This window comes from Erwinia phyllosphaerae, assembly GCF_019132875.1.
GTDB lineage: Bacteria > Pseudomonadota > Gammaproteobacteria > Enterobacterales > Enterobacteriaceae > Erwinia > Erwinia phyllosphaerae.
This window is the reverse complement of the sequence record NZ_JAHSPF010000002.1, coordinates 1-55,872: the sequence shown is the minus strand read 5'-3', so window position 1 is coordinate 55,872 and position 55,872 is coordinate 1. Positions and strand designations below refer to the sequence as shown.

Genomic DNA, 55,872 nt, shown 5'->3' with positions numbered 1-55,872 from the left:
TGCGCCTGAGCAGGCCAACCGTTCGTTTCACTGCCGGTTCGGTCAGCGGCAGGCTGGTCAGGATGGAGTGGCCGGAAGACGGCAGCGACATAGCGGGCACGGCAGCAATGCCCAGTCCCGCTTCAACCATTCCCAGCATGGTGGTGACGTGCCGGGTTTCGCAAATGCTGGGGCGTTCTGGAACGATTTGTGCCAGCGCCTGATCGAGCAGATTTCTGTTACCGGACGTTTTATCCAGCCCAATCCACGCCTGCTGGTAAAACTCACGCCATGTCAGGCTTTTTCGCCCCGCCAGCGGATGCTCATGCCGACAGGCCGCCACATAGCTGTCCTCCAGCAGCGGCAGAAACTCGATATCCGCCTGCGTCCTGCCGGAAAAACTGATGCCGAAATCTGCCTGGCCGCTCACAACCGCGTCGTAAACATTGCTGGCGCTGCTGTCGATAAGCTTAACGCGCACGCGCGGATAGCGAATTTGAAAACGGCGAATAACGTCAGGCATAAAATAGTAGGCCGCAGAAGGGACGCTGGCGACGGTGACCAGACCAGTACGGTTCTGGCTGACCTCGCTAAGATCCCCGACCACGTCCTCAAAGTCAGCCAGCAGCCGTTCCGAACGCTCGGCAAAACTCTGCCCGGCAAGCGTCAGGCTTACCCGCCGCGTGGTGCGTTCAAACAGCTTCAGACCCAGCGCGCCTTCCAGCTTGTCTATTCTGCGGCTTAGCGCCGACTGGGAAAGACAGATCGATTCTGCCGCAAGGCGGAAGCTGCCATATTCCACCAGCGCCCGAAAGGCATACAGATCGTTTAAATCAACATTTACCGGCATGGCTGCTCCTTGCGCTTGCAGCGCTAACCGATAAACACCTGCCACAACAGATTGCGGAATATCGGCATCATAGGATGGAACTGGATAGCCACCAGGCTCCCCACGCCTGCCACCATCATCAACGGTGACAGCCAGCGCAGACGGCTGGCTGGCAGATAAGGCGTTACCCAGTCGTTTTGCTTTTTAGCCCGTAGCCAGCGCCAGCAGAGCCAGCCGCCCAGCCATACCAGCAGCGCCACGCCTAACAGCAGCCATTTAAACATGCTGCTGCTGGCGTCTTTCGGTACGTCTATCGCCACGCCAGCCAGAATGCCCGGCAGCAGATATAAAGGCGGCCACAGCACGCAGCCAATCAGGTTAGGCGGAATAAATTTCTTTACCGGCAGCTCAAGCATCCCGGCGACCAGCGGGATCAGCGGCCGCGTCGGGCCAACAAACCGGCCAATGATAATCGTAAACATGCTGTGCTGATGCAGCGCATGTTCGGTTTTATCCATTAAAGCCTGATATTTTTTAATAAACGACCAGCGGTGCAGCGGCCCTTTAAACTGCCAGCCGATAAAATAGGAAAGCCAGTCGCCCAACAGACAGCCCACAATCCCCACGCCCCAGGCGGGATAAAGGCTAATTTGCCCACTACCGATCAGCGCGCCCAGCGAAGCCATTAACACGGTACCAGGCAGCAGCAGGCCGACCAGCGCCAGAGATTCAAAAAAAGCGACCAGCCCCACGGCCATCAGCGACCACGCAACGGATTGAGTTATAAGATGTTGTAGCCAGGCTTCCATACTTTTCACATTCTGCTTATCAGGAGGTCGGATTGTCCCGACCATCCCGGGATCCGTCAAGCGCTGTTTTGTATGGGGATGCGGAGATTTTCAACTGCTGCGGCAGTAAAAAAAGGGCCGTTAACCGAAGAAAAAATCGACAGCCCGGAGCCAGGAACTGTATAAATAAACATGTTATTATACGGACCAGCAGATTTTACGTCCGAAAGTATTCTGTTGAGGCCGCTGACAACATTAAAGTATCCCGGGTGTCCGCGCCCCGCATAGCGTTGTTCTGGATCCTGCCGCGCCCTTGTGAAAAGCGCGCGCCGGGATTTTCTCAGCACCCACATTTTATCTATTCCTTCAGGAGGCTCAGGTGAACGACGCGCGCGCAGGCTTTCTGCTTACCCGCCACTGGCGAGATACGCCCGACGGCACGGAAATCGTGTTATGGCTGGCCACGGATGCCGGACCGCAGCGTGTGGTTCTGCCGCCGCAGGAATCGGTCGCCTTTATTCCGCAGTCGCAGCTGGCTCAGGCAGAAACGCTGCTAAAGACGGAGCGCGATTATCGTCTGGCTGCGCTAAAGCTAAAGGATTTTCGCCAGCGTCCGGTCGCCGGACTGTATTGCAAACAGTATCGCCAGCTGCAAAAGCTGGAAAAGCTGCTGCGGGAAAACGGCGTAATGGTTTATGAAGCCGACGTGCGCCCACCTGAGCGTTTTTTGATGGAGCGCTTTATCACCGCACCGGTCTGGTTCAGCCGCGAGACGGTCGGCAACAGCGTGACAAAAGCCCGCCTGAAGCCCAATCCCGACTATCGTCCGCCGTTAAAATGGGTATCGCTGGACATCGAAACCACGCGTCACGGCGAGCTCTACTGCATCGGCCTTGAGGGCTGCGGCCAGCGCGTGGTTTACATGCTGGGGCCGGAAAACGGCGATGCCAGCGGCCTGGATTTCGAACTGGAATACGTCGCCAGCCGTCCCGCGCTGCTGGAAAAGCTCAACGCCTGGTTTGCCAAGCACGATCCGGATGTGCTGATTGGCTGGAACGTGGTGCAGTTCGATCTCCGCATGCTGCAAAAACATGCCGATCGCTATGGTATCCCGCTGCGCCTCGGCCGTAATAATGAAATGCTGGAGTGGCGCGAGCACGGCTTTAAGCCGGGCATCTGGTTTGCCCAGGCGACCGGGCGGCTGATTATCGACGGCATTGACGCGCTAAAATCCGCCTTCTGGGACTTTCCGTCGTTTAGCCTGGAATCGGTCTCGCGCGAGCTGCTGGGTGAAGGCAAAGCGATCAATAACCCGTGGGACAGAATGCAGGAGATTGACCAGCGCTTTGCGGAAAATAAACCTGCGCTGGCGCACTATAACCTGAAGGACTGCGAGCTGGTGACGCGCATTTTCCAGCGCACCGAGATAATGCCTTTCCTGCTGGAGCGCGCCACCGTCAACGGGCTACCGGTCGATCGTCACGGCGGTTCAGTGGCCTCTTTCAGCCATCTTTATCTGCCGCGCATGCATCGCGCAGGTTTTGTCGCGCCTAACCTCGGCGAGGTCGCGCCACAGGCCAGCCCCGGCGGTTACGTCATGGATTCCCGTCCGGGGCTTTACGATTCGGTGCTGGTGCTGGACTACAAAAGCCTTTATCCGTCCATTATTCGTACCTTTTTAATCGATCCGGTTGGCCTGGCGGAAGGCATGGCGCACCCCGACGAGAAAGAGTCGGTAAGCGGCTTTCTTGGCGCACGTTTTTCCCGTACTACCCACTGCCTGCCGGACATTGTTAGCCAGATCTGGCTGGGTCGCGAAGCCGCCAAAAAAGAGGGCAACAAGCCGCTATCGCAGGCGCTAAAAATTATCATGAACGCGCTGTACGGCGTGCTTGGTACCAGCTCGTGCCGCTTTTTCGATCCCCGGCTGGCCTCTTCCATTACGCTGCGCGGCCACGAGATCATGCGCCAGACCAGAGAGCTGGTCGAAGCCGAAGGCTACGACGTGATCTATGGCGATACGGACTCTACCTTTGTCTGGCTAAAAACGCCGCATGACGAAGCGTCAGCAGCGGCCATCGGTCATCAGCTGGTAGAGAAAATCAACGGCTGGTGGCGAAACCATTTGCGGGAAGAAGCCGGACTGGAAAGCGCGCTGGAGCTGGAATTTGAAACGCACTTCAGCCGTTTCCTGATGCCGACTATTCGCGGTGCCGAACAGGGCAGCAAAAAGCGCTACGCCGGATTAGTACGCGAAGGCGCGACAGAAAGAATGGTCTTCAAGGGACTGGAAACGGTGCGTACCGACTGGACGCCATTAGCGAAAAATTTTCAGCAGGCGCTCTACCTGCGCATTTTTAAACAGCAGCCGTGGCAGGACTACGTGCGGGAAACTATCCGCCAGCTGCTGGACGGCGAGCTGGACGATCAGCTGGTCTATAGCAAAAAGCTGCGTCGACCGCTGGCGGAATACCAGCGCAATGTTCCGCCGCACGTCCGCGCCGCACGCATCGCCGATGAGCAAAATCAAAAGCTGGGGCGGCCTTTGCAGTATCAAAAAGGCGGAAAAATTCGCTACGTGATGGCGACCTCAGGCCCGGAACCGCTGGAAGTACGCCTGACGCCACTGGACTACGAACACTATCTTTCGCGACAGCTCCAGCCCGTGGCAGAGGGCATTCTTCCTTTCGTTCAGGGTGACTTTGCTACACTGGTAACTGGTCAGTTAGGGTTATTTTGACAGGTGACGAACGCGCCACCTTCCAGTACCATAGCGCCCTTCCTGCAAAACGAAACGAATCTGCCGGGCATGCATGCCGGGTGGTAGTGCTATTGCCTGAAATAACCTCTACGAGAATCGAGCCGAATATCTATGCCTTTTACACTTGGTCAACGCTGGATCAGCGATACGGAAAGCGAACTGGGATTAGGAACTATTGTTGCGGTAGATGCGCGCATGGTCACACTGCTTTTCCCCGCCACCGGCGAAAACCGTCTTTACGCTAAAAATGATTCGCCTATTACTCGTGTGATTTTTAATCCGGGCGACACCATCACCAGCCATGAAGGCTGGCAGCTGGAGGTCACGGAAGTCCAGACGGAAAATGGTCTGGTGACCTATATCGGTACGCGACTGGATACCGAAGAGTCTGACGTGGTGATGCGTGAAGTGATGCTCGACAGCAAGCTGGTATTCAGCAAGCCGCAGGATCGCCTGTTCGCTGGCCAGCTGGACCGTATGGATCGCTTTGCGCTGCGTTTCCGCGCCCGTAAATACCAGAGCGAGCAGTATCGTCTGGCAGTTAGCGGCCTGCGCGGCATGCGTACCAGCTTGATCCCGCACCAGCTGCATATCGCTCATGATGTGGGCCGCCGCCATGCGCCACGCGTGCTGTTGGCTGACGAAGTGGGGCTGGGTAAAACCATTGAAGCCGGGATGATTATCCACCAGCAGCTGCTGGCTGGCCGCGCCGAACGCGTGCTGATCGTGGTGCCGGAAACCTTGCAGCACCAGTGGCTGGTTGAAATGCTGAGGCGCTTTAACCTGCGTTTTGCCCTGTTCGATGACGACCGCTATGCGCAGGCCCGTCTCGACAGCGATAACGCTTTTGATACCGAACAGCTGGTTATTTGTTCGCTCGATTTCGTACGTCGTAATAAACAGCGTCTGGAGATGCTGGCAGAAGCAGAATGGGATCTGCTGATCGTTGACGAAGCGCACCACCTGGCCTGGCAAGAAGGCGAGCCAAGCCGTGAGTACCAGGTTATCGAGCAGCTGGCCGAGCAGATCCCGGGCGTGCTGCTGCTGACCGCAACGCCAGAACAGCTGGGAATGGAGAGCCATTTCGCCCGTCTGCGCCTGCTGGATCCAGATCGCTTCCACGACTTCGCTGCCTTTGTTGAAGAACAGCAGCATTTCCAGCCGATTGCCGACGCCGTTTCCGGCCTGCTGGCCGACAAAGCTATCGATAATGAGCAGATGAACAGGCTCAACGATCTAATGGGCGAGCAGGATATCGAGCCGCTGCTGCAGGTCGCCAACAGCGATCGCGAAGGCAAGCTGGAAGCGCGTCAGGAACTGATCAGCATGTTGATGGATCGCCACGGCACCAGCCGCGTGCTGTTCCGCAACACCCGTAACGGCGTCAAGGGCTTCCCAAAACGCGAACTGCACCAGATTCGCCTGCCGCTGCCGACGCAGTACCAGACGGCAATCAAGGTTTCCGGCATTATGGGCGCGCGTAAAGCGGCCGATGAACGCGCGCGCGACATGCTCTATCCGGAGCAGATTTATCAGGAATTTGAGGGAGATAGCGGCACGTGGTGGAACTTCGATCCGCGCGTCGAGTGGCTGATGGGCTTTTTAACCAGCAACCGCGACAGCAAAGTGCTGGTAATCTGCGCCAAGGCCGCTACCGCACTGCAGCTTGAACAGGTTCTGCGCGAGCGTGAAGGTATTCGCGCCGCCGTGTTCCACGAAGGTTTGTCCATCATCGAGCGCGACCGCGCTGCAGCCTGGTTTGCCTCGGAAGAGGACGGTGCCCAGGTGCTGCTCTGTTCGGAAATCGGTTCAGAAGGCCGTAACTTCCAGTTTGCCAGCCAGATGGTCATGTTCGATCTGCCTTCCAACCCGGATCTGCTGGAGCAGCGTATCGGCCGTCTCGATCGTATTGGCCAGGCGCACGATATTCAGATCCATGTACCTTATCTGGAAAAAACCGCGCAGTCGATACTGGTGCGCTGGTATCACGAAGGGCTGGACGCCTTTGAGCATACCTGCCCGACTGGCCGTACGGTTTACGATAGCGTCAGCGGCCAGCTTATCGACTATCTGGCTTCGCCGGAAAACACCGAAGGCCTGGATGACTTTATCAGCGAGTGTCGCGAACTGCACAACACGTTGAAAAGCAAACTGGAACAGGGCCGCGATCGTCTGCTGGAGCTGAACTCCAACGGCGGCGAAAAGGCGCAGGCGCTGGCGGAGAAAATTGGCGAGCAGGATAACGACATTGAACTGGTCAACTTTGCGCTGAACCTGTTCGATATTGTGGGGATTAACCAGGAAGATCGCAGCGATAACCTGATCGTGCTGACACCGGGCGACCACATGCTGGTACCGGACTTCCCTGGCCTGCCGGAAGATGGCTGTACCATTACGTTCGATCGCGGCCAGGCGCTTTCGCGCGAAGATGCGCAGTATGTCACGTGGGAACACCCGATCATTCGTAACGGTCTGGATCTGATCCTTTCTGGCGATACCGGAAGCTGCGCGCTATCGCTGCTGAAGAACAAAGCGCTGCCGGTCGGCACGCTGCTGGTAGAACTGATTTATGTCGTGGAAGCGCAGGCGCCAAAACAGCTACAGCTCACCCGCTTCCTGCCGCCAACGCCGGTACGCATGCTGGTTGACAGCAAAGGCAACAACCTGGCGGGAAAAGTCGAGTTCGAAAGCTTTAACCGCCAGCTGAACGCGGTAAATCGTCATAACGGCAGCAAGCTGGTCAACGCGGTGCAGCAGGATGTGCATGCGATTCTGAAACTGGCAGAAAGCCAGGCGGCAGAAGAAGCGCGCAAGCTGATCGACATCGCCCGCGAAGAAGCCAACGAGAATCTGAGTGCAGAACTGTCACGTCTGGAAGCGCTAAGCGCCGTCAACCCTAACATTCGTCAGGACGAAATTGACGCGCAGGAAAGCAACCGCGAACAGGTTCTTGCTGCCCTGAACGATGCGGGCTGGCGCCTTGACGCGCTGCGGCTCATCGTTGTGACGCATCAGTAATGACGGGGCGGCCTCGCCGCCCCAAACAGGCAAAAAGATGGAACCCTATAATCCTTCGCAAGATCCGTTGCCCGTGCTCTATCAGGATGAGCACATTATCGTGGTAAATAAGCCGAGCGGGCTGCTGTCGGTACCTGGCCGCCTGCCGGAGCATAATGACAGCGTGATGACGCGTATCCAGCGTGATTTTCCTGCGGCGGAATCCGTACATCGTCTGGATATGGCGACCAGCGGGATTATTCTCGTGGCGCTGAACAAGGCGGCCGAGCGCGAGCTCAAGCGGCAGTTTCGTGAGCGCGAGCCGAAAAAAACCTATCTGGCGCGCGTCTGGGGGCATCCTGAGCACGAGGAAGGGCTGATCGATCTGCCTTTAATCTGTGACTGGCCGCAGCGGCCAAAGCAGAAAGTCTGTTTTGAAACGGGCAAACCGGCGCAGACGGAATACCGGGTTTTAGAATATGGCAGCGATAACAGCGCGCGCGTGGAGCTAAAGCCCATTACCGGACGCTCGCACCAGCTTCGCGTTCATCTGCTGGCGCTGGGCCATCCCATTCTGGGCGATAACTTTTATGCGCATGAAGAAGCCAGAGCAATGGCGTCGCGTCTGCTGCTGCATGCGGAAATGTTAACGATTACCCATCCCAAATATCAGACGCCGATGACCTTCCGTCAGCCCGCTGATTTTTAATCTTTCCCTCCGGCTGTCCGGAGGGAAATTTTTCTGGTCAACAAATCAGCCAATACATTCCGTCAACACACAGGCATCCTTAACCCGCACGCCTTCGGTTTATCTACAAAAGGCTGTTTATTTAAACCCTTTCTCGCGCTTGATTAAATCGTAAGCCGCCTGAATTTCCTGCGCTTTCTGCTTGGCCATCTCCATCATTTGCGGCGGCAAACCTTTTGCCACCAGCTTGTCAGGATGATGTTCACTCATCAGTTTACGATAGGCACGCTTGATGGTTGCCGCATCGTCGCCGCTTTTTACTCCCAGCACGCTACAGGCATCTTCCAGCGTTGGTCCGCGCTGCGCCTGAGCATAGCCTTGCGAACTGCCTCCCTGCTGATAGTGTCCGCCGCCGCCAAACTGCTGGCCGCCCTGCATCATGCGTAAAAATTGATCGAACTGGCTGTGGGAAATTCCCAGCTCTTCAGCAATGACATAGAGCACCTGGCGTTCATTGGGATGCAGTGAACCGTCCGCAAATGCCGCCTGGATCTGTATTTCCAGAAACATCCTAATCAGATCGAAACGGCCAAAGCAGGCGCTACGCAGTTCCCTGAGTTTGCTGCGCAAAGGATAATCGCCCTCTTTCCCCTGACGAAAAGCCTGCTGCGCCGCCGTCCTGGCCTCACCATGTAGCTGCATCCGGTCCATCAATAAAGAGGCCATCTGAATATCCGCATCGGTCACGCGCCCTTTTGACTTGGTCAGATGGCCCATAACCTGAAAGGTGGTGCTAAAAAAAAGCGCCTGACGCGTTTGCTGATTGGCGAAATAACCCTGTCCCTGAACCGCTCGCGCCTTATCAATCAGATGTCCAAAGAGCAGGCCGATAGCCAGTCCCCAAAAACCGGTGCCGCTTAACAATCCCAGCACAAGCCCAATTACTTTTCCCCAATAGCGCATATACTCCTCAATTCGCCATGCTGAAGGCTAAAAATTGCATTATCATACCCGTCATTTATCTCAGAGCCTAACGGCAACGCGGTCAAACAGTCCGGATAACACTAGCGCAACGCAGTTGAGTGCGTTAGTCTCTGACCGTTTGTCGGCATGATGCCAGCTATCACGGAATTTTCGATACCGCGTATGAAAAAACGACTACCTACTTTGCTGGCCACGCTTATCGGCTCAGCGCTCTACAGCCAGCAAGGTCTGGCAGACGATCTCACCTCACAGTGTATGCTGGGAGTGCCGAGCTATAACCGTCCTCTGGTTCAGGGTAAGAACACCAATGAACTGCCGGTTACTATCAACGCGGATCAAGCGAAAGGCAACTATCCTGATGACGCGGTCTTTAGCGGCAACGTCGATATTAAGCAGGGCAATAGCCAGCTGCTTTCCGACGAGGTGCAGCTGCACCAACGGCAGCAGGCGGGTCAGCCGGCGCCGGTGCGCACCGTGGACGCGTTGGGTAATGTGCATTACGACGATAATCAGATCATCCTGAAAGGTCCGAAAGCCTGGTCTAATCTGAACACCAAAGACACCAACGTCTGGAACGGCACCTATCAGATGGTAGGCCGTCAGGGACGCGGTAGTGGCGATCAGATGAAGCTGCGCGGACAGAACCGCTATACCATTCTGGAAAACGGCACCTTTACTTCCTGCCTGCCCGGCGATAACAGCTGGAGCGTAGCGGGAACGGAAGTGATCGAAGATCGCGAGGAGCAGGTTGCGGAAATCTGGAACGCCCGCTTTAAGATCGGTGCGGTGCCGGTGCTGTACAGCCCCTATTTACAGTTGCCGATTGGTGACCGCCGCCGCTCGGGCTTTTTGATCCCTAACGCCAAATACGGTAGCTCTAACGGCTTCGAGTTTTTGCTGCCCTATTACTGGAACATCGCACCGCAGGCCGACGCCACCCTCACGCCGCACTACATGAGCAAGCGCGGCATGCAGTGGCAAAATGAGTTCCGCTACCTGACGACAGCGGGCGCGGGCCTGGTTGAGTTCGATTATCTGCCTTCCGACAAGCAGTACACCAACGATGCGGCTACGCGCGGCATTAATGATGATAAAGACTCCAGGCGCTGGCTGTTCTTTTGGAAGCATTCGGGCGTTTATGAGCAGAACTGGCGCTTTAACGTCGACTATACCAAGGTCAGCGATCCTTATTACTTTACCGATCTGGACTCTACCTATGGTGATTCGACCGACGGCTACGTCACGCAAAAATTCAGCGTAGGCTACGCAGAGAAAAACTGGGACGCGACGCTGTCGACCAAACAGTTCCAGATCTTCTCTACCCAGTCGAGTAACGACGTATACCGCGCCGAGCCGCAGTTCGATTTTAACTATTACCAGAACAGCGTTGGCCCGTTCGATACGCATCTTTATGCGCAGGCGGTCAAATTTACCAACGTTAACGAAGAATATCCGGACGCAACGCGTTTGCATCTGGAACCAACCATCAACCTGCCGCTGGCTAACGGCTGGGGCAGCATTAATACCGAAGCCAAACTGCTGGCGACGCACTATCAGCAGGATGATATTGAGTATTACAACAACAACGTCGATACCAGCAAAGTTAACCAGCTGAAAAGCAACGTTAACCGCGTTATGCCGCAGTTTAAGGTTGACGGCAAAATGGTCTTTGACCGCGATATGGACTGGTCAGAAGGCTATACGCAGACGCTGGAACCGCGTATGCAGTACCTTTATATCCCTTACCGCGATCAGAGCATGATCCGCGCGTACGACTCTACCTTGCTGCAAAGCGACTATACCGGCCTGTTCCGCGACCGTACTTACAGCGGCCTGGATCGTATCGCTTCCGCCAACCAGCTGACCAGCGGCGTCACCACGCGAATATTTGATAACGATTTGGTTGAACGTTTTAACGCTTCTGTAGGTCAAATCTATTCGTTTACCCCATCCCGTACCGGGCTGGAGAACGTAGACAGCGACGATCGCGGCAGCCTGGTTTGGGCTGGCGATACCTACTGGAAGATTAGCGATCGCTGGGGTGCGCGTGGCGGTGTGCAGTATGACACGCGTATCGACAACGTTTCCCAGGGCAACGCCGTACTGGAATATCGCCGTGATGCAGACCGCATGGTGCAGCTGAACTATCGCTACACCAGCCCGGAATATATCCAGCAGACGCTGAGCCAGATCACTAACCCTGGCTACCAACAGGGAATTTCGCAGGTAGGCGCGACGGCAAGCTGGCCAATCGCCGATGCCTGGTCGGTCGTTGGCGCCTGGTATTACGATACCAAGGCCAAACAGCCTGCCGATCAGCTGCTCGGCGTGCAGTATAGCTCTTGCTGCTACGCTATTCGTCTGGGTTACGAACGTAAGATCACCAGTTGGGAAAACGACAGCAGTACCTATGACAATAAAATCTCGTTCAACATTGAGCTACGTGGTCTGAGCCCGAGCTATAGCCTGGGCACCGGCCAGATGCTGCGTCAGGGCATTTTGCCTTATCAGCGCTCTTTCTGATGTTGTGATAATTAGTATGCCAACCCGCCGTGCGGATAGAAGAATGGAAAAAGTATGAAGAACTGGAGAATGCTGATCCTTGGTGCAGCGCTGACGGCAAGCACCGCGTTTGCAGCACCGCAAGTTGTTGATAAAGTAGCCGCCGTAGTCAATAACGGCGTCGTTCTGGAAAGCGACGTCGATGGCATGATGCGCTCGGTAAAAAGCCAGTCGCAGCAGGCCGGTCAGCAGCTTCCGGATGACAAAACGCTGCGTCACCAGATCATCGAACGTCTGGTAATGGATAATATTCTGCTGCAGATGGCAAAACAGGCCGGTATCCAGATTCAGGACGATCAGCTCGATCAGGCGATTGCTAATATTGCCGCGCAGAACAAAATGAGCGTCGATCAGCTGCGTAGCCGCCTGGCTTATGACGGCATGAACTATGCGACTTACCGCGAGCAAATCCGTAAAGAGATGACGATTGCCGAAGTGCGCAATAACGAAGTCCGTCGTCGCGTTACGATCCTGCCGCAGGAAGTGGATTCGCTGGCTACCCAGGTTGCCTCGCAGAACAACGCTTCTACCGAACTAAACCTCAGCCACATTCTGCTGCCGCTGCCGGAAAACCCAACGCAGCAGCAGGTTGACGATCAGGAAAAGCTGGCAAAACAGCTGGTTAGCGAAGCGAAAGGCGGTGCTGACTTCGGCAAACTGGCTATCACCTACTCTGCCGATCCACAGGCGCTGAAGGGCGGCAATATGGGTTGGGGACGCATTCAGGAGCTGCCTTCGCTGTTTGCTCAGTCGCTGGTTGTGGCGAAAAAAGGCGATATTATTGGCCCGATTCGTTCCGGCGTTGGCTTCCATATTCTGAAAGTGAACGATATTCGTGGCGATAAGCAGAATATCTCCGTCACGGAAGTCCATGCGCGCCATATTCTTCTGAAACCATCGCCGGTCATGACCGACGACCAGGCTCGCCAGAAGCTTATTCAGGTGGCTGCCGATATCAATAGCGGCAAAACCACCTTCGCTCAGGCAGCTAAGCAGCTTTCTCAGGATCCGGGCTCTGCTAATCAGGGTGGCGATCTGGGCTGGAGCTCGCCAGAAGTATACGATCCCGCTTTCCGCGACGCGCTGCTGAAGCTGAAAAAAGGCCAGATGAGTGCGCCTGTACACTCTTCCTTCGGCTGGCATTTAATTCAGCTGATAGATACGCGTCAGGTTGATAAAACCGATGCGGCGCAGAAAGAGCGCGCCTACCGCCTGCTGTTTAACCGTAAATTCGCAGAAGAGGCGCAAACCTGGATGCAGGAGCAGCGTGCTTCCGCCTATGTGAAAATTCTGGATGCCAATGCTCAGTAATATGCGCGTGGCGATCACTCCCGGCGAACCCGCCGGGATTGGTCCTGATGTCACTCTGCAACTGGCCCAGCACAACTGGCCGGTTGAACTGGTAGTTTGTGCCGATCCCGCTTTGTTACGCGAGCGTGCAGCAAAGCTGGGTTTACCTTTGACCCTGCGCGAATACCAGCCGGGCGTTGCGGCGCAGCCGCAGATTGCCGGTACGCTGACGGTATTGCCTGTTGCTACAGCGCAGCCGGTAAAAGCCGGCGAACTGTGCGTTGCCAACAGTCAGTACGTGCTGGAAACGCTGGCGCGCGCCTGCGATGGCTGCCTGAACGGCGAATTTGCCGCGCTGGTTACCGGACCGGTACATAAAGGCGTCATAAACGATGCCGGTATCCCGTTTAGCGGCCATACGGAATTTTTCGCCGAGCGCGCTGGCTGTTCACGTGTGGTTATGATGCTGGCGACGGAAGAGCTGCGGGTTGCCCTGGCAACCACGCATCTGCCGTTAAAGGACGTTTCGGCCGCGATCACCCGTGACAGCCTGCACGAAGTCATCAACATTCTTCATGCCGATCTACAGAGCAAATTTGGCCTGCCCTCACCCCATATTTTCGTCTGCGGGCTTAATCCGCACGCCGGTGAAGGTGGTCATATGGGCCGGGAAGAGATTGATGTTATCATTCCCGCGCTGGACGAATTAAGGCACAGGGGAATACGGCTGACCGGCCCGCTTCCGGCCGATACGCTGTTCCAGCCAAAATATTTACAGCATGCTGACGCGGTTCTGGCGATGTATCACGACCAGGGTCTGCCGGTGCTGAAGTACCAGGGTTTTGGACGAGCCGTGAATATCACGCTCGGCCTGCCTTTTATCCGCACTTCCGTAGACCACGGCACCGCTTTAGAGCTGGCAGGCCTGGGTCAGGCTGATGCGGGCAGCTTTATTACGGCGCTTAATCTCGCCATCACCAATCTCAAGAGCAGTAATGAATAATCGCGTCCATCAGGGCCATTTTGCCCGCAAACGTTTCGGACAGAACTTCCTTAACGATCAGTATATTATCGACAGCATCGTCTCTGCGATCCACCCACAGTCCGGCGAAACCGTTGTCGAAATCGGCCCTGGCCTGGGCGCGTTAACCGAACCGGTTGGCGAGCGGCTGGAAGCAATGACGGTGATTGAACTTGACCGCGATCTGGCGGCTCGTTTACAGACTCACCCTTTTTTAGGGCCTAAGCTGACGATTTTCCAGCAGGATGCCATGACCTTTGACTTTGCGGCCTATGCCCGGGAAAAAGGCCAGTCTCTGCGCGTCTTTGGTAACCTGCCCTACAACATCTCTACGCCATTGATGTTTCACCTGTTCAGCTATACTAATGCGATCCGCGACATGCACTTTATGTTGCAGAAAGAAGTAGTGAACCGTCTGGTGGCGGGACCAGGCAGCAAGGCCTATGGTCGTTTAACGGTCATGGCGCAATATTATTGCCAGGTAATCCCGGTGCTGGAAGTACCGCCGGAATCCTTTACGCCTGCGCCTAAAGTCGATTCCGCCGTGGTTCGCCTGGTGCCTCACGCCTCTATTTTGCATCCTGTACAGGACATTAAAATCCTGAGCAGGATCACTACCGAAGCTTTTGGTAAACGCCGTAAAACTCTGCGCAATAGCCTTGGCCATCTGTTCTCGCTGGAGGCGCTACAGGAGATGAACATCGATCCGACACTGCGTGCGGAAAACATCTCTGTGGCCCAGTATTGCCAGCTGGCAAACTGGCTGTCTGCGCATCCCGAGCAGCCGCAGGAGAGTTAACCCGATGAACGATACGCCCCGAGTTTGTGTGCATGTACAGAGCGCTTATATTTCGTCGCAGTCTGCGCCGGAAGAGAACCGCTACGTTTTTGCCTACACCATTATTATCCGTAACCTGGGGCGTACCGCCGTGCAACTGCTGGGCCGCCACTGGCTGATTACCAACGGTAACGGTCGCGAAACGGAAGTTCAGGGCGAAGGCGTGGTCGGCGAGCAGCCCCATATTCAGCCCGGCAGTGAATTTCAATATACCAGCGGGGCCGTCCTTGAAACCCCGATGGGCACCATGCAGGGACACTATGAGATGATCGACAGCGAAGGCGAAACCTTTCGCGTGGCGATCCCGGTGTTCCGACTGGCCATTCCCAGCCACATACACTAATTCTGATTGCGATTCGGGCTTTCCCGACGCAGAGGTTCGGATTGTTTATGAGCACTTACCTGATTGGCGATATTCACGGCTGTTACGATGAACTGCAGTCGCTACTGGAGCAGGTGGCTTTCGATCCTGCTCAGGACACGCTATGGCTAACGGGCGATTTAGTGGCTCGCGGTCCTGCTTCACTGGAAGTTCTGCGCTACGTTCGCTCGCTTGGCGACGCGGTTAAGCTGGTGTTGGGCAATCACGATCTCCATCTGCTGGCCGTTTTTGCCGGTATCAGCCGCAATAAACCCAAAGATCGCATCACTTCACTGCTGCAGGCGGAAGATGCTGACGAGCTGATTAACTGGCTGCGCCGCCAGCCGCTGCTGCAGGTAGATGAAGAGAAAAAACTGGCGATGGCGCATGCCGGGATTACCCCGCAATGGGATATTGAAACGGCAAAAAGCTGCGCGCGTGAAGTGGAAGCCGTCCTCTCCAGCGACACCTATCCCCTGTTTCTGGACGCTATGTATGGCGATATGCCAAATAACTGGTCGCCGGAGCTAAGCGGCCTGGCACGTCTGCGCTTCAGCACCAATGCGCTAACCCGTATGCGTTATTGCTTTCCCAATGGCCAGCTGGATATGATCTGCAAAGATACGCCCGCTTCCGCACCCGCCCCGCTAAAACCCTGGTTTACCATTCCCGGTCCCGTCGCGCGTGATTACACTATCGTGTTTGGTCACTGGGCTTCGCTGGAAGGAAAAGGCACGCCGGAAGGCATCCTGGGGCTTGATACGGGCTGCTGTTGGGGAGGAAACCTGACCATGCTGCGCTGGGAAGATAAGGCGTGGTTCGTGCAGCCGTCAAAGCTTAAAAGCACGGTGGAAGAATAATCTTCAGGGCGGATAATTATCCGCCCTGAAACTTAACGGCGATCGAGGATTTCGAAGCAGTAGCTGTGGGTGTTCTTTTCGTCAGCGTCATGAAATTCGCTGAAGGTTGACTGCCACTGATCCGGCTCGTAGTCAGGAAAGGTGGTGTCGCCTTCAACTTCAGCATCAATATGCGTCAGATAAAGCCTGTCCGCTTTCGCCAGGAATTGCTCGTAAACGCGACCGCCGCCAATCACCATAATCTCTTCCGCCCCGCCTGCGGCCTGCAGAGCATCTTCAATCGATGACACCCAGGTAACGCCTTCGGTCTGGCCCGGCTGGCTGCTGATGACGATATTCAGCCTGCCCGGTAATGCACGACCAATAGACTCGAAAGTACGGCGTCCCATAATGACCGGTTTGTTCAGGGTGTTCTTTTTAAACCAGGCCAAATCGGCTGGCAGATGCCACGGCATGGCATTTTCCATCCCGATAACGCGGTCGGTTGCCATGGCTGCAATCAGGCTTATCATCTGAGAATACTCATAAGGTGTAAAATTGGCGTCATCATACGGAAAGGCGAAAGTTTCGTCGATAGCTAAGCAGAGGGAATTAAGTAAAGGTTTATCAGGATATCGTTTGCGTGTATTTTGCCAGAACTTCAGGCTAAAATAAGCTCAGCAACGTGCTTAAAAACTCCCCTTTCCTGTAGAAGCCTTAGAACATCATGTTAGAAACCAGCTTACTTATTTTCACTATCTCTGCGCTGGGCATGCTTTCGCCCGGCCCGGATTTTTTTCTGATTATTAAAAACGCCGCACGCTATCCGCGTCGCGCCGCGCTGATGACCGCGCTTGGCGTTAACTGTGCTGTAGCAACGCATATGACCTATTGTGTAGCAGGCCTGGCAGTCGTCATTACCACTACGCCATGGCTGTTTATGCTGCTTAAGTACGCGGGCGCGGCTTACCTGATTTATGTAGGCATCCAGGCGCTGCTTTCTCGCGGCAACAGTAAAATGGATCTCAGTAATGTTGCGGCGGAAAACACCTCGCTGAAAAAAGCTTTTATGCAGGGCTATCTTTGCAATCTGTTAAATCCTAAGGCGACCTTGTTTTTCCTGTCTATGTTTACTCAGGTTCTTAACGTCCATTCAGGCCTGGGCGAAAAAATCTGGTACGCGGGCATTATTCTGACGCTTTCATCAATCTGGTGGCCAACGCTGGTAGTGCTTATTCAGAGTGCGCCGGTGCGTCGCGGCCTGGCTAAAGCGCAAAAGATTATCGACCGGTTATTGGGTACGGTGCTTATCGCCTTCGGTATTAAGGTCGCCCTCTCCTGATGCTCTTTGTTCCGCTGGTTTACGACTGGCGGAACCTCTCCCCTTTCCGCTTTTCTTCATCCTGCGTATAGCTTTTTCAACTGACTTGCGAGACATCACGCAGCATCGACATTTCATGGCGGCATTCAGGCGGTTCTACAGGCAAAATAGCGCCTGAAATTTGATCGAAAGCATAGAACCATCCTTCAGATGGGGATAGTTTATCCAAAGAAAGGAGATAAGGCAGTGGACGCCATCTTTATTGAGTTGCCACCTTTTGCACGTCATCGTGCAGAATATCTTTCTGATGAAGCTTTTCGTAGCCTGCAAAATTTATTGCTGCTTGCTCCCTGCTGTGGCGATGTGATGCAGCACACGGGCGGACTGCGTAAGCTCAGGCTGGGCGACGATCGTCGACATAAGGGAAAGCGAAGCGGCCTGCGGATTATTTATTACTGGTGGCCGGAAAAGTCGCAGTTTCTGCTTTTCACGCTGTATAGCAAAGGCGAAATGGACGACTTAACGCTTGCCCAACAAAATCTGCTGCGCCAGCTACTGGATTACCATCTAACGGGAACGGAACCATGAAAAAACGTCAGCTATTTACCGAACTGGTCGAGGGAATGGATGCCTGGGGCGAGATGAACGCAGGTAAAAAAACCCTTAAAACACATCGACTAAGCATTGAGCGCGATATTGCAATGCCTGCCAGCGAACTCCGTCAGATCCGCGAGTCGCTGCAGCTTTCGCAGGGGCTGTTTGCCCAGTATCTGCATACCGGGCTAACCACCTATCAGAACTGGGAGCAAGGCCGCGCCCGGCCTAACAATCAGGCTATTTTACTGATTAAGATGGTGGAAAAAGACCCAGCGCTGCTGCAAAAACTGGCCAGCCTCTCACGGTAAAACGGATGGGGTGAAACCTTAGCCACATATAGCCAGCGTCAGCGGTGAACGGCCAGGCATAGATGCACGGTTAAATTTAGCATTGAACAACCAGGCATAGATGCACGGTTAAATTCAGCATTGAACAGTCAGGCATAGATGCACGGTTAAATTTAGCATTGAACAGTCAGGCATAGATGCACGGTTAAATTTAGCGGTGAACGGCCAGCCATAGATGCACGGTTAAATCTAGCGGTGAACGGCCAGGCATAGATGCACGGTTAAATTCAGCGCTGAACGGCTGAGCAGCCTGGAAACCGGCGGCGAAAACTCGCCGCCGGCAGGGCTTATGAAGCGGATGACAGGCGTTTAAATTCCGCTTTTGCCTTTTGCAACTGCTGGGTGAAGCCGACATCCGCATGCAGGCGCGCAACGATAGCGCCACCAACTATGCGGGCCGCGTCAACGTCGCTTTGCCAGTGATAGCCACAAATTACCCGGCTTTGCCCCATTTCATAGCCGCGTTTCAGTATTTCGTTTTGCCTGGCCGGATTAATTTCGGCGAGCACCAGCGCAGTCGCCCAGCCGATGGTCGTATGGCCAGAAGGATAGGCGCCGTTTTTTGACAGGGTACCTTCATCATCCGCCCGACAGGTCGGTTCATTATAAAAGGCAAAAGGCCTGATACGCATGTAGTGAATTTTTGCACTTCTCGTTGCCAGATCGCCCGCATCCTCACGCATTTTCATGATCAAACGCTGAATTTCTGGCGCTTTTTTATCAATTGGTAAACCGAACGCCGTCGAAAAAGCCTCGGCAACGCCATCACCACTGACGTGCGCATCTTGCCAGGCTTGCTTGCCGCGCGGCGTACTCCTGAGCATTTTTCCTGCTTCATACTGCGCCTTGTCGTTTAAAAATGCGATGCTGTCTACAGCAGGAGGCGGAGGTAACAGAGCCAGGCTATCCGCTGACTGGGATTCCTGTAGGAAGTAGAAGTCAGGCTGTGTGGTAACGTCTACGGCGGCAAACGAAAACTGCACTATGGCCGTCCAGGCAAGCGTAGCCAGTACTATTTTTTTCATTATGTCTTCCTTGTAAATGAGTAGTAAACGCATAAAAAATAAAAGAATAAAGCCGGAAGAGTTTAGCGTATAACGCGCCAGTTCAATTTTATATGGGTCACAAAACAACCATTTCGATGAGTGAGCTGCCCTTCTTTCGCTTTATTTGATTCATCGGGCCATCTGGAAATACGGCTAAAACTCACAGCAGCAGTTAGCTGGAGGCTGAAGGTTGAAAGCTGGAGGCTGGGGCTGGGGCTGGGGCTGGGGCTGGGGCTGGGGCTGGCGATGGCGATGGCGATGGCGATGGCGATGGCGATCGTTATTGAAATGCGGTGATACGCAGAGGCAACGTTTATTGGCTGGCGGCTTAAAAGAAACGGGAGTAGCCCGGCTGCCCGGACGTTTTACCACCGCATAAAAAAACCAGGCTCCAGAGAGCCTGGTTTCAGGTTATTAATGATGCACTACGCGGCTTTCCTTAGCCGTTAATCTGCGCGTGCATTTCCTGTACGGAGATAACCTGCTCGGTCGGATCGGCATTCAGCGACATTGCCGTGGCAAAACCACCGTTCAGCGTGGTGTCGTAATGCACTTTATACTGCAGTGCGCTGCGGCGGATCAGTTTGGAATCCTCAATCGCCTGACGTCCGGCCGTCGTGTTAACAATGTAGGCATATTCACCGTTCTTCAGGCGATCCTGAATATGCGGACGTCCTTCGTGCACTTTGTTAACCAGACGCGGGTTAATGCCTGCTTCACCTAATACCACAGCCGTGCCGTGCGTTGCATCCAGCTCGAAGCCGAGCTTTTGCAGCTTGGCCGCCAGATCCACGATGCGCTTTTTATCACCTTCGCGGACGGACAGCAGCGCGCGGCCGCTCTTTTTCATGTTGCTTTGTGCGCCCAGCATCGCTTTAGAGAAAGCTTCCGCAAAAGTACGGCCCACGCCCATGACTTCGCCGGTTGAACGCATTTCCGGGCCGAGGATAGGATCAACGCCCTGGAATTTGTTGAACGGCAGTACGACTTCCTTAACCGAATAGTACGGTGGAATAATCTCTTCCGTTACGCCCTGCTCGACCAGCGTTTTGCCCGCCATAACGCGCGCGGCAACTTTCGCCAGCGGCACGCCCGTAGCTTTAGAGACAAACGGCACGGTACGCGCGGCGCGAGGGTTAACCTCAATCAGATAGACTTCGTTATCTTTGACCGCGAACTGCACGTTCATCAGGCCGCGTACGCAAAGCTCGAAGGCCAGCTTTTCGACCTGCTGACGCATCACGTCCTGAATCTCTTTGCTCAGCGTGTAGGCCGGCAGTGAACAAGCGGAGTCACCGGAGTGCACGCCAGCCTGCTCAATGTGTTCCATAATGCCGCCAATCAGCACACGCTCGCCGTCGCAGATAGCATCGACGTCGACTTCTACCGCGTCATCCAGGAAGCGATCCAGCAGCACCGGCGCATCGTTAGATACGGAAACGGCGGTCTGGAAATAGCGTTTTAGATCGATTTCGTCATAAACGATTTCCATCGCGCGGCCGCCCAGCACGTAAGAAGGACGCACCACCAGCGGATAGCCGATTGTGGCTGCTTTCTCTACCGCCTGCTCCAGCGCCGTTACCGTGGCGTTGGCAGGCTGCTTCAGGCCCAGGCGATCGACCGCCTGCTGGAAGCGTTCACGGTCTTCCGCACGGTCAATAGCGTCCGGGCTGGTGCCGATAACCGGTACGCCTGCGGCTTCCAGCGCGCGCGCCAGCTTCAGCGGCGTCTGGCCACCGTACTGGACAATCACGCCCTTCGGCTTCTCAATACGCACGATTTCCAGCACGTCTTCCAGCGTAACCGGCTCAAAATAAAGACGGTCAGAGGTATCGTAATCGGTAGAAACGGTCTCCGGGTTACAGTTAACCATAATGGTTTCGTAACCGTCTTCGCGCAGAGCCAGCGCGGCGTGCACGCAGCAATAGTCGAACTCAATGCCCTGGCCGATACGGTTTGGCCCGCCGCCCAGCACCATGATTTTGTCGCGATCCTGGTTTGGGTTGGCCTCGCACTCTTCTTCATAGGTAGAGTACATATAGGCGGTGTCGGTCGAGAATTCCGCCGCACAGGTATCCACGCGCTTGTAAACCGGGTGCAGGTTGTACTGATGACGCAGCTTGCGCACTTCCGATTCCGCCACGCCAGCCAGCACGGCCAGACGCGCATCGGCAAAACCTTTACGCTTCAGCGTACGCAGGAAATCAGCCGTCAGGCCGTTGATGCCTTCACGGGCAACCTGCTCTTCCAGCCGCACCAGCTCTTCAATCTGCACCAGGAACCAGCGGTCAATATTGGTCAGGTTGAATATACCGTCAACGGACAGGCCCGCACGGAAGGCATCGGCTACGTACCAGATGCGGTCGGAACCGGCATCTTTTAGCTCGCGGCGGATAGTGGTCAACGCTTCCGCATCGTTCAAATCAACTTTTGGATCGAAGCCGTGCGCGCCGACTTCCAGCCCGCGCAGCGCTTTTTGCATAGACTCCTGCAGCGTGCGGCCAATCGCCATGACTTCGCCCACGGATTTCATCTGCGTGGTCAGGCGGTCGTTGGTGCCCGCAAATTTTTCAAAGTTGAAGCGTGGAATTTTGGTCACGACGTAGTCGATGGAAGGCTCAAACGACGCAGGCGTGCGGCCGCCGGTGATGTCGTTCATCAGTTCATCCAGCGTGTAGCCTACGGCCAGCTTGGCGGCAATTTTTGCAATCGGGAAGCCGGTTGCTTTGGACGCCAGCGCGGACGAACGGGAGACGCGCGGGTTCATCTCGATGATGATTAAACGACCATTCTCCGGGTTAACCGAGAACTGGACGTTAGAACCGCCGGTTTCCACGCCAATTTCACGCAGTACCGCCATCGAGGCGTTACGCATAACCTGATATTCTTTATCGGTCAGCGTCTGCGCTGGTGCTACAGTGATAGAATCGCCGGTGTGGATACCCATCGGGTCGAAGTTTTCGATGGAGCAGACAATGATGCAGTTATCATTTTTGTCGCGCACCACTTCCATCTCATACTCTTTCCAGCCGATCAGCGATTCATCAATCAGCAGCTCGTTGGTTGGCGACAGATCCAGGCCGCGCTCGCAAATCTCTTCAAATTCTTCGCGGTTATAAGCGATACCGCCGCCGCTACCGCCCATGGTAAAGGAAGGACGGATAATGCACGGAAAGCCGACGTCTTCAGCAACTTTCAGCGCTTCTTCCATCGTGTGGGCAATACCGGAACGTGCGGTTTCCAGACCGATTTTTTTCATTGCCACGTCAAAGCGACGGCGATCTTCCGCTTTATCAATCGCGTCAGCCGTTGCGCCAATCATGGTGACGTTGAACTCTTCCAGCACGCCCTGACGTTCCAGCTCCAGCGCACAGTTCAGCGCGGTCTGCCCGCCCATCGTCGGCAGCACCGCATCCGGACGCTCTTTCTCAATAATTTTGCGTACAACTTCCCAGTGAATAGGCTCGATATAGGTCGCATCGGCCATTTCCGGGTCGGTCATAATGGTTGCCGGGTTAGAGTTAACCAGAATAACGCGGTAACCCTCTTCGCGCAGTGCTTTACAAGCCTGCGCGCCTGAGTAATCGAATTCACAGGCCTGGCCGATAACGATCGGGCCAGCGCCAAGGATCAGGATACTTTTTATGTCGGTACGTTTTGGCATTCTCTCGCTCCTGATTATTTGGTTGAACGGTAAGCTTCAATCAGTTCGATAAAGTGATCGAACAGCGGTGCGGCATCGTGCGGGCCGGGGCTGGCTTCAGGGTGGCCCTGGAAGCTGAACGCCGGTTTATCCGTGCGGTGAATCCCCTGCACCGTATGGTCAAACAGCGAGGTGTGAGTAATACGCAGGTTCGCTGGCAGATTGTTATTGTCTACGGCGAATCCGTGGTTCTGAGCGGTGATCATCACGGTATCGTTATCATGATCTTTGACCGGATGGTTGCCGCCGTGGTGGCCCAGCTTCATTTTCACCGTTTTAACGCCGCTCGCCAGTGCCAGCAGCTGATGCCCCAGGCAGATGCCGAACACCGGTACTTCGGTTTCCAGGAAAGTTTTGATAGCAGTAATCGCGTAGTCACAAGGCTCCGGGTCGCCAGGGCCGTTGGAAAGGAAGATACCGTCCGGATTCATCTTCAGCACTTCTTCCGCTGGCGTCTGCGCCGGAACCACGGTCAGGCGGCAGCCACGGTCGACCAGCATGCGCAGGATATTGCGCTTTACGCCATAGTCATAAGCGACCACGTGGAAAGGCAGCTCTTCTTCTTTTTTCGCGGCGGGCAGGCCGTCGAGCGTCCAGCTTCCCTGCGTCCAGCTATAGGTTTCCTGCGTGGTAACTTCTTTTGCCAAATCCATCCCTTTCAGGCCAGGGAAAGCTTTTGCTTTTTGCAGCGCCAGCCCGGCATCCGGCGCGTCGCCCGCGATAATGCAGCCGTTCTGCGCGCCTTTTTCACGCAGCAGGCGGGTCAGCTTGCGCGTATCGATATCGGCAATAGCGACAATATTCAGACGCTTGAGGTAAGCCGATAACCCTTCCTCATTACGGAAGTTGCTGGCAATCAGCGGCAGGTCGCGAATAACCAGCCCCTGCGCATGTACCTGAGCAGACTCTTCGTCAGCGGTATTGGTGCCGACGTTGCCGATATGGGGATAAGTAAGAGTAACGATCTGGCGAGAATAGGAAGGATCAGTGAGGATTTCTTGATAACCGGTCATTGAAGTGTTGAAAACAACTTCTCCTACAGCCGAACCCGTTGCCCCGATGGCCCGACCGTGGAATTGGGTTCCGTCTTCCAGAACCAATAGTGCTGACTTAATCAAAACATCCTCCAGAGAATAAACAGTCACATTATTTGCATATTAATTCAGATTGAGGCTCCAAATCAATGCAAAAACCGCCTGACTGCTCGATTTTTGGCAAATTGCGCGCATTCTAATGATCGCTCCCTGGCTTGTCTACCCTGAGGCGCTATTTTTCATGCTTTTTTGCGTCACTGATAGAGAAACAGGAAGATACCGACCAAAAACAACAGCTATCCGGCTGATAAAAACGGTTGCCTGGCGAAACTAAGCGATAAATCTGAAAGAAGGCGGTAAAAACCGGACCAAATGGTCAAAAACAGCGTTTCCCAGGACATTAACAGAGGCAATTCATGTTAAAAAATGGGATTGTAATTAAAATATACAAATAGCATATATTTATGAAAAGGGTGCCAATAAACACCCTTAAAATCAAAGAGATGAATAATTATTTTTTACTAAATCTTATCCAGACTAAGCACGTCACGCATATCGAAGAGACCTTTTTTACGATCGAAAACCCATTCAGACGCTTTAACCGCGCCTTTTGCAAAGGTCATGCGGCTTGAGGCCTTGTGCGTTATCTCTACACGTTCCCCAATATCTGCAAACATTGCCGTGTGCTCGCCAACGATATCGCCAGCACGAACGGTGGCAAAACCAATTGTCTGCGGCTTGCGTTCGCCGGTGTGGCCTTCACGGCTATAGACGGCATGCTCATTAAGATCCCAGTCCATGGCGTCCGCAATGGCTTCACCCATTGCCAGCGCGGTGCCGGAAGGCGCATCAACTTTATGACGGTGGTGCGCTTCGGTTATTTCGATATCCGCATAGTCGCCCATTACCTGAGCGGCTTTTTCCAGTAGTTTTAGCACCAGATTGACGCCGACGCTAAAGTTGGCGGCAAACACAATAGCAATCTCTTCTGCCGCCTCTTTGATTGCCGCTTTTCCGGCCTCGTCAAACCCCGTGGTACCAATAATCATCGCTTTTTGATGCTGACGGCAGAAAGCCAGATAGTCCAGCGTGCCTTCTGGCCGGGTAAAATCGATCAGCACGTCAAAGTCATCGGCAACCAGCTTATCGCTGATTTTAACCCCTACCTGACCGATGCCTGCCAGCTCACCCGCATCCGTACCCAATAGTGAAGATCCCTCACGCGCCAGCGCAGCGCCCAGGCAGACGCCCGCCGCCTCGTGGGCAGCCTGAATCAGCTGACGCCCCATACGTCCCGGCGCGCCCACGATAGCCAGGCGGATTGGTGCATTATTCATAATAAGTCCCTCAGGTCTGTGCATACAAAACGTAGACAGGTTAACCACGGGTTAACTCCAGCGCCACTATAAAAATGACGGGATTAGAATTTATGCGGCCGATCGGAAAATTATTAAAATCCGTGAGGGGAAAAAGAAGGGAAGATTTCAGGCAAATGCGCTGCTATCAGACGGGTAGCAGCGCGCACAACCTTAACAGGCTAGCTTAAAGTAGCGCAGAGTTTGCTATATTTTAAGACGCAACTTCCGGGTTTGCTGAATCTGATTTTGCTGAAGAGTAAGCTATGCCTGTCAGAGCAGCAATAGTCATCAGGCCAGTACGCCCTACGACGACGCCCGTATACAGGGCTGCGGCAGTCACACCGACAACAACGGCACCAGCAGCAATAGCACCAGCAACGGCAATGCCAGCCGCACCGATAACACCGACAGCGCCAACAACGCCGACAGCCCCAACCCCCACTACACCGGCAGCAATAGCATTAAACCCCACCACGCAGACAGCCAGGCAGCCTATGGCCACCGCGCCGATTCCCAGACCTATGCCCATGTCATAGAACCCGCCACTTACTTCGTCACATTCGATATTGGTTAATTCTTTCATTTTAACTCCTTTTAAATAATAAAATCCCTGAGGCAGCCATCACCTGAAAAATAGTTCTATTTTGATGGCGAAATATAATTGACGCAAGCAGGAAGCACATCAATTCACTTTACATTAAATTACAAACAAAAAAAATAAAACTCGCCTTACCATAAAAATTAATAAAATATAAACTCTTAAAACAACCAACCTTACTGGAAATAACGCTAATAAAAAACGAACAGGCAGTGAAAATAAACAAACAGGAAATCCTTTCGGAAAATTAAAGTACAGCGCAATAATATAATTTAAATAAATTCATCTGCGAAAGACGTAACATAACCCAGCTAAATTATGCCTTTTTACTAACAGAGCTGATTTATTGTTAGTCATTCTGTCTGAAGGATGCAGGAGCCTGTTGAATTTCCTTGCTGAACCAGCGCCTTTTTTCGGTAACGCTTTTTTGACGCCGGGGCGGATATTTTTCCCGGCGCGCCCGTATCGAAAATAAAATTGACGCGTTTTTTAGCTCTCCCGGCATTGTTAGCATAGCTAGCCGGGAGCTCGCCAATGTTGTTACCTGTGTCCCTCTCTGGCCGACTAAGCCAGGATTTACGGCAGGCGTGGATAGGCATCCGCAATGCTGTCGCCGGTGAAGTTAGCGATCCAGCCTTCCTGATTATCGAAGATGCGAATCGCAGTAAAGTGCGGTGAAGAGCCCATATCAAACCAGTGCGGCGTCCCTGCCGGGACGGAAATTAAATCGTTCTTCTCACAAAGGATCTGGTAAATATGGCCATCCAGGTGCAGGCAAAAAAGGCCCGCGCCTTCCACAAAAAAACGCACTTCGTCTTCGCCATGCGTATGCTCGGAAAGAAACTTTTCACGCAGCGTCTGTTTCTGCGGATTGTCCGCACGCATGCTGATAACGTCCCAGCTTTGGTAGCCTTTTTCTGCTACCAGCCGATCGATAGCGTGCTGATAAGCCTTGATAACCGTTTCCGGTTCAGGATTACTGCCCAGATCGCGATCCGCCTGCCAGCGCTCAAACCGGACGTTTTTACTGTTCAGCTTCTGGCGGATCTCTTCAGCATCGCGGCTCTGCCAGACGGGCGTAGCTGCTTCGCTCTCGGTAAAAATAGTCAGTGCGCTCATAGAAACTGCTCCAGGTTAATAGCGTCAAAACGGTTGACCTGACGATGACGACTGCCGTCGTCCGCGGCGTCACGAATAAGCTGGATGGTCTGCCATCCTGCTTCCTGCGCGGCATCCAGCTCCTGATGTATATCCGATAAAAACAGCAGCTCGTGGCCAGCCAGGCCGATATCGGCAGCAATATTCTGGTAGGAAGCCGTTTCGCGTTTGGCACCCACGCGCGTGTCAAAATAGCCGCTGAATAGCGACGTGATATCACCCTTATCGCTGTAGCCAAATAACAATTTCTGCGCAGCTACTGAGCCAGATGAATAAACGTAAAGCTGAATGCCCTGCCCCTGCCAGGCCTGTAGCGCGGGCAAGACGTCAGGATAGAGATGCCCGGTAAAGCTTCCGTTAAGATAGCCGTCACGCCAGATCATGCCCTGCAAGGCTTTTAGCGACGTAGATTTACGGTCTTCATCCATAAACTGAAACAGTACGGTAATTAAGTCTTCAATGGTGGCCTGTGGCTGGGCGATCTCGTCGCGCAGGTCGTTTAGCGCCGCGGCAACATCTTCCCGGTGCTGGAAAGCAGCGATAAAGGCCGCCAGGTTTTCACGTGCGTAAGGAAAAAGCACGTTATGCACGAAGCGAATATCGCTGGTGGTGCCTTCGATATCGGTGACAATGGCGCGGATCATTTGGCCTCCAGAAGCCGACGTTGTAATTCACACTGGAACAGGAATTCCAGTCCTTCAAGATGGCGACGCGCTTCATTAACGTCACGCCCCCAACAGGTCAGCCCATGCCCGCGCAAGAGAAAAGCGTAGCGCAGCGGCTGAGCGGCAGCAAAGCGTTCAATACGTCCTGCCAGCGCCTCAATATCCTGATCGTTGTCAAACAGCGCAACAGAGACGCTATCAAGATGCGAGTTTTGCCCGGCCAGCGTCTTCTGCATTTCATAACCTTGCAGCGTTAATGCGGCGCTCTTCTCAACTCTCGACAACACGGTCGAGTTGACCGTATGGGTATGTAGCACCGCGCCCGCGTCGGGAAACAGCCGATAGATAAGCGTGTGTAATCCCGTCTCGGCAGAAGGTTTGCGGCCGGAAGGAACGTTGTTATTGGCAATCTCAACCTGAATAAAGTCATCGCGGGTTAGCGCGCCTTTATCTTTACCGGACTCGCTAAGCAGGCAAAAATTATCATCCTGGCGCACCGACATATTGCCGCCTGTGGCGGGAGCCCAACCTTTCGCACCAATCCAGTGGCAGGCCGCCACTAACTGCTCTAACTGCGACGTTGTCATAGCCTTCCTTTTTAGCCGTTTAGCGCGGCATAGCGTTAGCGTTTAGACGTCTAAGCGTCTTGATTGCCAAATACTAGCACTGACGGTATAGTGGCGGCAACGGTCTGATACCTCACAAATAACGTTCCGCAAGGGTGACTGATAATGAGCCAGATGTCGATTTCGCCCGAGAGCAAGCTTCCCGCTCTTGGCACCACCATTTTTACGCAGATGAGCGCGCTGGCGCAGCAGCATAACGCCATTAACCTTTCTCAAGGCTTTCCGGATTTCGACGGGCCAGACTACCTGAAGGCGCGGCTGGCGCATCACGTGAACGCCGGAGCCAATCAGTACGCACCAATGACCGGCGTACAGCCGTTGCGCGAGGCAATCGCGGCTAAAACAGCGGAGCTATATGGACATCGTCCAGATGCCAACAGCGAAATTACGGTAACGGCAGGCGCGACCGAAGCGCTCTATGCTGCCATTACCGCGCTGGTTCGCCCGGGCGATGAGGTTATCTGCTTCGATCCCAGCTACGACAGCTATGCGCCAGCCGTGACGCTGGCTGGCGGCGTAATGAAGCGCATGGCCCTGCAGCCGCCAGCATTTTCCGTCGACTGGCAGGAATTTGCCGCGCTGCTTTCTGCGCGTACCCGCTTAGTGATTCTGAATACGCCGCACAACCCTTCCGCAACCGTCTGGCAAAAAAGCGACTTTGCCGCGCTGTGGCAGGCGATAAAAGCGCAGGAAATTTATGTGCTGAGCGACGAAGTTTATGAGCACATCTGTTTTGCAAAGGAAGGCCATGCCAGCGTGCTGGCGCATCCACAGCTGCGTGAGCGCGCGATCGCCGTCTCATCCTTTGGCAAAACCTTCCACATGACCGGCTGGAAGGTAGGTTACTGCGTCGCGCCAGCGGCACTGACGGCGGAAGTGCGCAAAGTTCATCAGTACCTTACCTTTGCCGTTAACACGCCTGCCCAACTGGCGCTGGCCGATATGCTGAATGCCGAGCCGCAGCACTATCGCGAGCTGCCTGCTTTTTACCAGGCGCGCCGCGATCGTTTCATCCAGGCGCTGGCGAAAAGCCGACTGAAAATTTTGCCGTGTGAAGGCACCTATTTTTTGCTGGCCGACTACAGCGCTATTTCTGAGCTGGACGACGTTGCCTTCTGCCAGTGGCTGACCAAAGAGGCTGGCGTGGCGGCAATCCCGCTATCGGTTTTCTGCGCCGGGCCATTTCCTCATAAACTGATCCGCCTGTGCTTTGCCAAGCAGGAAGCCACGCTGGATGCGGCAGCGGAGCGCCTGTGTCAACTCTGAACCTGAGCCTGTTACAGCAGCCGCTGGTCTGGATGGATGGCGAAGCTAACCTGCGTTTTTTTGACGGGCTGCTGGCAACCTTGACGGGGCGGGATCTTATCGTGCTGCCAGAAATGTTCACGACCGGCTTTGCTATGGAAGCGGCAAAAAGCTCGCTGCCGGAAGGGCGCGTGATTGCGTGGCTACGGGAAAAAGCGGCTGCCGCCGACGCTATGATTGGCGGCAGCGTGGCGATGCAAACCGATAGCGGCGCGGTTAACCGTTTTCTGCTGGTTGAACCGGACGGTACCGTGCATCGCTACGACAAACGCCATCTGTTTCGGATGGCCGATGAACATCATCACTATCTGGCGGGCGATCGGCGGGAAATTATCCTCTTCCGCGGCTGGCGCGTTCTGCCGCAGATCTGTTATGACCTGCGCTTTCCGGTGTTTTCGCGCAATCGCAACGACTACGATCTGGCGCTTTACGTCGCTAACTGGCCGGAAGCGCGCGCCGCGCACTGGCAGGCGCTGCTGCTGGCGCGAGCAATTGAAAACCAGGCTTATGTTGCCGGCTGCAATCGGGTTGGCACGGATGCCAACGGCCATCGCTACAGCGGCGACAGCCGAATTATCAGCCCGCAAGGTGAAGTTCTGGCGGCTGGCGAACCGCATCAGCCCGCCGTACTTGATGCAGAATTGTCGTTGACGGCGCTACAGCAGTATCGGGAACGTTTTCCGGCGTGGCGCGATGCGGATGATTTTCGCTTTTAGCAGCTAAAACAGGCATCTGAACACCCGTGCCGGCATACGTCGCTGAACGCGTATGCTGGCCGTGAACGATCCTGATATAACCCTGCTTTTCTTTATTCTGTCTCTTTTAGCGCCAGCGCATTTATTTTTCCTGAACTGTTAAACACCACATTCAGCGCCACGGAAACCAGGCAGGCGGCGCTGATGCCGGAATGGAAAATCGTTCTGACCCACCCCGGAAACTGGTCGTAAAACGTGGGCATCACGATCGGGATCATGCCAAAAGCGATAGCGGTGGCGACCACCACCAGATTCATATTGTCTTTGTAATCTACCTTTGCCAGCGTACGGATGCCGGATGCCGCAACCGTGCCGAACAGCACCACGCCAGCACCGCCCAGAACAGGTGCGGGCACGGCTGCTATCAGACGTCCCAACACGGGTAAGCAGCCCAGTACAACCAGAATGACGCCGCCCGCAGCCACCACATAGCGGCTTTTAATTCCGGTAATCGCAACCAGGCCAATATTCTGGGCAAAAGCGCTCTGGGGAAACGAGTTAAACAGCGGCGACAGCGCGCTGGTAAGCATATCCGCCCGCAGCCCGCTGGCTATACGTTTACCGTCAACTTCCGTGCCCACAATTTCGCCAATCGCGATCAGGCCGGCGGTGGTTTCGGTGAGCAGCACCAGCACAATCAGCGTCATCGACAGAATGGCCGCCACGTCGAAAACCGGTGGCCCAAAACTGAGCATGCCAGGCAGCGCCACTGCCTTGCCGTGCAGCACGCCGGAAAAATCTGCGTTTCCGTTGGCAAACGCAAACAGCGTGCCGAAAGCCATCGCCGCCAGCACGGCCAGCCTTTTTATCGCCGCATTGCCTAACCGATTAAACAGCAGCACCAGGCATAGCGTCAGTGCCGCCAGCCCTATATTGCCGGGCGATCCCCATTCAGGCGCGTGAGGATTACCGCCCATTGCCCAGCGTGCGGCGACGGGCATCAGCGACAGGCCAATCACGGTGATCACGGTGCCGGTTACCACCGGTGGAAAAAAACGGATGATATGGGCAAACAGCGGCGCAATCAGCAGGCCGATAAGCGACGAGGCGATAACCGCACCAAACACCATTGGCAGACCGCCGCCGTTGGTCACCAGCGTCACCATGGTGGCAACACCCGCAAAGGAAACGCCCTGTACCAGCGGCAGACGGGCGCCGAACCCCGGAACGCCCAGCGCCTGTAGCAGCGTGGCGCAACCGCTGACAAACAGCGCCGCCGTAACCAGCATGCCAAGCTGTACCGCCGTCAGTCCGGCCGCCGAACCGATAATCAGCGGCGGCGCGATGATACCGCCATACATCGTCAGCACATGCTGCAAACCCCAGGCAAAGGATTTGCCTGCCGGATAACGCGTATCTTCTGGCCTGACCATAATTTCACCCTTTGCTGCTTAGCTCATGGATAGTGCTGAAACGGCCTTTAACTTTTTCCGAAAGAGCGTATTTTGCGGAGAAAATCAGCTGCCGCGATAGGTCGACCACGACCACGGCGAAATCAAAAAAGGCAGGTGATAGTGGCTACCTGTGGCCGCCAGCACGAAGTCGATCTGCGCGCTGACATAGAGCGCATCACGGCCTTCGGCGGCGAAATAGTCGCCAATTTCGGCAATCAGACGATAGTGGCCAGGTGCCAGAGGTTCAGGCGTGAGATCCTTAATTCTGCCATCTGCATCAGTGTCGCCCTGCGCTATCGGCAGCCAGCCCTGGCTGCTGTTCTGCTCCAGCGAGACGGCGACGCCAATCGCCGGTTTGCCCAGCGCGGTATCCAGAATATGGGTAGTAATGGTGCTCATTAAGCGCTCTCCTTTACTGAAAAGTGTCACGCAGCCGCAGCAGCGTAATTTCCCGCAGCTGATCCAGCGCTTCCTGCTGCTCGCGCTGCGGATCGTTGCCCAGTCGGCGATGCAGTTCCGCCAGCATTTCCTCGCCGCTTCGCCCTTTGGCGCGGATTAAAAAGACCCGGCCAAAACGTTGCTCGTAAGCAACATTGCCCAGGCGTAGCGCTTCTTTAAGTTCGTCGTCGGCATGCTTTACGCTGCCCTGTTCGCTGGTCGACAGCCTGGCCTCTTTGCCGTTGCCCTGCGCTTTTTCACCGATGCGCGGATGCGCGGCAAGCGCCTGACTCAATGCCCGTTCATCCCAGCCGCGTGCCAGCCTGTCGCCGGTTTGCAGCAGGTCATCCAGCGAGGAAAAAGGACGTGCGGCCACCAGCGCCTTAATCCAGCTTTCCAGCGCCACGCAGTGCGCAATCAGCCTGCAGGCTTCATCAGCCGTAGCCTGGTTAAATTGTTCGGGCGTCATGGCAGGCTTCCACCAGATGGCCATGAGGTTGCGACATCATTCACGGCTTGTGCATAAGCACGCACCGCTGTCGCTACGTCTGCCGCCTGCACCGACTCTGCGGGATGATGGCTGATACCGCGATCGCAGCGTACAAACAGCATGCCGACCGGCCAGCGTTCCGCTATGGCGATAGCGTCATGGCCTGCACCGCTCGGCAGTGAAAGCGAACGTCCCTGCACCTGTGCAACCGCCTGGCTCAATACGGCCTGGAGTTTTTCATCGCAGCGCGTGGCCGGGATCTGGTAATACTCTTCGGCGCTAAAGCTTAAGCCGCGCCGCAGCGCTATCGCCTCGGCCTGGGTCAGCAGTGCCGACAGCAGCTCTGCCAGCGCACGATCGTCCGGCCCGCGTACGTCCAGACTTAGCTTCACTTCACCCGGGATCACATTCACCGCGCCCGGTAAAGCCTGTAGCGTGCCAACGGTTGCCACCAGCTGCGGGCTATGTTGTGGCGCGGCCTGTTCAATAAACACCATCCATTCCGCCGCTGCCGCCAGCGCATCTTTACGATGGGACATCGGCACCGTACCCGCGTGCCCCGCCTCGCCAACAAAGCAGCAGTTCAGGCGGCGCGCGCCGTTAATCGCCGTAACCACGCCCAGCGCCAGGCCTTCCTGCTCCAGGCACGGGCCTTGTTCGATATGCAGTTCCAGATAGGCGGCAATGTCTTTTACTTCGCGCGCTGCCAGGCCAATCTCGTGCGCATTCAACCCCACGTCGTCCATCGCCTGGGCCACGGTAATGCTGTTGCCGTCAGGATGGCTGACCCAGCTTTCTGGCCAGCTTCCGGTCAGGCCGCGACTGCCCAGCAGCGTAATGCCAAAGCGCGTGCCTTCTTCATCGCCAAAGCCCACGATTTCAATCGCCAGCGGTAGCCGTCGCTGCTGCTGCTGTAGCGCCTGCACGGTTTCGATGGCGGTAAGTACGCCAAGCATACCGTCGTAGCGGCCTGCGTTACGTACCGTGTCCAGATGTGACCCCAACAGCAGCGCAGGTGCGCCCGGCTCCAGCGCCTCGTAACGGCCACAGATATTGCCGACGCTATCCTGCCAGACGCGCATACCGGCGGCCTCCATCCATTCCCCTACCAGCTGGTTGGCCTGAAGATGCTCTGGCGAAAGATAAACGCGCGTTAACGCGTCCGGCGTTTCGCTGATTTCCGCGAGCCTGTCGCAGCGCGCCATCACCCTGGCCGCTGCCTGCTGCGCATCTGCAAGGCTTAGCAGGCTCATCAGCAGCTCCCGGCGGTATAGTGATCCCAGGCAGCCTGCATCGCCGCGCCCTGGGCGGTTTTATAGCCAAGGTACGTCAGCACCGATTCCAGCGCGCTCAGGGTCTGCATTACGCAGTCTTTGCGAGCGTTGTAGCCCATGGTGCCAATACGCCAGACCTTGCCATGCAGCGGGCCAAAAGAGGTGCCGATCTCAATGCCAAAGTCTTCCAGCATCAGCTTGCGTACCTGGTCGCCGTTAATATCCTGCGGGATAACCACGCCCAGCACGTTGTTCATCTTGTGCTGCAAATTACCGAACGTTTCCAGCCCCATACCCTGAATGCCTTTCAGCAATGCGTCGCCGTGCAGCTTGTGGCGCGCGATACCGTTGTCCAGGCCTTCCTGCAGGATTAACCGCGCACATTCACGTGCGCCGAACAGCGCCGAGGTTGCTTCGGTATGGTGGTTTAGCCGTTCCGGCCCCCAATAATCCATGATCATGCCGAGATCAAAATAGTTGGAGTAGATCATCTCGTCATCACCGTCCTGATGCGCGGCGGTGCGGATCCCCTCCTCAACGCATTTACGTTTGCGAATAACGGCTTCCATCTCCGGACTCAGCGTAATCGGTGATGTACCTGACGGGCCGCCCAAACATTTCTGCATACCGGCGGAAACCGCATCCAGTCCCCATGCGTCAGTTTCCAGCGCGTTGCCCGCAAATGAGGCAGTGGCATCGGTGTAAAACAGCACGCCATATTTTTTGCAGATAGCGCCCAGTTCAGCCAGCGGCTGTAGCATGGTGGTTGAAGTGTCGCCCTGCACGGTCAGCAACAGACGCGGACGCACGCTTTTGATCGCATCTTCGATCTGATCGGGCGTGAATACTTCGCCCCAGGGGACTTCAATGGTGTGCACCTCTGCCCGGCAGCGCCGGGCTATTTCACACAGCAAATGTCCGAAGCGGCCAAATACCGGTACCAGCACTTTGTCGCCAGGTCGAATTGCCGACAGCAAAATCGCTTCGATCCCGGCACGAGAGGTACCATCAATCAGCAGCGTCCAGCGGTTTTGCGTGCGGAATACGCCGCGGTATAGCTCCATAACTTCATTCATATAGTGCGTCATCGCCGGATCGTATTGCCCAAGCAGCTGGCTGGACATGGCGCGTAATACGCGCGGATCGGCATTGATTGGCCCAGGCCCCATCAGCAGGCGCTGTGGCGGATTGATTTGCGGATATTTCGCTACGTCCATTTTCTTTTCCTCTTAACAATCAGCGCGCTAGCTCAGGCCGCGCACCGATGAGATAAACTGTTTGAGTTCCTGCGTTTGCGGGCTGGCAAACAGGTTTTTGCTGTCGCCCTGTTCCCAGACGCGGCCCTGGTGCATAAAGACTACGCGGTCGCCCACTTCACGAGCGAAATTCATTTCGTGCGTCACCAGAATCAGCGTCATTCCCTCACGCGCCAGCTGCTCAAGCACCTTCAGCACTTCGCCCACCAGCTCCGGGTCGAGCGCGGAGGTAATTTCATCGCACAGCAGCACTTTCGGCGTCATTGCCAGCGCACGGGCGATAGCTACACGCTGCTGCTGGCCACCGGAAAGGTTCGCCGGGTAATAATCCATCCGCTCCCCCAGCCCCACTTTTTCCAGCATCTGCGCGGCCAGCTCACGGCATTCCGTCTCTTTCTTTTTCAGGACGCGGCGCGGTGCCAGCATGACGTTTTCCAGCGCGGTCATATGTGGGAACAGGTTAAAGTTCTGGAACACCATGCCAACGGAACGGCTGATTTCGCGAGCCTGCGAATCACGGTCTGTAATGGTCATACCGCCCAGCTTGATGCTGCCTTCCTGATAACCTTCCAGCCCGTTGATGCAGCGCAACAGCGTACTTTTTCCCGACCCGCTACGGCCGATAATCGAAATCACTTCACCCATGTCGATATCCAGGTCCACGCCTTTCAGCACGTGATTGTCGCCGTAATATTTCTGTACCTGATTAATGGTGATGAGCGGCATTGAATTTTTTCTCCAGGTACTGGCTGTAGCGCGACAGCGGATAGCAGATCAGGAAGTAGCCCAGCGCCACCAGCGCAAAGACCTTAAAAGGTTGATAAGTGACGTTATTTAAAATGGTGCCCGCTTTGGTTAGCTCGACAAAGCCAATAATCGACGCCAGCGCGGTGCCTTTTACCACCTGAACCGCAAAGCCGACGGTAGGAGCGATGCCAATGCGTAACGCCTGCGGCAGCACCACGCGGTACAGCGTTTGGGAAAAGCTGAGGCCCAGACAGCGTGAGGCTTCCCATTGTCCTTTCGGTAACGCCTGAATGCTGCCGTGCCAGATATCGATTAAAAAGGCGCTGGTATAAAGCGTTAACGCCAGCGATGCCGCCGTCCACGGTGAAACGTCCACGCCAAACAGCGCCACGCCAAAAAAAGCCAGAAACAGCTGCATCAGCAGCGGCGTTCCCTGAAAAAGCTCAATGTAGGCGCTAATCAGCCGGTTGGGCCAGCGGCGGCGCGTCAGGCGTACCATCACCAGCGGCATCGCAACTATCGTGCCGCCGAAAAAGGCGGTCAGCGACAGTAACAGCGTCCAGCGCGCTGCCAGCAGCAGATTGCGTAAAATATCCCAGTCGGTAAACGTGTTCATGGCGCCCTCAACCATTTTCGTCCGGCCGCCAGCAACAGCTGCCGCATGGCTATCGACAGCGCCAGATAAACCAGCGTGGTGACCAGATAAACTTCAAAGCTCAAAAAGGTGCGCGACTGGATCAGGTTGGCGGCAAAGGTCAGCTCTTCATACGAAACCTGCGACACGACCGAAGAACCCAGCATCACAATGATGCACTGGCTAACCAGCGCCGGATAAATACGCTTCAGCGAAGGCGGCAGTACCACGCGAAAAAAAGTTTGTGAACGCGTCAGGCCCAGCACGCGGCCGGCCTCCCACTGTCCTTTCGGCGTTACCTGAATACCTGCGCGAATAATTTCCGTACTGTAGGCACCCAGGTTAATCAACATGGCCAGCAGCGCCGCCTCGCCTGCGGTCAGCTTTAAGCCCAGATTTGGCAAGCCGAACACGATAAAAAACAGCTGGACAACAAAAGGCGTATTGCGGATCAGCTCAACGTAGCAGCCCCACAGACGGCTAAGCGCGGAAGGCCGACCGCTGCGCAACGCCGCGCCCAGAATGCCCAGCGCCACGCCGCCAACGGTTGCCAGCACGGTCAGCTGGATGGTAACCCAGAGACCAGCCAGCAGCTGCGGCCAGTAAGGCAGCAGTGCAGGAAAATTGAGTTGCTCCGTCATCGTCGACCCTTACGCGCTAAAGTCAGCGGGCAGCGGTGCTTTCAGCCACTGCTGCGAAAGCCCGTTCAGCGTTTTATCTTTAACTGCCTGCTCAATCAGCGCATCTACCTTCGCTTTCAGCGCCGGCTCGCCTTTGCGCATGCCGATAAAGCACGGTGAATCTTTCAGCATAAATTTCGCTACCGGCGCTTTATCCGCGTTCTGGCGAGCGATGGCCGCGACTACCAGGTTGCCGGTGGCGACAAACTGCACCTGACCCGACAGGTAAGCCGACAGCGTCGTATTGTTATCTTCATAGCGTTTCAGCTGCGCATCTTTTGGCGCGAGATCGCTCAGCACCATATCTTCCACCGCGCCGCGAGTGACGCCAATCGACTTGCCGCTCAGCGCCGCCGCATCTTTTAGCGTGGCTTCTTTCGGCCCAAATACGCCAAGGAAAAACGGCGCGTAGGCGCGGCTGAAGGCAATCACTTTTTCCCGCTCGGGATTTTTGCCCAGGCTGGAGATCACCAGATCCACCTTATCCGTTTGCAGGTAAGGCACGCGGTTAGCGCTGGTCACCGGGACCAGCTGTAACTTAAGTTTCATCTGGCTCGCCAGGTATTTCGCCATATCAATATCGTAGCCCTGCGGCTGTAAATCGGTGCCGACCGAGCCAAAAGGTGGAAAATCTTGCGGCACGGCAACGCGGATGACGCCGCGCTTTTCAATATCCTGTAATTGATCTGCCTTTGCCGTTTGTGCAAACAGCAACGTCGCGCCGATCATCATCAGTAATGCTTTTTTCATTTTGCCCTTCCCCGATTAACTCAAGATGAAACGAAAGATTCCTGATAAAGGTATCTGCAACTAATGTGCCAGTCGCAAAAAGTTGTCATCGGGTTTTTTTAGCGTCCGGTCATGGAGGGTAAAATAAATGAGAAAAGGCTTTAAAAGCAGCCGGAAAGTGATAATTCACATGATGCGGAAGAGAAGATTTATCAAGAAGAGCAAAGTCAGAACAGGTTATTTCAGGGCGCCAGCAGCAGCGCCCTAAAACGAAGCAAAGCACCAAAAAGGTGCCCCATTAGCGCTGTTCCAGTTCGTCCAGCTGGTTATAAAGATCGGCAATGCGGTGAATGCGCTGACGGCCTTTGCTCAGTAATTCATGCAGCAGCGCGTTGGTCAGCAAATTGATCAGGCTGTTGGCGCAGGCGTAGCTGTCAAAGGCAGATACGCTGTCCAGCGGCGTGCAAAGGTGCCAGCGCGCCAGCGCGGTAATCGCCTGTGCAGGCTCGCAAATCACCAGCGCTGGAATAGCCTGCTGCTGAAGCTGCTGCAACAGCGGTTTGATAATGCGCGGTCGACGACGGAAGGCAATGACCACCACCATATCTTCCGCTGTAATGTCCACCAGCTCTTCTGACAGCGTTTGGCCGGGCTGGGGTGCCAGATGAACATCGCCCCGTACCTGAAGCAGCTGCTGCCGGAAATGCAGCGCGACCGGCCAGGAGTTACGCATACCGACGATAAAAATACGTTTGCTGTCCGCCAGTTTCTGCACCACCTCGCTGAACTGGCCCGCATTCAGCTGGTTCACCCACTGCGTCAGGTTGGCCATCTCCTGTTTATAGTGGCGGGCAAGTAATGTATTCCCCTGAACCGCGTCGCGGTTATCGGTCAGTGGCATACCGCTCTGGCGTAGCGTACGCAATTCATCGCGCATATCGCGATATTTTTCATAGCCAAGCCGCTTAAACAGACGGCTTACGGTAGCCTTGGAAACGCCGCTAAGCCGCGCCAGCTCCGCGCTGTTGTAGCTAATCAAATCGTCAAAATGATCGAAAATGAAGTCAGCCGCGCGCTGCTCCTGTGGCGAGAGCTGGGGATAGTAATTTCTCAGGCGTTCATCGAGCTGCTTCATAGCGTGAACCTTGTAACTTTCGTTTCAGAGAATATGGCCTATACAAATAACGTGCCTGGCGAAAACCAGGCCGCGCACAATCAGTGCTTATCTTCCGTGCCGCGTGCGCTTTTTTCAACACCATCAGTGAGAAGCGGCAAACTGGAACAGCTCTTGCTTTACGTTATTTATCTGTCTTTGGAAATGAGAACGTGATGATACAAAGTAACCTTGCTCCGCTCGGCATGGCGGTGACGCCTCATCACCTCGCCAGCGAAAGCGCGCTGGCCGTGCTGCGCGAAGGCGGCAACGCTATTGAAGCGATGGTGGCTGCCGCCGCTACGATTGCCGTGGTTTATCCGCATATGAACGGCCTGGGCGGCGACGGCTTCTGGCTGATTATGCCGCCACAGGGCGATCCCATTGCTATTGATGCCAGCGGCGCGGCCGGTTCGCTGGCCGATTTCTCTTTTTATCAAGGCACGTCGGCCATTCCCCATCGTGGGCCGAAAGCGGCGCTGACGGTGGCCGGAACCGTCAGCGGCTGGGCGGAAGCGCTGGAAGTCGCTAAAGAGTTGGGCGGTGCCGCGATGCCGGTTTCTCGTCTGCTGGCCGACGCCATTCGTTATGCGGCTGACGGTATTCCCGTTACGCAGTCGCAGGCCGCCGCCACCGCCAGCAAATATCATGAACTGGCCAGTCAACCTGGCTTCGCCGCTACGTATCTGCCGGATGGCGAAGTGCCGCGCGCGGGCAGCCGTTTTACCCAGCCAGAACTGGCAAACACGCTTGCCATCCTCACCGAGCAGGGTCTGGAAAGCTTCTATCGCGGCCCGCTGGCCAGCAAGCTGGCTGGCGAGATGTCGGCGCTCGGTATGCCCATCACGCTGGAAGATTTACATAACCATCGGGCAAAACGCCGTAAACCGCTAAGCATTCAGCATGAATATGGCGAAGTTTTTAATATGACGCCGCCGACGCAGGGCCTGGTGTCGCTAGCCATTCTCGGTATTACCAATCATCTGGATATGGCCCGGGCGGACGAAGTCCAGACCGTGCACCGCATTGTCGAAGCGACCAAGCTCGCCTTCGGCCTGCGCGACCGCTATATCACCGACCCGCTGCATATGCGTGAAGAGATGCAGGCGCTACTGGATTCTGACCAGCTGGCAACGCTGGCGGCAACAATCAGCGATTGCCGCGCCGCGCCCTGGGGAACCGGTAAAGGACCTGGCGATACCGTCTGGATGGGCGTGATGGACAGCAGCGGCCTGGCCGTCTCCTTTATTCAAAGCATTTATCACGAATTCGGCAGTGGCGTAGTGCTGCCGGATACCGGTATCACTTGGCAGAATCGCGGCGCGGCGTTTAGCCTCGATCCCGATCACCTGCTGGCGCTGGCACCGGGCAAGCAGCCTTTTCATACGCTGAATCCCGCCGCCGCGCGTCTGAACGATGGCCGCACCATGGTTTACGGCTCGATGGGCGGCGACGGCCAGCCGCAAACGCAGGCGGCTATCTTTACCCGTCACGTGGTGCAGGGCATGCCGCTACAGCAGTGCGTCAGCGCCCCTCGCTGGCTGCTGGGCCGCACGTGGGGCCAGTCTTCCGATTCGCTAAAGCTGGAAGGCCGCTTTGCCGCCGAAACTTTGCAGCAGCTGCGCGAGCTGGGCCACGAGGTCGAAGCGCTGGAGGATTTCAGCGAGGCAGTGGGTCATGCGGGTGCGATTGTTCGTCATACCAACGGCATGCTGGAAGGCGCAAGCGATCCACGCAGCAACGGCAGCGCTGCCGGTTTTTAACAGGAGAACATCATGACATCTTCAACAGACTGGGCGCTTTACATAGCGCAGATGGAACAGATCTTAGGCGTGCCTCTTGATGAGCAGCGTCGCGCCGAACTGCAGGTTCAGTTTTCTCGTATTGCCGGCATGGCCGAGCCGCTGATGGCTTTCCCGCTCGACGAACGGGTGGAAGTGGCAGGAGTATATAAAGCATGACGTTACCTTTTCTCTCCATTGTCGAACTGAAAAGCGCGTTGACCAAAGGCGAGCTGAGCGCGCGTGAAATCGCGCAACAAACGCTGGACAGGATCGAGCAAAGCAATCCGACGATCAACGCCTGGACCGCCGTCACGCAGGATCGCATGCTTAGCGAAGCCGATCGTATCGATCGACTGCGCAAGGAGGATCGTCCTTTGCCCGCGCTGGCTGCAATCCCTTACGCTGTGAAAAATCTTTATGACGTGGCGGGCCATACCACGCTGGCGGGTGCCAGTTTGTTCAGCGATCGTCAGGCGGCTAAAAACGACAGCTGGGCCGTGCGTAAGCTGAGTGAATCGGGGGCGCTGCTCTCCGGCATGCTGAATATGGATGCCTATGCCTATGGCTTTACTACGGAAAACAGCCACTACGGCGCGACGCGGAACCCTCACGATTTGAACCGTATTGCTGGTGGATCTTCCGGCGGCTCTGCGGCAGCCGTCGCCTCCGGCCTGGTGCCTTTCTCATTAGGAACGGACACCAACGGCTCTATTCGCGTTCCGGCTTCGCTGTGCGGCATCTTCGGTCTGAAGCCCACCTTTGGTCGGTTGGCCCGTAGCGGCAGCCAGCCTTTTGTCGCCAGCCTCGATCATATCGGCCCTTTCGCCCGTACCACGGCAGATCTGGCGCTGGTTTACGATGCATTGCAAGGCCGCGATCCGCAGGACAGCTTTCAGGCAGAAAAGGCGATCCATCCGGTACACCGTTTGCTGGAACACGGCATGGAAGGCCTGCGCTGCGCCGTACTGGGCGGCTATTTTCAAACCTGGTGTGACGATAACGCGCGCGCGGCTGTCGCTCTGGCGGCAAAGGCACTGGATGCGCAAGAAGAAGTTGAATTCTCGGAAGCGGCGCTGGCCCGCACTGCCGCATTTATTATCACCGCCAGCGAAGGCGGCAGCGCCTATCTGCCTGAGCTACGCGCGCAGCCGGAAAGGTTCGAGCCGCTTTCGCGCGAGCGTCTGCTAGCTGGCGCGATGACGCCTTCCGCCTGGTATGTCAAAGCTCAGCGCTTCCGTTACTATTTCCGTGAGCAGGTGCTGCCACTGTTTGAGCAGTTCGACGTGCTGATTGCGCCCGCCACGCCCACCAGCGCCACGCTTATCGGCCAGGAAACCATGCGGATTAACGACAGCGAACTGTCGATCCGCGCCAGTATGGGCATGCTGACACAGCCCATTTCATTCCTGGGTTTGCCGGTAACTACCGTGCCGCTGCAAACGCCACAGGGATTACCGCTCGGCCTACAGCTCATTGCCGCACCGTTTAAGGAAGAGGCTTGCTTACGCGCTGCCTGGGCGCTGGAAAAAATGGGCATTGCGAAAGCGCCCGTGGCGAAAGGATTAATAAAATGATGGATCGGATCAATCGCCCGTCGGTACTGGCAGAAGTTACCGACGCTTTTTATCGCTATGAGCAAGCGCTGGTCAGCAACAATGTTGACGTACTGGACGAGCTGTTCTGGCATGACGAGCGCACCGTGCGGCTGGGGGCCGGAGAAAACCTGTACGGCATTGAGGCCATTCGCGCTTTTCGCGCCGCACGGCCTGCTGCAGGGCTGGACCGCCAGCTGCGCAATACGGTTATTACCACTTTTGGTGACGATTACGCAGTATGCAGCACGGAATTTACGCGCAAGGGAACAGAAAAGATTGGCCGACAGCAGCAAACGTGGGTGAAGCTGCCCGAAGGCTGGCGGATTGTAGCGGCACAGGTGAGTTTGATGAGCTGACACAGGCGGAGCTGCTGTCGGGTTCAGGAACACCGGAACACGACAAGCGGCAGCGTTGGCAAAGCCACGGCCGATTGGCAGGCACGGTTCATACGACGATCGTTATTTTGTGAAAAGCAGTTGATAAGCCTCAAAGCCAGTTGAAGGTTTTGGCGATTAAGCTGGCCAGCCCCAGTGAAACGAAGATGATAGCGCTGAACAGCAGCCGAAAATCCGCCCTGGCTTCTTTCCTCAGGCTGGTGGTTTCACGTATAAGATCTTCCCTCAGGCTAGTGGTCTCACGTACCATATCCTGCCTCAGGCCGGTCGTCTCTCGTACCAGATCCTCTTTTAGCAAAGTCGTTTCCCGTACCAGATCTTTACGTATTTCACGCAGGTCAGTTTTAATATCACTAATATTACTTTTAACGTTATCCATATCAGACTCAAGCCTGGTCACTCTCATTTCAAACATAGTGCCTCCGCTATATTAACGAGCGTCCTTTCACGAGAAACAGCAGGTAAATGAAAACCCCATCACTATATTCCTTAATTTAGCCCCGTCAATAACGCTGCGGCCTTTTCCTGTGGCAAAAAAAGACTTCTTGTTCACTCTGGAAGACAGAGTGAAGAAATATGCAATAGCATGAAAATGCATAACTTTATTTGCGATCTCCCTCGAAAATAAAAGCAGGGTAATCAAAGCAGCAATAAATAACATGAATGAATTAGAAGAACGTTTAAGGCCTGTTATTAAAAGCTAACGCTTTTCGGCTAAAAACCTTATTAAAATACCGCCTCCCCTGAAGGTAGATTAACCTTATAACAGCGAGCCGGGCGCTGGTTTGAAAGGATGACTCCCCTTTCAGCACCCGGCACGGCTTTTAAACTTCTGGTGCCGGATGCGTTTTTATCCAGTGATCCGCAATCTGCTGGCGCGTGCAGATCCAGACCTTTTCATGCTGCTGGATGTAATCCAGAAAACGCTGGAGCGCGCGAAAACGGCCGGGCCGTCCGAGCAGGCGACAGTGCATACCGATGGACAGCATTTTCGGTGCGGCTTCACCCTCTTCATATAGCACATCGAAACTGTCTTTAAGATAGGTGTAAAACTGTTCGGCAGTATTAAAACCCTGCGGCGTGGCGAAACGCATATCGTTGGTTTCTAAGGTATAGGGAATAATCAGATGGGGTTTGACCGTACCGTCCTGGCAGGTGACCTTGCTCCAGAACGGCAGATCGTCGCCATAGTAGTCGCTGTCGTAGGTAAAACTCCCGTGCTCTACCACCAGCCTGCGCGTATTAGGGCTGTCACGTCCGGTGTACCAGCCGGTAGGCGCTTTACCAAAAAGATCGGTCAGGGTATCAACAGCCTGCTGCATGTGCTGGCGCTCGGTTTTGGCATCCATTCCCTGATAGTGGATCCAGCGCCAGCCGTGGCTGACCACGTCATAATCAGCATTTTTAATAGCCTCGACGATTTCCGGATGACGCGCCAGCGCCATCGCCACGCCAAACACACTCAACGGCAGGCTACGCTTCTGAAATTCGTTGTGGATGCGCCAGAAACCGGCTCGCGAGCCATATTCATAGAGCGAATCCATCGACATATGCCGCTCGGGATAGCTGGCCGCGCCAATAATGTCCGATAAAAACTGTTCGGAACCCGTGTCGCCATGCAACACGTTATTCTCTGCGCCTTCTTCATAGTTCAGAACAAACTGTACGGCGATGCGCGCATTATCAGGCCAGGCAGCATGCGGCGGTTTGCCCGCATAGCCGATCAGATCGCGAGGATAGTTTTTATTAAAGCTGTACTCTTTTTTTTCTTCGTTGTCGGTCATGATCGCAAGTCCTGTTCCAGAGCAAGATACCTTAGTTTAGGTGCTGAAACTGACCCGACAGGGTTTTTCGCACCGGATAGTCCAGATCGCCATGCTTACTGGTCGCTAGCCCCAGCGCCACCAACGATTCCACCATTTTTACCGCGGCCGTTACGCCATCAATAACCGGCATGCCCAGCTCGTGCGTAAGTTCTCGCGCCAGCTGCGCCATGCCACCGCAGCCAAGGACAATAGCGCCGCTACCATCTTCTTTTTTGGCCCGCAGACACCGTTCCCGCACCTTTTCCTGCGCCAGGCCACTGCCATCTTCCAGCGCCAGGACCGGGAGATTGATAGCATGTAGCGCAGCGCACTGATGCTCAAAGCCATACTGCTGAAGCAGGTGGCGCGCAATGATCACCGTGCGCGGCAAGGTGGTTACAATTGAAAAACGTGTGGCGACCAAAGTAGCCAGGTGCATAGCGGCTTCGGCGATGCCAACTACCGGCGCGGTGGCCAGCTCGCGCGCGGCCAGCAGTCCCGGGTCGCCAAAACAGGCGATAACGTGTCCACATACGCCCTGCTCTCGCCCGGCTTTGACCTGTTCCAGTACGCCAATCGCCGCAATAGCTTCATCAAAATGACCTTCAATTGACGGCACGCCTTGTGACGGGCAAACCGCTAAAATTTCCGTAGTCGGCGCCGCCACCGAGCGAGCCGCCGCGCCGATCGTTTCAGTCATTGCCTGGCTGGTATTAGGGTTGATCACCTGAATGATTTGCTTAGTTGTCATAACTGGCTCCGAACTGGCTATGCGGGCTGGCAAAAACCCTCTGCATTATTCGATTAGCGTTCATTGCGTTCTCCAAAGTCAGCAAACAGGCTGGCAAAATCCGGCAACATCTCACCGCCGCGCTCAAAATGCAGGCTTGCCACTATATGAGAGAAATGTTGCTGCATGGCTTCAGTAAGCGGCATCAGCGCTTTTTGCCTGAGCAGCTCGATTAACCTGTCGTGGTCGTCGCAGCGGCAACCTTGCTGCCACGCTTTTCCCCAGGCAGCAATCACCAGCGACGATCGCTGGGTCAGTCGCGTGACCATTTCGGTCAGCACCTGATTCCCTGAAATGGCCTGAAGTTGAATATGAAAAGCAGCGGAAAGGCGGATAGCTGCCGGACCGTCGCCATCGGTATGGGCCTGCTGTTCCTGCCGGTTCAGTTTTTCCAGCGCGACGAGATGCGTTGACTGGCAGCGTGCCAGCACGGCTGGCAGATTGGCGCATTCAATGAGCTGGCGGGTCTGGAAGATATCCTGTGCCTCTTCCACAGAGGGTGTGGCGACATATGCACCGCGTTTGGGCGCGAGCGTAATCATTTGCACTGCGGCGAGGCGCGTTAGCACTTTACGAATGCCGGTGCGGCTAACGCCAAATACTTCTGACAAAGCCTCTTCCGGCAGTTTGCTCCCCGGTAGCAGCTGACGCTCCACTATCGCTTTCATCAATGCCTGAAAGATAAGTTCATCCTTATCGGAAGCCGTTTTCAGTCCGGTTTCAGTTTTCATTTCCTGTTCCATTCAGGTTTATCACTCGCAAATCGTATACAAAATTTAGCAGTCTTGTATACTAGCATGTAAATTCTGGCCTGGATCCTGCAATCATTTTCTCAACCCATTCGGTCATCAGGTGCATTGTTGAGGAGCAGATTTCATGCCAAAGAGTCAAAAGGTTTCTCCGGCGTCGGCAGAGAGCGTTCACGTCAGCTACAGCCCGCGGCTGTGCAATGAAGATTTGGCGCCCACGCGCGAACAAAACTGGAGCTGGTACAACATCTTCTCTTTCTGGATGTCGGACGTACACAGTATGGGCGGCTATGTGGTAGCGGCCAGCTTTTTTACCCTTGGCCTGGCAAGCTGGCAGGTATTGCTGTGCCTGCTGGCGGGGATCTGCATCGTGCAGTTTTTTGCTAACCTGGTAGCTAAACCCAGCCAGATAAGCGGCGTGCCTTATGCCGTTGTTTGTCGTCAGGCTTTTGGCGTTTTCGGTGCAAATATTCCGGCGGTGATCCGTGGCCTGATTGCCTTCGCCTGGTATGGTATCCAGACTTATCTGGCCGCCAATGCGCTGATGCTGGTCTCGCTAAAGTTCTGGCCGGCCTTAATACCGCTGACCCACTCTTCCTGGCTCGGTTTGTCCCAGCTCGGCTGGATCTGCTTCGGCTTTATGTGGCTGGCCCAGGCGCTGGTTTTCTGGCACGGCATGAAGGCGATTAAGCGCTTTATCGACGTAGCCGGTCCGGCAGTCTATGTGGTGATGGTGGCGCTGGCAGGATGGATTGTATACAAGACAGGCTTTAACGGAATTTCGTTTACACTTTCCAGCAAGCAGCTAAGCGGCAGCGAGCAGCTCTGGCAGATGATTACCGCCACCGCGCTGGTCGTTTCCTATTTTTCCGGCCCGCTGCTTAACTTTGGCGACTTTGCCCGCTACGGCAAAGATATGCAGGCGATCCGCCGCGGCAATCGCTGGGGGTTGCCGTTTAACTTTCTGCTTTTTTCGGTAGTGACCGTGGTGATTGTTTCCGGTACGCAGTCGCTGTTTGGCCATATGATTACCGATCCTATCGAAACGGTGAGCCGCGTAGGCAGCGATCTGGCCGTTGCCATTGGCCTGCTGACTATGATTACCGCCACTATCGGCATCAATATCGTCGCTAACTTTGTTTCGCCCGCGTTTGATTTTTCTAACTGTTCGCCGCAGAAAATCAGTTTCCGCACCGGAGGGATGATTGCGGCGGTAGGTTCGGTGCTGCTGACGCCGTGGAATCTGTTCCAGTCGCCCGAGCTGATTCACTATACGCTGGACGTGCTGGGCGCTTTTATTGGCCCGCTGTTTGGGATTTTACTGTGCGATTTTTATCTGATTAAGCACGGGCAGATTTCCGTCGACGATCTTTTTGACGATACGCCAAAGGGGAAATACTGGTATCGCGGCGGCTTTAATCCAAAAGCGATTGCCGCGCTGGTACCCTCGGTACTGATTGGGCTGGTTGTGAGCTTTACGCCAGCTTTACATGAAGTTGCCAGCTTCAGCTGGTTTATTGGCGTCGCGCTGTCGGCAGGTTGCTATCGTTGGCTGGCACGCGAAGGCGCTCAGCAGTATGCCAGTCGCGTCGTGGTGCAGAAGCAATAAGACAAAAAGCGGCGTTAACACAACGCTGATTCTCTGTTCTGCACGGGCGACAATATTGTCCTGCGTACAGGAGAAGTACCTTAAACGCTTCGAGGAGTGCTGGATAAGGAAGGATGGCGATATTTTAGCGCCGCTGAAATGACGAAAGCCTGATGCATTTCTGCATCAGGCTTTCCGGATACTTGGCGGAACGGACGGGGCTCGAACCCGCGACCCCCTGCGTGACAGGCAGGTATTCTAACCAACTGAACTACCGCTCCGCGCTTTGTTCCCCGTCGGGAACGGGGCGAATATTACGGTGAGCTGTGGGTTCCGTCAATGCTTTTTCTTTGACGCCTTTACCGACTGCCTGTTTTTTCATCTTCCCGTATTTTTCTTGCGCGTTTCGGCGTTTTCAGGCGCGCCACAGGCAGCTTCCGCCCTTTTTCATTACCAGATCGAGCCGCGATTCATGGTCGGCGACTTCTTCTTCCGTCGCGGTTACCACGCGTAATCCGGAAGCAGGACGCGTGATGCGATAAATCGCCTCGTCGTTGCTTTGCTCCTGCCTGTCCCCTTCCATCGAAAATTTTAACGAGGTTTGCCCGCCGGTCATGGTCAGGAAAACTTCGGCCAAAATTTCGGAGTCGAGCAGTGCGCCGTGCAGCGTTCGCTTGCTGTTGTCTATTTCATAACGCGAGCAAAGCGCATCCAGACTGTTACGCTTGCCGGGAAAGAGCTTGCGCGCCATCGCCAGGCTGTCGGTTATCTGGCAGAAGGTTTCCGTTTTGGGGATATTGCGGCCAAGCTTGCCGAATTCATAATCCATAAAGCCAATATCGAACGAGGCGTTATGGATGACCAGCTCAGCCCCTTCTATATAGGCCAGGAAATCGTCAGCAATCTCGGCAAAAGTAGGCTTATCGGCCAGAAACTCATCGGCAATGCCGTGCACGCCAAAGGCTTCGGGATCGACCAGGCGATCCGGCTTGAGATAAACGTGAAAGTTATTGCCGGTGAGACGACGGTTTACGACCTCAACGGCACCAATTTCAATGATGCGGTGCCCCTCATAGTGCACCCCGATCATGTTCATACCGGTTGTTTCAGTATCGAGAACGATCTGCCGCGTTGTATTTACTGTGCTCATAGGACCCGTTTATGTCAGACTTGGCGTTTTTCAACAGAGAGTCTACCAGAGATGCCTAAACAGGTAGAAATTTTCACCGACGGTTCTTGTCTTGGTAACCCCGGCCCTGGCGGTTACGGGGCCATTTTACGCTATGGCGAACATGAAAAAACCTTCAGCGCCGGTTATTTCCTGACAACCAATAATCGCATGGAGCTGATGGCCGCTATCGTGGCGCTGGAGGCATTAACCCAGCAGTGTGAAGTGGTGCTGAGTACCGACAGCCAGTACGTCCGTCAGGGGATTACCAGCTGGATCCATAACTGGAAAAAGCGCGGCTGGAAAACGGCAGATAAAAAGCCCGTTAAAAATGTCGATTTGTGGAAACGGCTGGACACGGCGCTTAGCCATCACCAGATTAAATGGGAATGGGTAAAAGGCCACGCGGGCCACGTCGAAAACGAGCGCTGTGACGAGCTGGCGCGCGCCGCAGCGGGCAGCCCGTCCTTTGAAGATGTTGGCTATCAGTCCGAATCCTGATGGCGCTGGCGCATCCTGCTGGTTGCGCCAACGGCTGGACTCAGCCTTCTTTGCGCCGCCGCTTTTTTTGCCGGATTCATAATTAACGGAAAAGTCCTTTTGCGTGCAACCACGATGCTCAGGCAGCCAAGCGCCGGAAAATGGGTGCTGATGACCTTGCCGCCTTGCCGGTTCCATGGCAGCACCTGAAACCGCGTGCGCTGGATAACCTCATAATTCAGCAAGCTCAGCCAGTCCATCAGCCTCATCTGGGTAAACATACGGCTGTTCCAGGGAATACGCCGATGCAGCCCCGGAACCAGCTTGCCGATGCCTAATACGCTAAACGGATTGAAGCCGCTGATAATCATCCAGCCATCGTCAATCAGCACGCGATCGACTTCGCGCAGTATGCGATGCGGATCGTCGCTCCAGGCCAGACAGTGGGCCAACAGGCAGGCATCTACCGATTTTGATTCAAACGGTAAACTGCCCGGTTCGGCTACTACCTGAAGATTGCTACCGCTCAAACCCACGTTAACCTGATGCGAAATAGCGCAGTGTTCCGTGTTGATTTCTGCACTAAGCTGCCCCACTTTCAGCAGATGAAAGCCGTACATCTTGCCGAGACAGGGCTGCAAATGGCGAGTTAGCGCGTCACGGTAATATTCTCCCCAGGGCATCTCTTCCCAGGTTTGCGGCACGTGACGAATATGGCGTGTTTTAGCGGGCTTCATGCTTTACCATCTTCTTTCCATTGCGATCGGGCTAACGAGGCGATAATGAATCTTACCAGCATTCCTGCTTTTCAGGATAACTACATCTGGACATTAAATAACGAGCAGGGCCAGTGCCTGATTGTTGATCCGGGCGAGGCGGCTCCCGTTCTGGCAGCGCTGAAAGAGCACCAGTGGCAGCCGGTGGCGATTCTGCTTACACATCACCACCAGGATCACGTTGGCGGCGTAAAAGAACTTCTGAAAAATTACCCTTCTCTGGTGGTATTTGGTCCCGAAGAGACACAAGATAAAGGAGCGAACCGGATCGTTAGTGAAGGCGATAAGGTCGCTATTTTAGGGCTCGAATTTACTATTATTGCTACGCCGGGTCACACTTTAGGACATATCTCATACTACAGTAAACCTTACCTTTTCTGTGGTGACACCCTGTTTTCAGGCGGCTGCGGCAGGCTTTTCGAAGGCACCCCTGAACAAATGTTTCAATCATTTCAAAAGATTAATGAACTTCCCGCCGAGACGCTAATTTGTTGCGCGCATGAATATACTTTATCTAATATGAAGTTTGCCGCTACGCTTCTGCCACAGGATCGGGAGATTACCGCCTATTATCATAAAATTAAGGAGTTACGCGCAAAAAACGAGGTTTCCTTGCCCGTAACGCTGGCTTCAGAGCGGCAAAAAAATATTTTTCTGCGTACGCAAGAGCATGAATTACAAAAAGTTATTGGGTACGAAACACCTCCGCAACATGAATGGCAAGTATTTGCAACTCTACGCGAGAAGAAAGACCATTTTTAATTTTTCGGGTTGTGTTGTCCGGGGCGAGCACGTATAGTTGCTCGTCTTTTAAGCGAACAATGACACACACATGAAGGCTAAAGCGATATTACTCGCCTCGGTCTTGCTGGTTGGGTGCCAGGCGTCAAAGCACGATGCACCTGAACAGCATGCACAGAGTTTGTCTTCAGCACAGAGCAGTCAGAACGCAGATCGGTTGTTATCCCCACGTTGGCAGGATGACGGGACCAGCCTGGCGCAAGAGCAGGATCTGTGGAATTTCATTAGCGATGAGCTGAAGATGAAGGTTCCGGAAAACCCCCGGATACGCGAACAAAAACAAAAGTATTTAAGAAACAAGAGCTATCTCCACGATGTAACGTTACGGGCTGAGCCGTATATGTACTGGATAGTCGAGCAGATTAAGCAACGTAAGATGCCGATGGAACTAGTACTATTACCCATAGTGGAGAGCGCTTTTGATCCTCATGCGACCTCTTCTGCCAATGCCGCGGGCATCTGGCAGATTGTGCCGCAAACGGGGCGTAATTACGGTTTGAAACAGAACCAGTGGTACGATGGCCGTCGCGATATCGTCGCGTCAACCAAAGTGGCGCTGGACATGATGCAGCGCCTGAACGGCATGTTTGGCGGCGACTGGTTATTAACCGTCGCGGCTTATAACAGCGGTGAAGGACGCGTGCTGAAAGCCATAAAGAACAACAAGGCACGCGGAAAGCCAACCGATTTCTGGTCACTTTCTCTGCCGCGCGAAACGACGGTTTACGTACCGAAAATGCTGGCATTAAGCGAGCTGCTCAAAAACAACAAGCGTTATGGTATTCGCTTACCAGAACCTAACGAGACCCGAGCACTGGCCCGCGTTGAGGTAGGACAGCAGATAGAGCTGACGCAGGCGGCGGAAATGGCCGGCATGTCGCTGAGCAAGCTGAAAAGCTTTAATACCGGTTATAAGCGTGGAATGACGGCACCAAACGGCCCGCATTACATTATGGTGCCGAAGTCGCATGTAGCGCAGTTGCGTAACTCCCTGGCAACGGGCGATATCGCAGCGGTACAGCCAACGGCTCTGGCGAGCGCGACGACATCTTATAAGGTGCAAAATGGCGACACGCTGTCAGGTATTGCCAAACGCCTGAACGTTTCGGTGAAGACGCTCCAGCAGGCGAATAACCTGCGCGGTGGCGTGATTAAACCGGGACAGACGCTAAGCCTGGTTGGCAGCGAGAACGCGACCAAACTGGCCGATAATGGCAACAGCATCACCTATAAAGTTCGTAAAGGTGATTCTCTGGCCAGCATCGCAAGACGTCATGGTGTGAATACGCGAGATCTGCTGCGCTGGAACAGCGGCGGTTCGGCAAATATTCAGCCCGGCGACAGGCTCACGCTGTTCGTGAATAACGACAGCACGCCCGATAGCTAACGCATCATTTTAAAAAACCAGTCTTCGGACTGGTTTTTTTATGCCTGCCGTTCCCTGCCCTTTTCAGCTGTGCTTTACTGCGTCTCTTAGCTTCATAAGGGGAACGCCATGACTAACGATTTAGTTACGCTGCTGAACCAGCATCGCCTGATTGAATTAAACCATCTCTATGAAGAGCGAATGCCGGTATGGCCCGGCGATGGTCGCTTTTTTCTTAACAGCGCGGAAGATTTTGCAGCAGCTGACGGCAATTACAACTGCCAGCTTAGCCTGGGCGATCACTGCGGCACACATATAGACGCACCGGTGCATTTTATAGAACAAGGCAAAAGCATTGACGCGATCAATATTCGTCAATTGATGGGGCGTGGTCGCTGTCTGGATATGGCACATTTGCCGGAGGACAGTGAAATTACCCATGCCGCAATTGTGGAGTGGGAAGCCCAACATGGTGAAATTGCAGCCAAAGACATTGTTTTATTTCGTACCGGCTATGATAAAAAATGGCAGCTCCGTCCCGATCATAACGACTTTATGTCTGGCTGGGCGGGACTTTCCGGCGATGGCGCAAATTATCTTCTGGATAAAGGCGTAACGGTATTTGGTACGGATTCGATGTCGCTGGACTGTTGTAATAGCGCAGACTATCCGGCGCATCAGGCCGTGCTGGGTGCGGGAGGACTGATTATTGAAAGCCTGGCGAACCTTTACCTTTTGCCGACGGCTTTTACTTTCATCGCGCTGCCCTTGCGTATTAAAGGAGGGTCAGCTTCGCCGGTACGCGCTATTGCCCTGGTATCGGCTTAGCTGCTTTATATCGTTAAGGCGTAAACTCAACCAGTAGCGGATTGTGATCGGAAGCGCGTGTCACCAGTACAGAAGCCTCTGTCACTGTCATATCGCGATAAAAGACGAAGTCGAGCGGGCGACCAAACGCTTTACGACGGTGATCGTCAGTAAAATTCACCTCTTTTAAACCCATGTTGTGAGCAAAAGCGTAAAGTGCATTAATACGCTGGCGGCTCCAGGCATTGAAATCCCCAGCCATAATTACCGGTCCCTTATGGTGAATGATTTGTTCGCCGATAGGGCCAAGCTGCTTGCTATAGACATCGATTCCCAGGCTGAAATTTACAGCGTGGATATTGACGACCATCAGCATTTTATTGCCGGGTAAAGGATAAGCCGTTACCAGCGCGGATTTTGCCAGACGCAACAGCGGCTCGCGCTCGCGCAAAGGATAGCAGTAGACAGGATGCGCAGAAGCCAGCGTCATCACCCCGGAAGGATGCTGCGGCAGTACGAAAGCGGGCACCTGATCGGCAGCCAGATAATTGCTGGTAGCAAACCGAATCAGCTCCGGCGTGGTCTGGGCCTCCTGGAGTAAAACCAGCTGCGCGTCCTTACCAAAATTCTGCAGCACTGACAGCCATTCCGCGCGCTGCTGTTTAAATATATTCCAGACGAGCACGTGTAACGTTGGCTGGGTTGTCAGCGGCGCGCCAGCGGGTAACGCTTTTCCCATGTGTAACATCGCGCCCGGCGGAAAAATACGCTCCGCTGGCTGACCTGCTACATATCTCATGGCATAGGTTTTTTTGCGCACTTTACCGTCTGACCTCTGCATGTTAACTAATAGTATCTTCCAGTTATAGGGACTTTATGGCCGGGTTTCAATCAGAGGGGACTAATAAGTGCCAATTGAAGATAAGCATCGTTGATCAGTCCAGCCTGGCGCATATTTTTTACCCTGTTGCTGTTACCAGAAAGAGGGTAAGCGCTAAAGCCGTCTGGTATACGGGATCACCCCATGCTTTAATGAAGCTCTTTATCGCAAAATAACGGTAAGTTTGTACAGGAAGCGGTAATGAAGGCACACTCTGAGGAGCTGGCGATTTTTGTCGCCGTAGTGGAAAGCGGCAGCTTCAGTCGGGCTGCTGAAAAATTGAAAATGGCTAATTCCGTTGTCAGTCGTACGATAAAGAGGCTGGAAAGTAAGCTTGAGGTCGAACTGCTTACGCGTACAACCAGACAGATAAAGCTGACTCAGGAAGGCGAAGCCTACTTTAAGCGGGTACAGGCTATTCTGCAGGAGATGGCAGCGGCAGAGAACGAGCTGGCAGAGCGTAAGAAGATGCCACAGGGTTACCTGCGCATTGATGCGGCTACGCCAGTTGTACTGCATTTACTGATACCGATGATTAAGCCTTTTCGTGAACGCTATCCGGAAATTACGCTCTCTCTGGTGTCATCAGAAACCTTTATCAACCTGATTGAACGTAAAGTGGATGTCGCCATCCGCGCGGGCAATCTTACCGATTCCAGCCTTCGTGCACGCCTCCTTTTTAATAGCCGTAGGAAGATCGTCGCCAGCCCGGCTTTTGTGCAGCAGAATGGCGTACCGCAAGTCGCAGCAGATCTTGTTCACTATCCCTGCCTGGGCTTTGTTGAGCCGCAGAGCCTTAACCGCTGGCCATTGGCTATGCCAGACGGGCAGCTTTATGACATTACCCCAGCCAGCACGTCAAACAATGGTGAAACCCTCCGGCAGCTTTGCCTCACCGGCAACGGCATCGCCTGCCTGTCAGATTTCATGATTGACAGGGATCTCAGAGAGGGAACATTAGTTGAACTACTGGCGGATCGGCTGGTACCGGTTGATATGCCTTTTAACGCTGTCTATTACGGCGACCGTTCCGTTAACGCGCGCGTTAGTTCATTTATCGATTTCGTCAGCGAATGGCTAAAAACCAGGCCGGTTGGCAGGGTAAATTAAAGGCTCCTGCCCGCCTGTTAGCGATTGGGGCCTTAATTTATCAAGGCTAAACGGGAAAAGCAGAGAGTTTTGAGCAAAAAAATGCCCTGAGCTGTTAACTCAGGGCATTATGATAAGTGGCGGAACGGACGGGGCTCGAACCCGCGACCCCCTGCGTGACAGGCAGGTATTCTAACCAACTGAACTACCGCTCCACCGATTCTTTACTGAACTCAGAATGTTGCTTCTGATATCAGGTGTTTCGCCCTTCCCACGTCACCGGGGAGGTCTGAGCGAAGATGGTTAACACACATCTACTGCTCTAAATTGATGCCTGGCAGTTCCCTACTCTCGCATGGGGAGACCCCACACTACCATCGGCGCTACGGCGTTTCACTTCTGAGTTCGGCATGGGGTCAGGTGGGACCACCGCGCTAAAGCCGCCAGGCAAATTCTTTTCCGAACTCATGCCATATTAGTGGTGCTGATACCCAGAGTCGAACTGGGGACCTCACCCTTACCAAGGGTGCGCTCTACCAACTGAGCCATATCAG

The 55,872-nt window shown here is 54.7% G+C and carries 55 protein-coding genes, 2 tRNA genes and 1 rRNA gene (1 of these 58 only partly in view); 25 read left to right on the top strand and 33 right to left on the bottom strand.

The features are described from left to right. The 3 genes in view from psrA to KUE00_RS03535 are tightly spaced (at most 56 nt apart) and all read right to left on the bottom strand, a layout consistent with a single transcriptional unit that may run on beyond the window. Positions 1-829 carry the 5' portion of an L-proline-binding transcription factor PsrA gene (gene psrA / locus KUE00_RS03545; RefSeq protein ID WP_246758142.1) on the bottom strand. The gene continues 71 nt to the left of window position 1, outside the view, so 829 of the gene's 900 nt are visible here — the first part of the coding sequence; it begins with the start codon at positions 827-829; its stop codon lies beyond the left edge, outside the window. A gap of 23 nt (positions 830-852) precedes the next feature. Next, on the bottom strand, positions 853-1,617 hold the full coding sequence (locus tag KUE00_RS03540; protein ID WP_246758649.1) for a DedA family protein: 765 nt from the start codon (positions 1,615-1,617) through the stop codon (positions 853-855). A gap of 56 nt (positions 1,618-1,673) precedes the next feature. Then, positions 1,674-1,949 (bottom strand): hypothetical protein, encoded by a 276-nt coding sequence (locus tag KUE00_RS03535; RefSeq protein WP_246758141.1) that lies wholly within the window; start codon positions 1,947-1,949, stop codon positions 1,674-1,676. 26 nt (positions 1,950-1,975) lie between these two features. On the opposite strand from KUE00_RS03535, the gene polB reads away from it, so the two are divergent. The 3 genes from polB to rluA all read left to right on the top strand — a co-directional run bounded on the left by polB (position 1,976) and on the right by rluA (position 8,063). Continuing rightward, positions 1,976-4,336, top strand: a complete 2,361-nt coding sequence (polB, locus tag KUE00_RS03530; protein WP_246758140.1) for a DNA polymerase II — start codon at positions 1,976-1,978, stop codon at positions 4,334-4,336. Positions 4,337-4,468: 132 nt separating this feature from the next. Beyond that, on the top strand, positions 4,469-7,375 hold the full coding sequence (rapA, locus tag KUE00_RS03525; protein ID WP_246758139.1) for an RNA polymerase-associated protein RapA: 2,907 nt from the start codon (positions 4,469-4,471) through the stop codon (positions 7,373-7,375). A 37-nt stretch (positions 7,376-7,412) separates the two neighbouring features. Further along, entirely contained in the window at positions 7,413-8,063 is a 651-nt protein-coding gene (gene rluA, locus KUE00_RS03520) for a bifunctional tRNA pseudouridine(32) synthase/23S rRNA pseudouridine(746) synthase RluA (protein WP_246758138.1), read from the top strand. Positions 8,064-8,180: 117 nt separating this feature from the next. On the opposite strand, the gene djlA is transcribed toward rluA, so the two are convergent. Further along, a complete protein-coding gene (gene djlA / locus KUE00_RS03515) occupies positions 8,181-9,005 on the bottom strand; it encodes a co-chaperone DjlA (protein WP_246758137.1) in 825 nt (274 codons plus the stop codon). A 147-nt stretch (positions 9,006-9,152) separates the two neighbouring features. Between djlA and lptD the strand changes: the two genes are divergently transcribed. The 6 genes from lptD to apaH are packed head-to-tail and all read left to right on the top strand — an operon-like array spanning position 9,153 to position 15,958. After that, positions 9,153-11,549, top strand: coding sequence for an LPS assembly protein LptD (gene lptD / locus KUE00_RS03510; protein WP_246758136.1), 2,397 nt, complete (start codon positions 9,153-9,155; stop codon positions 11,547-11,549). Between the two features lie 54 nt (positions 11,550-11,603). Next, positions 11,604-12,899 (top strand): peptidylprolyl isomerase SurA, encoded by a 1,296-nt coding sequence (gene surA, locus KUE00_RS03505; RefSeq protein ID WP_246758135.1) that lies wholly within the window; start codon positions 11,604-11,606, stop codon positions 12,897-12,899. Next, positions 12,889-13,881 (top strand): 4-hydroxythreonine-4-phosphate dehydrogenase PdxA, encoded by a 993-nt coding sequence (gene pdxA, locus KUE00_RS03500; protein WP_246758133.1) that lies wholly within the window; start codon positions 12,889-12,891, stop codon positions 13,879-13,881. Before surA ends, pdxA begins: the two co-directional genes overlap by 11 nt. Further along, positions 13,874-14,698, top strand: a complete 825-nt coding sequence (gene rsmA, locus KUE00_RS03495) for a 16S rRNA (adenine(1518)-N(6)/adenine(1519)-N(6))-dimethyltransferase RsmA (protein WP_246758132.1) — start codon at positions 13,874-13,876, stop codon at positions 14,696-14,698. The genes pdxA and rsmA overlap by 8 nt, the downstream gene beginning before the upstream one ends. Positions 14,699-14,702: 4 nt before the next feature. Continuing rightward, positions 14,703-15,080, top strand: coding sequence for a Co2+/Mg2+ efflux protein ApaG (apaG, locus tag KUE00_RS03490; protein ID WP_246758131.1), 378 nt, complete (start codon positions 14,703-14,705; stop codon positions 15,078-15,080). 47 nt (positions 15,081-15,127) lie between these two features. Then, positions 15,128-15,958 carry a bis(5'-nucleosyl)-tetraphosphatase (symmetrical) ApaH gene (gene apaH, locus KUE00_RS03485; protein ID WP_246758130.1) on the top strand — a complete coding sequence of 277 codons (831 nt, stop codon included), beginning with the start codon at positions 15,128-15,130 and terminating at the stop codon, positions 15,956-15,958. A 32-nt stretch (positions 15,959-15,990) separates the two neighbouring features. Here the strand turns inward: apaH and folA are convergent, their stop codons facing one another. Further along, on the bottom strand, positions 15,991-16,470 hold the full coding sequence (folA, locus tag KUE00_RS03480) for a type 3 dihydrofolate reductase (protein ID WP_246758129.1): 480 nt from the start codon (positions 16,468-16,470) through the stop codon (positions 15,991-15,993). 194 nt (positions 16,471-16,664) lie between these two features. On the opposite strand from folA, the gene KUE00_RS03475 reads away from it, so the two are divergent. From KUE00_RS03475 to KUE00_RS03465, 3 genes are all read left to right on the top strand, one after another. After that, a complete protein-coding gene (locus KUE00_RS03475) occupies positions 16,665-17,279 on the top strand; it encodes a LysE family translocator (RefSeq protein WP_246758128.1) in 615 nt (204 codons plus the stop codon). A gap of 225 nt (positions 17,280-17,504) precedes the next feature. Beyond that, entirely contained in the window at positions 17,505-17,846 is a 342-nt protein-coding gene (locus KUE00_RS03470) for a toxin (RefSeq protein WP_246758127.1), read from the top strand. After that, positions 17,843-18,163: a helix-turn-helix domain-containing protein gene (locus KUE00_RS03465; RefSeq protein ID WP_246758126.1), complete on the top strand. Its 321-nt coding sequence runs from the start codon at positions 17,843-17,845 to the stop codon at positions 18,161-18,163. The genes KUE00_RS03470 and KUE00_RS03465 overlap by 4 nt, the downstream gene beginning before the upstream one ends. Before the next feature lie 326 nt (positions 18,164-18,489). Here KUE00_RS03465 and KUE00_RS03460 read toward each other — a convergent pair whose 3' ends face one another. Then, a complete protein-coding gene (locus KUE00_RS03460) occupies positions 18,490-19,227 on the bottom strand; it encodes an acid phosphatase (protein ID WP_246758125.1) in 738 nt (245 codons plus the stop codon). A 120-nt stretch (positions 19,228-19,347) separates the two neighbouring features. Here KUE00_RS03460 and KUE00_RS03455 point away from each other — a divergent pair, with 120 nt between their 5' ends. After that, entirely contained in the window at positions 19,348-19,545 is a 198-nt protein-coding gene (locus KUE00_RS03455; RefSeq protein WP_246758124.1) for a hypothetical protein, read from the top strand. Positions 19,546-19,687: 142 nt separating this feature from the next. On the opposite strand, the gene carB is transcribed toward KUE00_RS03455, so the two are convergent. The 7 genes from carB to KUE00_RS03420 all read right to left on the bottom strand — a co-directional run bounded on the left by carB (position 19,688) and on the right by KUE00_RS03420 (position 28,351). After that, on the bottom strand, positions 19,688-22,912 hold the full coding sequence (carB, locus tag KUE00_RS03450) for a carbamoyl-phosphate synthase large subunit (protein WP_246758123.1): 3,225 nt from the start codon (positions 22,910-22,912) through the stop codon (positions 19,688-19,690). Positions 22,913-22,926: 14 nt separating this feature from the next. Next, positions 22,927-24,069 carry a glutamine-hydrolyzing carbamoyl-phosphate synthase small subunit gene (gene carA / locus KUE00_RS03445; protein WP_246758122.1) on the bottom strand — a complete coding sequence of 381 codons (1,143 nt, stop codon included), beginning with the start codon at positions 24,067-24,069 and terminating at the stop codon, positions 22,927-22,929. Between the two features lie 437 nt (positions 24,070-24,506). Beyond that, a complete protein-coding gene (gene dapB, locus KUE00_RS03440) occupies positions 24,507-25,322 on the bottom strand; it encodes a 4-hydroxy-tetrahydrodipicolinate reductase (RefSeq protein WP_246758120.1) in 816 nt (271 codons plus the stop codon). Between the two features lie 232 nt (positions 25,323-25,554). Beyond that, a complete protein-coding gene (locus KUE00_RS03435) occupies positions 25,555-25,926 on the bottom strand; it encodes a hypothetical protein (RefSeq protein WP_246758118.1) in 372 nt (123 codons plus the stop codon). Between the two features lie 591 nt (positions 25,927-26,517). Then, a complete protein-coding gene (locus KUE00_RS03430) occupies positions 26,518-27,060 on the bottom strand; it encodes a 1,2-dihydroxy-3-keto-5-methylthiopentene dioxygenase (protein WP_246758117.1) in 543 nt (180 codons plus the stop codon). After that, positions 27,057-27,743, bottom strand: coding sequence for an acireductone synthase (gene mtnC / locus KUE00_RS03425; RefSeq protein ID WP_246758116.1), 687 nt, complete (start codon positions 27,741-27,743; stop codon positions 27,057-27,059). Before mtnC ends, KUE00_RS03430 begins: the two co-directional genes overlap by 4 nt. Then, complete coding sequence (locus KUE00_RS03420; protein ID WP_246758115.1) at positions 27,740-28,351, bottom strand: methylthioribulose 1-phosphate dehydratase; 612 nt, start codon at positions 28,349-28,351, stop codon at positions 27,740-27,742. Before KUE00_RS03420 ends, mtnC begins: the two co-directional genes overlap by 4 nt. 144 nt (positions 28,352-28,495) lie before the next feature. On the opposite strand from KUE00_RS03420, the gene KUE00_RS03415 reads away from it, so the two are divergent. Further along, the gene (locus KUE00_RS03415; protein WP_246758114.1) at positions 28,496-29,656 is read left to right on the top strand and encodes a pyridoxal phosphate-dependent aminotransferase; all 1,161 of its coding nucleotides are present in this window, start codon (positions 28,496-28,498) and stop codon (positions 29,654-29,656) included. Then, positions 29,644-30,411 carry an amidohydrolase gene (locus tag KUE00_RS03410; RefSeq protein ID WP_246758113.1) on the top strand — a complete coding sequence of 256 codons (768 nt, stop codon included), beginning with the start codon at positions 29,644-29,646 and terminating at the stop codon, positions 30,409-30,411. Before KUE00_RS03415 ends, KUE00_RS03410 begins: the two co-directional genes overlap by 13 nt. A 92-nt stretch (positions 30,412-30,503) precedes the next feature. Here KUE00_RS03410 and KUE00_RS03405 read toward each other — a convergent pair whose 3' ends face one another. From KUE00_RS03405 to hpxU, 10 genes are all read right to left on the bottom strand, one after another. Further along, positions 30,504-31,826, bottom strand: a complete 1,323-nt coding sequence (locus KUE00_RS03405) for a nucleobase:cation symporter-2 family protein (protein ID WP_246758648.1) — start codon at positions 31,824-31,826, stop codon at positions 30,504-30,506. 81 nt (positions 31,827-31,907) lie between these two features. Continuing rightward, a complete protein-coding gene (gene uraH / locus KUE00_RS03400; protein ID WP_246758112.1) occupies positions 31,908-32,243 on the bottom strand; it encodes a hydroxyisourate hydrolase in 336 nt (111 codons plus the stop codon). A 13-nt stretch (positions 32,244-32,256) separates the two neighbouring features. Next, entirely contained in the window at positions 32,257-32,751 is a 495-nt protein-coding gene (gene uraD / locus KUE00_RS03395) for a 2-oxo-4-hydroxy-4-carboxy-5-ureidoimidazoline decarboxylase (protein ID WP_246758111.1), read from the bottom strand. Continuing rightward, entirely contained in the window at positions 32,748-34,025 is a 1,278-nt protein-coding gene (hpxK, locus tag KUE00_RS03390; RefSeq protein ID WP_246758110.1) for an allantoate amidohydrolase, read from the bottom strand. The genes uraD and hpxK overlap by 4 nt, the downstream gene beginning before the upstream one ends. Next, a complete protein-coding gene (locus KUE00_RS03385) occupies positions 34,025-35,263 on the bottom strand; it encodes a pyridoxal-phosphate-dependent aminotransferase family protein (protein ID WP_246758109.1) in 1,239 nt (412 codons plus the stop codon). Before KUE00_RS03385 ends, hpxK begins: the two co-directional genes overlap by 1 nt. A gap of 27 nt (positions 35,264-35,290) precedes the next feature. Further along, a complete protein-coding gene (locus KUE00_RS03380; RefSeq protein ID WP_246758108.1) occupies positions 35,291-36,028 on the bottom strand; it encodes an amino acid ABC transporter ATP-binding protein in 738 nt (245 codons plus the stop codon). Further along, a complete protein-coding gene (locus tag KUE00_RS03375) occupies positions 36,009-36,665 on the bottom strand; it encodes an amino acid ABC transporter permease (RefSeq protein ID WP_246758106.1) in 657 nt (218 codons plus the stop codon). The genes KUE00_RS03380 and KUE00_RS03375 overlap by 20 nt, the downstream gene beginning before the upstream one ends. Then, positions 36,662-37,324, bottom strand: a complete 663-nt coding sequence (locus KUE00_RS03370; protein ID WP_246758105.1) for an amino acid ABC transporter permease — start codon at positions 37,322-37,324, stop codon at positions 36,662-36,664. The genes KUE00_RS03375 and KUE00_RS03370 overlap by 4 nt, the downstream gene beginning before the upstream one ends. Before the next feature lie 9 nt (positions 37,325-37,333). Continuing rightward, positions 37,334-38,113, bottom strand: coding sequence for a transporter substrate-binding domain-containing protein (locus KUE00_RS03365; protein ID WP_246758104.1), 780 nt, complete (start codon positions 38,111-38,113; stop codon positions 37,334-37,336). Positions 38,114-38,390: 277 nt separating this feature from the next. Next, positions 38,391-39,227: a MurR/RpiR family transcriptional regulator HpxU gene (gene hpxU, locus KUE00_RS03360; protein ID WP_246758103.1), complete on the bottom strand. Its 837-nt coding sequence runs from the start codon at positions 39,225-39,227 to the stop codon at positions 38,391-38,393. 194 nt (positions 39,228-39,421) lie between these two features. Between hpxU and KUE00_RS03355 the strand changes: the two genes are divergently transcribed. Genes KUE00_RS03355 through hpxZ form a run of 4 tightly spaced genes read left to right on the top strand, consistent with a single transcriptional unit; the run spans position 39,422 to position 42,980 of the window. Then, entirely contained in the window at positions 39,422-41,008 is a 1,587-nt protein-coding gene (locus KUE00_RS03355) for a gamma-glutamyltransferase family protein (protein WP_246758102.1), read from the top strand. A gap of 12 nt (positions 41,009-41,020) precedes the next feature. Next, entirely contained in the window at positions 41,021-41,206 is a 186-nt protein-coding gene (hpxX, locus tag KUE00_RS03350) for an oxalurate catabolism protein HpxX (RefSeq protein ID WP_281434476.1), read from the top strand. Next, positions 41,203-42,603 (top strand): AtzE family amidohydrolase, encoded by a 1,401-nt coding sequence (locus KUE00_RS03345; protein ID WP_246758100.1) that lies wholly within the window; start codon positions 41,203-41,205, stop codon positions 42,601-42,603. The genes hpxX and KUE00_RS03345 overlap by 4 nt, the downstream gene beginning before the upstream one ends. Next, complete coding sequence (hpxZ, locus tag KUE00_RS03340) at positions 42,600-42,980, top strand: oxalurate catabolism protein HpxZ (protein WP_246758099.1); 381 nt, start codon at positions 42,600-42,602, stop codon at positions 42,978-42,980. Before KUE00_RS03345 ends, hpxZ begins: the two co-directional genes overlap by 4 nt. Before the next feature lie 130 nt (positions 42,981-43,110). On the opposite strand, the gene KUE00_RS03335 is transcribed toward hpxZ, so the two are convergent. From KUE00_RS03335 to KUE00_RS03320, 4 genes are all read right to left on the bottom strand, one after another. Beyond that, entirely contained in the window at positions 43,111-43,434 is a 324-nt protein-coding gene (locus tag KUE00_RS03335) for a hypothetical protein (protein ID WP_246758098.1), read from the bottom strand. A 409-nt stretch (positions 43,435-43,843) separates the two neighbouring features. After that, on the bottom strand, positions 43,844-44,803 hold the full coding sequence (puuE, locus tag KUE00_RS03330) for an allantoinase PuuE (protein ID WP_246758097.1): 960 nt from the start codon (positions 44,801-44,803) through the stop codon (positions 43,844-43,846). A 31-nt stretch (positions 44,804-44,834) separates the two neighbouring features. Then, the gene (gene hpxA, locus KUE00_RS03325; protein ID WP_246758096.1) at positions 44,835-45,575 is read right to left on the bottom strand and encodes an allantoin racemase; all 741 of its coding nucleotides are present in this window, start codon (positions 45,573-45,575) and stop codon (positions 44,835-44,837) included. 53 nt (positions 45,576-45,628) lie between these two features. Then, complete coding sequence (locus KUE00_RS03320; RefSeq protein ID WP_246758095.1) at positions 45,629-46,345, bottom strand: GntR family transcriptional regulator; 717 nt, start codon at positions 46,343-46,345, stop codon at positions 45,629-45,631. Between the two features lie 145 nt (positions 46,346-46,490). Between KUE00_RS03320 and KUE00_RS03315 the strand changes: the two genes are divergently transcribed. Next, positions 46,491-47,972, top strand: a complete 1,482-nt coding sequence (locus KUE00_RS03315; protein ID WP_246758094.1) for an NCS1 family nucleobase:cation symporter-1 — start codon at positions 46,491-46,493, stop codon at positions 47,970-47,972. Positions 47,973-48,155: 183 nt separating this feature from the next. Here the strand turns inward: KUE00_RS03315 and KUE00_RS03310 are convergent. Further along, positions 48,156-48,232: transfer RNA gene (locus KUE00_RS03310), tRNA-Asp, on the bottom strand. A gap of 134 nt (positions 48,233-48,366) precedes the next feature. Then, entirely contained in the window at positions 48,367-49,101 is a 735-nt protein-coding gene (gene dnaQ / locus KUE00_RS03305; protein WP_246758092.1) for a DNA polymerase III subunit epsilon, read from the bottom strand. 51 nt (positions 49,102-49,152) lie between these two features. Here dnaQ and rnhA point away from each other — a divergent pair, with 51 nt between their 5' ends. After that, positions 49,153-49,620 (top strand): ribonuclease HI, encoded by a 468-nt coding sequence (gene rnhA / locus KUE00_RS03300; protein WP_246758091.1) that lies wholly within the window; start codon positions 49,153-49,155, stop codon positions 49,618-49,620. On the opposite strand, the gene KUE00_RS03295 is transcribed toward rnhA, so the two are convergent. Beyond that, entirely contained in the window at positions 49,605-50,336 is a 732-nt protein-coding gene (locus KUE00_RS03295) for a class I SAM-dependent methyltransferase (protein ID WP_246758090.1), read from the bottom strand. The two genes, rnhA and KUE00_RS03295, sit on opposite strands and share 16 nt — an antisense overlap. A gap of 45 nt (positions 50,337-50,381) precedes the next feature. Between KUE00_RS03295 and gloB the strand changes: the two genes are divergently transcribed. From gloB to KUE00_RS03280, 3 genes are all read left to right on the top strand, one after another. Beyond that, positions 50,382-51,137 (top strand): hydroxyacylglutathione hydrolase, encoded by a 756-nt coding sequence (gene gloB, locus KUE00_RS03290; RefSeq protein WP_246758089.1) that lies wholly within the window; start codon positions 50,382-50,384, stop codon positions 51,135-51,137. Between the two features lie 70 nt (positions 51,138-51,207). Then, a complete protein-coding gene (mltD, locus tag KUE00_RS03285) occupies positions 51,208-52,563 on the top strand; it encodes a murein transglycosylase D (protein WP_246758088.1) in 1,356 nt (451 codons plus the stop codon). Positions 52,564-52,671: 108 nt separating this feature from the next. Next, a complete protein-coding gene (locus KUE00_RS03280) occupies positions 52,672-53,370 on the top strand; it encodes a cyclase family protein (protein ID WP_246758086.1) in 699 nt (232 codons plus the stop codon). A 13-nt stretch (positions 53,371-53,383) separates the two neighbouring features. Here the strand turns inward: KUE00_RS03280 and KUE00_RS03275 are convergent, their stop codons facing one another. After that, positions 53,384-54,169 (bottom strand): endonuclease/exonuclease/phosphatase family protein, encoded by a 786-nt coding sequence (locus KUE00_RS03275; RefSeq protein WP_246758646.1) that lies wholly within the window; start codon positions 54,167-54,169, stop codon positions 53,384-53,386. Between the two features lie 261 nt (positions 54,170-54,430). Between KUE00_RS03275 and yafC the strand changes: the two genes are divergently transcribed. Further along, on the top strand, positions 54,431-55,339 hold the full coding sequence (gene yafC, locus KUE00_RS03270; protein ID WP_246758084.1) for a DNA-binding transcriptional regulator YafC: 909 nt from the start codon (positions 54,431-54,433) through the stop codon (positions 55,337-55,339). 117 nt (positions 55,340-55,456) lie between these two features. Here yafC and KUE00_RS03265 read toward each other — a convergent pair. Then, a tRNA-Asp gene (locus tag KUE00_RS03265) sits at positions 55,457-55,533 on the bottom strand. Between the two features lie 117 nt (positions 55,534-55,650). After that, positions 55,651-55,766: ribosomal RNA gene (gene rrf, locus KUE00_RS03260) — 5S ribosomal RNA — on the bottom strand. Positions 55,767-55,872 lie beyond the last annotated feature (106 nt).

What these genes read in the sequence shown, in the direction of transcription:
- KUE00_RS03540 (WP_246758649.1), bottom strand. Translation starts at nt 1,617, where the DNA reads ATGGAAGCCTGGCTACAACATCTTATAACTCAATCCGTTGCGTGGTCG.
- KUE00_RS03535 (WP_246758141.1), bottom strand. Translation starts at nt 1,949, where the DNA reads ATGTGGGTGCTGAGAAAATCCCGGCGCGCGCTTTTCACAAGGGCGCGG.
- rapA (WP_246758139.1), top strand. Translation starts at nt 4,469, where the DNA reads ATGCCTTTTACACTTGGTCAACGCTGGATCAGCGATACGGAAAGCGAA.
- rluA (WP_246758138.1), top strand. Translation starts at nt 7,413, where the DNA reads ATGGAACCCTATAATCCTTCGCAAGATCCGTTGCCCGTGCTCTATCAG.
- djlA (WP_246758137.1), bottom strand. Translation starts at nt 9,005, where the DNA reads ATGCGCTATTGGGGAAAAGTAATTGGGCTTGTGCTGGGATTGTTAAGC.
- lptD (WP_246758136.1), top strand. Translation starts at nt 9,153, where the DNA reads ATGATGCCAGCTATCACGGAATTTTCGATACCGCGTATGAAAAAACGA.
- surA (WP_246758135.1), top strand. Translation starts at nt 11,604, where the DNA reads ATGAAGAACTGGAGAATGCTGATCCTTGGTGCAGCGCTGACGGCAAGC.
- pdxA (WP_246758133.1), top strand. Translation starts at nt 12,889, where the DNA reads ATGCTCAGTAATATGCGCGTGGCGATCACTCCCGGCGAACCCGCCGGG.
- rsmA (WP_246758132.1), top strand. Translation starts at nt 13,874, where the DNA reads ATGAATAATCGCGTCCATCAGGGCCATTTTGCCCGCAAACGTTTCGGA.
- apaG (WP_246758131.1), top strand. Translation starts at nt 14,703, where the DNA reads ATGAACGATACGCCCCGAGTTTGTGTGCATGTACAGAGCGCTTATATT.
- apaH (WP_246758130.1), top strand. Translation starts at nt 15,128, where the DNA reads ATGAGCACTTACCTGATTGGCGATATTCACGGCTGTTACGATGAACTG.
- folA (WP_246758129.1), bottom strand. Translation starts at nt 16,470, where the DNA reads ATGATAAGCCTGATTGCAGCCATGGCAACCGACCGCGTTATCGGGATG.
- KUE00_RS03475 (WP_246758128.1), top strand. Translation starts at nt 16,665, where the DNA reads ATGTTAGAAACCAGCTTACTTATTTTCACTATCTCTGCGCTGGGCATG.
- KUE00_RS03465 (WP_246758126.1), top strand. Translation starts at nt 17,843, where the DNA reads ATGAAAAAACGTCAGCTATTTACCGAACTGGTCGAGGGAATGGATGCC.
- KUE00_RS03460 (WP_246758125.1), bottom strand. Translation starts at nt 19,227, where the DNA reads ATGAAAAAAATAGTACTGGCTACGCTTGCCTGGACGGCCATAGTGCAG.
- carB (WP_246758123.1), bottom strand. Translation starts at nt 22,912, where the DNA reads ATGCCAAAACGTACCGACATAAAAAGTATCCTGATCCTTGGCGCTGGC.
- dapB (WP_246758120.1), bottom strand. Translation starts at nt 25,322, where the DNA reads ATGAATAATGCACCAATCCGCCTGGCTATCGTGGGCGCGCCGGGACGT.
- KUE00_RS03435 (WP_246758118.1), bottom strand. Translation starts at nt 25,926, where the DNA reads ATGAAAGAATTAACCAATATCGAATGTGACGAAGTAAGTGGCGGGTTC.
- KUE00_RS03430 (WP_246758117.1), bottom strand. Translation starts at nt 27,060, where the DNA reads ATGAGCGCACTGACTATTTTTACCGAGAGCGAAGCAGCTACGCCCGTC.
- mtnC (WP_246758116.1), bottom strand. Translation starts at nt 27,743, where the DNA reads ATGATCCGCGCCATTGTCACCGATATCGAAGGCACCACCAGCGATATT.
- KUE00_RS03420 (WP_246758115.1), bottom strand. Translation starts at nt 28,351, where the DNA reads ATGACAACGTCGCAGTTAGAGCAGTTAGTGGCGGCCTGCCACTGGATT.
- KUE00_RS03415 (WP_246758114.1), top strand. Translation starts at nt 28,496, where the DNA reads ATGAGCCAGATGTCGATTTCGCCCGAGAGCAAGCTTCCCGCTCTTGGC.
- uraH (WP_246758112.1), bottom strand. Translation starts at nt 32,243, where the DNA reads ATGAGCACCATTACTACCCATATTCTGGATACCGCGCTGGGCAAACCG.
- uraD (WP_246758111.1), bottom strand. Translation starts at nt 32,751, where the DNA reads ATGACGCCCGAACAATTTAACCAGGCTACGGCTGATGAAGCCTGCAGG.
- hpxK (WP_246758110.1), bottom strand. Translation starts at nt 34,025, where the DNA reads ATGAGCCTGCTAAGCCTTGCAGATGCGCAGCAGGCAGCGGCCAGGGTG.
- KUE00_RS03385 (WP_246758109.1), bottom strand. Translation starts at nt 35,263, where the DNA reads ATGGACGTAGCGAAATATCCGCAAATCAATCCGCCACAGCGCCTGCTG.
- KUE00_RS03380 (WP_246758108.1), bottom strand. Translation starts at nt 36,028, where the DNA reads ATGCCGCTCATCACCATTAATCAGGTACAGAAATATTACGGCGACAAT.
- KUE00_RS03375 (WP_246758106.1), bottom strand. Translation starts at nt 36,665, where the DNA reads ATGAACACGTTTACCGACTGGGATATTTTACGCAATCTGCTGCTGGCA.
- KUE00_RS03370 (WP_246758105.1), bottom strand. Translation starts at nt 37,324, where the DNA reads ATGACGGAGCAACTCAATTTTCCTGCACTGCTGCCTTACTGGCCGCAG.
- KUE00_RS03365 (WP_246758104.1), bottom strand. Translation starts at nt 38,113, where the DNA reads ATGAAAAAAGCATTACTGATGATGATCGGCGCGACGTTGCTGTTTGCA.
- hpxU (WP_246758103.1), bottom strand. Translation starts at nt 39,227, where the DNA reads ATGAAGCAGCTCGATGAACGCCTGAGAAATTACTATCCCCAGCTCTCG.
- KUE00_RS03355 (WP_246758102.1), top strand. Translation starts at nt 39,422, where the DNA reads ATGATACAAAGTAACCTTGCTCCGCTCGGCATGGCGGTGACGCCTCAT.
- hpxX (WP_281434476.1), top strand. Translation starts at nt 41,021, where the DNA reads ATGACATCTTCAACAGACTGGGCGCTTTACATAGCGCAGATGGAACAG.
- KUE00_RS03345 (WP_246758100.1), top strand. Translation starts at nt 41,203, where the DNA reads ATGACGTTACCTTTTCTCTCCATTGTCGAACTGAAAAGCGCGTTGACC.
- hpxZ (WP_246758099.1), top strand. Translation starts at nt 42,600, where the DNA reads ATGATGGATCGGATCAATCGCCCGTCGGTACTGGCAGAAGTTACCGAC.
- KUE00_RS03335 (WP_246758098.1), bottom strand. Translation starts at nt 43,434, where the DNA reads ATGTTTGAAATGAGAGTGACCAGGCTTGAGTCTGATATGGATAACGTT.
- puuE (WP_246758097.1), bottom strand. Translation starts at nt 44,803, where the DNA reads ATGACCGACAACGAAGAAAAAAAAGAGTACAGCTTTAATAAAAACTAT.
- hpxA (WP_246758096.1), bottom strand. Translation starts at nt 45,575, where the DNA reads ATGACAACTAAGCAAATCATTCAGGTGATCAACCCTAATACCAGCCAG.
- KUE00_RS03320 (WP_246758095.1), bottom strand. Translation starts at nt 46,345, where the DNA reads ATGAAAACTGAAACCGGACTGAAAACGGCTTCCGATAAGGATGAACTT.
- KUE00_RS03315 (WP_246758094.1), top strand. Translation starts at nt 46,491, where the DNA reads ATGCCAAAGAGTCAAAAGGTTTCTCCGGCGTCGGCAGAGAGCGTTCAC.
- dnaQ (WP_246758092.1), bottom strand. Translation starts at nt 49,101, where the DNA reads ATGAGCACAGTAAATACAACGCGGCAGATCGTTCTCGATACTGAAACA.
- rnhA (WP_246758091.1), top strand. Translation starts at nt 49,153, where the DNA reads ATGCCTAAACAGGTAGAAATTTTCACCGACGGTTCTTGTCTTGGTAAC.
- KUE00_RS03295 (WP_246758090.1), bottom strand. Translation starts at nt 50,336, where the DNA reads ATGAAGCCCGCTAAAACACGCCATATTCGTCACGTGCCGCAAACCTGG.
- gloB (WP_246758089.1), top strand. Translation starts at nt 50,382, where the DNA reads ATGAATCTTACCAGCATTCCTGCTTTTCAGGATAACTACATCTGGACA.
- mltD (WP_246758088.1), top strand. Translation starts at nt 51,208, where the DNA reads ATGAAGGCTAAAGCGATATTACTCGCCTCGGTCTTGCTGGTTGGGTGC.
- KUE00_RS03280 (WP_246758086.1), top strand. Translation starts at nt 52,672, where the DNA reads ATGACTAACGATTTAGTTACGCTGCTGAACCAGCATCGCCTGATTGAA.
- yafC (WP_246758084.1), top strand. Translation starts at nt 54,431, where the DNA reads ATGAAGGCACACTCTGAGGAGCTGGCGATTTTTGTCGCCGTAGTGGAA.